This window comes from Tumebacillus lipolyticus (assembly GCF_042682745.1).
Taxonomy (GTDB): Bacteria; Bacillota; Bacilli; order Tumebacillales; family Tumebacillaceae; genus Tumebacillus_A; species Tumebacillus_A lipolyticus.
This window is the reverse complement of sequence record NZ_JBHUIO010000019.1, coordinates 57672-114601: the sequence shown is the minus strand read 5'-3', so window position 1 is coordinate 114601 and position 56930 is coordinate 57672. Positions and strand designations below refer to the sequence as shown.

Here is a 56930-nt window from a genome sequence, read left to right as displayed (position 1 = left end):
ATCTTCTTCACAAATCGTTCATTCTTGGTGTGAGAAAGATCATGCCAGCAGACTGCCAAAAGGTGTATGATGAAATTGTAAAAAGGAGGCGTAAGCGAAATGAAAAAAAATCGTTTTGCATTGATCGCTGCGACGGCTGTCGCTTTTGGGATGATTATGACTGGTTGCGGCTCTGATGACAAAAAAGCTGACGACACCAACAACACCAACACTGGACAAACCAACTCTGGTACGACCGATTCCAATACGAACACTGGCAACGAGCAAGTAGTCAACGTTACCGCGAGCAATTGGAAGTGGGAACTGGACAAGACCGAAGTGAAAAAAGGTCAACCGGTCAAGCTGGTTGTTTCCGGCAAAGAAGGTCTGCACGGCCTGAACATCATGGGTTCAGATGCGAAGATCAAAAACATCGCTCCGGGCAAGACCGAGACGGTCACCTTTACACCGAACGAAGCGGGCGAGCTGAAACTGATCTGCTCCGTCGCTTGCGGCACAGGCCACAGCACGATGACCACCACGCTCAAAGTGGTCGACTAATTCTACCATCTCGATTGTATCGAACAACTTAGATCGAACATGCGAAACCATGCGTTTACAAGACAAACGCATGGTTTTTTTCTGTTTTGAAACGTTGACATGCACTCCCACGTCTTTCCATATAGTGATGGAGATGGAGGGGAGCCATGTTGAACGAGATGAAAAAGAGACGGCGGAAAAGGCAAAAAAGGGGGTGGGTGGTGTCTACACTCGCGATCGGTCTCTGTGGCGTGCTGGTGGCGGGCGGCGTGATGTGGAAAGCGGGGAGCTTCGCCAAGTCGGTCGTACAGCCAGCGGAGGCGGCGGCGAACACACCGACCGTGCTTCCGCCCAAGCGGCCGCTCCCGATCGCCGCAGAATATGAGCGGTTCGTGCCGGAGGGCACTGCAGTGGCGAACAGAGATGACAACCTGCCACAGCGCGACCTGAACGCGCAGTACCGATCCTATCTGGACAGTCTGCCAGCACAGCGCGGAGAGGTCATCGCCACCTATAAGACATCGCTTGCCGGCAACGATGCGGAAGGCAGGGTGAAAAACATCCAGCTCGCCAACAGCAAGCTGAACGGCATGCTCCTGCTGCCAGGTGAAGAGCTGTCATTCAACGGTGCGCTGGGCGACTCGAACGATCCGAGTGCAGGCTGGCAGCTGGCCACGGTGATCGTCGGCAAAAAATTTGAACAGGGCTACGGAGGCGGCATCTGCCAAGTGTCGTCCACGCTCTACAATGCGGTCAAACAGGCGGGGCTTGCGATCACCGAGCGGCACACGCACAGCTTGCCCGTCGGCTATGTGCTCCCGGGGAACGATGCGACCGTCTCCTTTCCAGAGCTCGATTTAAAATTTGTGAACTCCCTCGGCGCCCCCGTTCGAGTCGAAGCGAAGATCGCAGGTGGGCAAGTGATCACCAGCCTGCATCGCCTGCCGGAGTTCAACTATGAGCAGAAGTGATCCGCACCGATCGGCCGTCCAGAGCGCTCCGATCGAACTTGAGCATTTTTCCAGCCCACCTTGAAGCGGGCTTCGATGCACCTTTCGAACCAAAAATCGGTAGGGAAGCCCGATTGATATGGCAAGATAACGAAGAAACCCTCATCGCGAACGATGAGGGTTTCTCTTCAGCCGAAACATCGGCAGGCTGCTGACAATTTTTCAATTCAGCCCTGTTTGATAAACACCAGATCAGAAAAGGCGATCTGCATGCCACAGCGGAGCATGTTGCGCTGGCTGGTGCTGGCATATGCCGCTTGGGCGACGACCAGATCGCAGCCGAGGCGGGCAGCATCCCGCATCCGCGCAGAGAGCAACGCCTGCTGCAAACCGCGTCCGCGGTGCTCCTGACAGGTGGCGGCTGCACAGAAAGAGCCCATCCGGTCATGGAGAAACATCATCGCAACGCCAGCATCCTCTCCATCGACCGAGGCGAAATAATAATGATAGTCGGCGTGCGATGCGATCAGGCGTTGGTTATGGGCCACCGATTGGGCACGCTCGGCTGGAAGGTTCATCGCGCGAACATACAGTTCGCCAAACAGGTCAAATTCGTCGCCCTCCATCTTGCGCACGCCGATCCCCTGCGACAGGGGGGGAATCGCTTCGGTCGCCACCCCGTACAGCGTTGTGGTTGAGAAATCCTCGGCGACAAAACCGTGCTGGCGGAGCGCTGCGAGCAACTCCGGCGTGGCGTAGGCGGGATTGGTTTTCACGCGGCAGGGCACACCATACGCCGCATAATGATCTACGATCTCCGGCAAGAGGTGGACATCCGCTTCGGTCAATCCGATCACTTTGTTCATAAACGGCCAGGATGTTTCCAAATTGATCAACGCGGTGCCATCCCCAAAGCGTTTGAGCACCGCTTGGTCATGCCGTTTTTCATCTTGCATCATCGCTTCGAGGCGTTGAACCAAGCCAAGATGTTCTGCCCCTTCGAGCCGTTTGGCCAGCTCGACCGTCACAATCGGCAGTGTGCTGCTCATCGCGTTCGACCCCTTTTCTGAACTACCTGCATTTTCTTTAACGTTACGGTTTGCGAACCGAACTTGTCAATCAAGTCGGAACAAACTATTTTCTCAATCTGCATTGACAATGAGAATCATTATCAGTAAAATGATAGCAGGTTCTAACCCCTTTTCATGGCATAACACCTCTGGGATTCTCTCACGACGGAATCCAAACACCTTCTTTTCCCTTCCAAGATGTTGGAAGGGTTTTTTTATTGCAAGCTTATACATTGGTGTGTATAATAATGCATATTGTGAAATAAAGATTCAAACTGAGGTGAGCATGAGATGAACGTTGCCGTCATTGGGGCGACCGGATATACAGGATTAGAATTGGTGCGCATGTTGTTGCAGCACCCGACGCTGAAGCTGACATACGTCTCGTCCGACTCGCAAGCGGGCGCGATGTTGACCAAAGTCTACCCTCATCTAAAAGGGTTGGTCAGACATACTCTGCAGCGAGCAGAGGCGAAAGAGATCGCGGAAGTGGCCGATCTGGTCTTCACGGCACTGCCGTCCGGGCTGTCGACCGAGATCGTGCCGGAGTTGCTCGATACTGGGTTGAAGGTGATCGATCTGGCCGGCGATCACCGGCTGACGCAAGCAGACTATCGGCAGTGGTACCAGAAAAACCCGCCTGCGCAAGCGACGTTAGCAACAGCAGTCTACGGCCTGCCCGAACTGCAGGCGGACAAAATCGCCCAGGCAGACCTGATCGCCAACCCGGGCTGCTATCCGACAGCGACGCTTCTGTCGCTGCTTCCGTTGGTACAGCAGGGATTGATCGAGACAGACACGCTGATCGTCGATGCGAAGTCGGGCGTTTCGGGCGCTGGCAAAGCGCTGTCAGCAGCCACGCATTATGTCGAAGTGAACGAAAACTTTAAAGCGTACAAAGTTGGCACACACCAGCACATTCCAGAGATCGAGGGCGTGCTCGCACAGGCGGCAGGACACGAGGTGATCCTCTCCTTCACGACACACCTTGTGCCGATGACCCGCGGCATCTTGATCACCGCGTATGCCAAGCTGACCGAGAACAGATCGACAGCAGATCTGCTCGCGCTCTATGAGCAGGCCTATGCGGATCATCCGTTCGTCCGCATCTGCGAAGCGGGGCGCATGCCGGAGACGAAAGAGGTCGCAGGCAGCAATTTCTGCGACATCGGACTGCGCGTCGATCCGCGCACGCAGCGCGTGACGGTAATTGGCGTGATCGACAATCTGGTCAAAGGCGCGGCAGGGCAGGCGATCCAAAATGCGAACCTGATCGCAGGGCTCGACCAGACGACCGGCCTGATCGCGGCGCCGTTCTACTTTTAGCAACCACAAGGGGGAGCAAACTGTGAACATGATGGTGAAATCGACAACTTATACGGTGCTGCCAGACGGGACGATCACCCTCCCGCGCGGCTTTAAAGCGGCAGGTTTGCACGCCGGTATCAAAAAGAAGCGCAAGGATGTCGGACTGCTGGTGAGCGAAGTTCCTGCGGCGGCGGCAGGCGTGTTCACGCTGAACACGGTGCGAGCCGCCTGTGTGACACAGAATGAGCGACAATTGAAGTCCAACCCGCACCTGCAGGCGATCGTCGTCAATTCGGGCAACGCGAACGCATGCACCGGCAGACAGGGGGATGCGGATGCGCTGGAGATGCGAGCTTGCACGGCTGAACTGCTCAACCTGCCTGTGGAGAGCGTCGCGATCGCCTCGACGGGCGTGATCGGCATGCCGATGCCGATGGCTGCGCTCAAACAGGGCATCACATCGGCGAGCGAGTCGCTGAGCGAACAGGGCGGTCTCGACTTTGCTGAAGCGATCCTGACAACAGACACCTGCACCAAGACGGTCGCCGTTCAAGTGGAGATCGACAGCAAGCTGGTGACGCTGTTCGGCGTGGCAAAAGGGTCGGGCATGATCCACCCGAACATGGCGACGATGCTCGCGTTTGTCGCCACCGATGCGAACATCGACCCGAGCGCTCTGCAAAAGCTGTTGGGCAAGACGACAGACCGGACTTACAACTGCATCACCGTCGATGGGGATACCTCGACGAACGACATGGTGCTCGTCATGGCGAACGGCATGGCGGACAACAAGACGCTGACCGAAGATCATCCAGAGTGGGATTCGTTTGCAGAAGCGTTCCACTTTGCATCGGAGCAGCTGGCGAAAGAGATCGCCCGCGATGGTGAAGGGGCGACCAAGCTGGTCGAAGTGTTGGTCAAAGGTGCGGTCAGCGAGCTGAGCGCGACGGGGATCGCCAAGTCGATCGTCGGCTCCTCGCTGGTCAAGACGGCTGTGTTTGGCGCCGATGCGAACTGGGGGCGCATCCTCGCTGCGGTCGGCTACTCGGGCGTACCGTTCGATCCGGAGCGGGTGGACATCTGGCTCGGCTCTGTGCAGGTGGCGGCAGACGGAATGGGCCTCGCGTTTGACGAAGAGGCGGCCAAGTCGCAACTGTTGACCGACACGGTGACGATCACCGTCGATCTGAAGCTGGGCGATGCGGGCGCAACCGCCTACGGGTGCGATCTGACCTATGATTATGTGCGGATCAACGCCAGCTATCGGACGTGAGGAGGGTGTGAGATGATGACCGAAACGCTCTCCCCAGCGGAGAAAGCGCACGTTTTGCTGGAGGCGCTTCCCTATATTCAACGGTTTGCCGGCAAGATCGTCGTGATCAAATATGGCGGTTCGGCGATCGAGCCGGACAGCGGAGCGATCGATCCGGTGATCCTCGACATCATCTGGCTGAAGCAGGTCGGCCTGCTCCCCGTCGTCGTGCACGGCGGAGGCAAAGCGATCACGCGCTTGCTGGATCGCCTCGGCCATCCCGCCCAGTTTGTCGACGGCCTGCGAGTGACCGACCAGACGACGCTCGAAGCGGTCGAGATGGTGTTGGGCGGGCAGGTCAACCAGCAGCTGGTCGCCGCGTTTAACGCCAACGGCTGCAAGGCTGCAGGGTTGACCGGTGTCGATGGCGGACTGCTGGCCGCCCGCAAAAAAGAGCATCCAAGCGGAGATCTGGGCCAGGTGGGCGAAGTGCAGGCGGTCAACACCGACCTGGTGCACGCCTTGCTGCAGAACGATTTTCTGCCGGTGATCGCACCGCTCGGCTGCGACGAGAGCGGCGCGCGCTACAACATCAACGCAGACAGCGCGGCGGGCGCTCTCGCTGCCGCACTCGGGGCGGAAAAGCTGATCCTGTTGACCGATGTGCCGGGCATCATGAAAGACGGGCAAGTGCTCAACGAGGTGACGTCGAGCGAAGTGCAGGAGCTGATCGCGGACGGCACGATCGCAGGCGGGATGGTGCCGAAGGTCGGAGCTTGCCTCGAAGCGCTGCGCGGCGGTGCACAGCTGGTGCACATCCTGAACGGAAAAGAGCAAAATGCGCTTTTGCTGGAGATCTTTACCCAGCGGGGCATTGGAACTTTGGTGCGAGGAGTGTGAAAAAAGCGATGAGCTCTCTGATGAACAACTATGGGCGGTTTCCGGTGGCGTTTGTGCGCGGGCAGGGAAGCAAGCTGTGGGATGAAGCGGGGCGTGAGTATCTCGACTTCACCAGCGGGATTGCGGTGACCAACCTCGGACATGCGCATCCGAAGGTGACAGCGGCGATCCAAGCGCAAGCAGAAACGCTTCTGCACACGTCCAACCTGTACCGCATCCCCTTGCAGGAACAGGTGGCGACAAAGCTCGCCGAGCTGTCCGGGCTGTCCAAAGCGTTCTTTTGCAACTCGGGGGCGGAGGCGAACGAGGCAGCGATCAAGCTGGCTCGGAAGCACAGCCAAGCGAAGCACGGGGCGCACAAACATGAGATCTTAACCCTGCACGACAGCTTTCATGGGCGGACGCTGGCGACGGTGACCGCAACGTGCAAGCCGAAGTTTCAAGAGGGATTCGCACCGCTGATGCCAGGCTTTCGCTATGTGGAAAAGGAGCTGGCGGCGATCGAGCAGGCGATCGGGGACGCGACCTGCGCCGTGCTGGTCGAGCCGATTCAGGGCGAAGGGGGCGTGCATCCGCTCGGCGCCGAATTTTTGCAAGGGCTGCGGAAGCTGTGTGACCAGAACGGCCTGTTGCTGATCTTCGACGAGGTGCAGACCGGAATCGGGCGGACGGGCCACATGTTTGCGTTCGAAGCGGCAGGCGTGTTGCCAGACATCGTGACGCTGGCCAAAGGGCTCGGCAACGGGGTGCCAGTCGGCGCGATGCTCGCGAAGGAAGAGGTGGCGTCCGCTTTCGGGCCAGGAACGCACGGCTCGACGTTTGGCGGCAATCCGCTGGCGATGGCTGCTGCGCTCGCCGTGCTGACCGCGATCGAGGAAGAGGGTCTGGTACAGCGAGCGCGAGCGATCGGTGAGGAGTTTGAGCAGAAGCTCGCCCAACTGGTGGACAAATTCTCCTGTCTCACAGGCGTCCGCGGGCAGGGACTGCTGCGCGGGTTGGCGCTCAATCGCCCAGCTGCCCCGCTCGTCACCAAGTGTCTTGAACGCGGACTGCTGGTGCTGACAGCAGGTGAGAACACGCTGCGACTGCTGCCGCCGCTCAACCTGTCCGCCGAAGAGCTCGACCTCGGGATGGGCTTGCTGGAGCAGGCACTGTCCGATTTGGCAGACTGATCAGATCAAAAAACGAGCGCCTATGCGCTCGTTTTTTGATGTAAAATCGGTGCGCCCAGAAGCGCAAACAGTTAGCCTTGCTTGATGATGCCCGCCCACGGATCGATCGGATAGAGCTCAGCCACGACAGGTGTCGACGAGCTTTGTCCATTGGTGAGCGCGTCACCAGCAACGGTTGAGTCAGAAGTTGCAAATGATGCGGAGCCTGTTTGCAGTGCGAGAGCAGCGATTGCGCCAAGGGCAATAGAGAGCCAGTACTTTTTCATAGGAACGCCTCCAATAGTCTGATAGTTAAGAATAGACAGTGCATAAACATTTATACCAGTACAAAAACAATTTTTCAATAGATATATATTCAATTCAATTAAAAATAGGACAATTGTTATATTTTTTGTCATAGTTGGCAGCTCCATTCATATACATCACAAGAGCGCAAGAGCGGAGATACCTAGGAAAGGAGTCCGAACATGCGTCGAAAAGGGAGCCTCTTTTACCTGTTTTTTGTCTTGATCCTGTTCAATCTCATCTTCAGCCAACTTGGAATGAACTGGGGGATGCGGCTGCTGTTCAGCACGCTGCTCTTGGCGTTGCTCAGCTCAGTCGTCTCGCTCAGAGTGCGAAAAAGGCGAGCCAAAGCGCAAGACAGTTTGAGCTGACCGCATCGGGCCCAAGCGTTTTGTAATCGAATCTACATATTTGCCAACGAAAAACTCTTGTAACGATCCCTCTTGTACATTATGTTAAGGAGAGAGTTTCTGTTTCGTAGAAAGAGGGATTCGAGAAGATGAGCAAGAGCAAGCGTTGGTTAATCGGATTGGCCTATGTCGCGACGATCGTCATGTTTCTGGTGATGATCGCAGGTTCCTTGGTCACCAAGACCGAGTCGGGCATGGGATGCGGCAATTCATGGCCGCTGTGCAATGGCAAGTGGGTACCTGAGTATACGATCTCCTCGATGATCGAATATATGCACCGCATGATCACAGGTGTTGCTGGCATCGTCGTGGCGGCGTTCTCGCTGCTGGCATGGTGGAGCAACAGAGGGAATCGAGAAGTCAAGGCGATCGCCTTGTTCGGCATGTTTTTTATCGTGGTGGAATCGGCGCTCGGAGCGGCCGCGGTGATCAAGCCGCAGTCATCGCCTGTGTTGGCGTTGCACTTCGGGTTTTCGCTGTTGGCGTTTACCGGGGTACTGCTTTTGACGATCTACATCTTGCAACAGAAGAAGGCGAACTCATTCGTTCGAGCGGCAGTTGCAATAGGGTATCGCTACTACGCGTGGTTTGTGGCGTTTGCCGCATATGGCGTGGTTTACCTGGGCGCATATGTGCGCCACACTGGAGCGAGCGTCGCTTGCCCAGACTGGCCGCTTTGCCAAAACGGTGTGCTGATCCCTGAGCTTGAGGGATTGGTGGCGGTTCATTTCATCCACCGACTAGGCGCCCTGATTCTGTTCGTGCTGGTGACCGCGCTGATGGTGCTGACGGTCAAGCGTTACAAAAACACGCGTCGCGATCTGTATGTGGCGAGCATCCTCGCCTTCGTGCTGATCACCGCACAGGTGATCTCAGGCGGTTTTGTCGTGTTGCAGCAGTTGCATCTGTATGCGACGCTGACGCACTCGGCGATCATCACCTGCCTGTTCGGAACGCTTTGTTACATCTGCGTGCAGACATTGAAAGCTCCACGCGTCAAACAAAAGTAAGACGCAAGAACGCGTAAGGGAGGCTGTCTTGTGACGGCTTCTTTTTTTATGAAGGATGTTGCGCTCTGCTGTTGAAATTGACTTACAGGAAAAAGGAGGGGGCAACATTGCTAGAAGACCTGCAAGCGAACGGGCTGATTTTGAGCGATCAGAATGGAACGAGGCGACGCCCGAGCCGAGATGAGATGGTCAACATGCTCGTCGACACGATCAGCGAGACGGCGATGAAGTCAGAACGGGTCATCGCGAAACACAGCCAACTGGAAAATGTGGCGATCTACGTCGACTATGACAACGTGTATTGGACGCTAAAAAATAGCTATCTGCACGATCCTGACGATACGAATCTGGAGCGCAACCTGTTCGCTCAGCTGTGGAACACGTATGACCGAGACAATGTGCGCGTGTTCAAGGCGTTCGGCGATTTTGAGCAGATCGCTTGCGACATGACCTCTCTGCAGAAAAAGCGGATTCAGCTTCGCCACGTCTACGCCAATGGCAAAAAGGATGAGCATCGCAAGAACGCGTCAGACATCGAGCTCTGCCTCGATGCGATCGAGACGACCTATACCGATCCGAACATCTCCTGCTATGTGTTTGTCACAGCAGATAGTGACATGATTCCGATCATGAGCCGCCTGATGTACAAAGGGAAGCATGTCGAGCTGTACTATGTGCCGAGCGCAGCCTCCAAGCAGTTTGACATCACCTCATACGCGCACCGCGCGGTCGATCTGCTCGAATTTTTGAACATTCAGGTCAAAGAGTACAAGATTGAGAACTATGTCATCGGCGCGCTTGAGTTTATCGAAAACTGGGAGCGCAAGTTCCAAGAGAATCCGGAAGTATTCCTCGGTCGATCCTGGCTGTTCATGAAGCTGCGCGAAGTGTTGGCGATCCCGGAGAGTGCGGGGAGTCAGCTGTTGGAGTTCTTGGAGACGAACGAATATATCTTCCTCGACAACAAAAAGTATTACGACAAGGGCAGAGATGAACACACGATGAAAAAAAGTTATCGATTGGCGGCAAAAGGCATTCGCTGCTTGAAAGAGTATGCGAAAGAAGCGGCAGCGTCGAAAGAGTCGTAAGCGAAAGTTTTGAGATATTTTGTCGAAACACGTTTGACAATACTCTCTCTCAACAGTAATATATAGACATAGAGATCAACCTATTCGCTTACTATATCAATTCGCTACGCATTGTCGATACGCTATAATGATTCGCTATTTATGCAAAGACAGGAGCCAGATGGCTCCTGTCTTTTTTGTGCGCATATTGTCATAATCTTTTGATCGGAGATTCAATTTTGATATGGTAAAATATATAAAAATAGGAGATAGGATGGAGGAGGGTTGCCGATGAAACGTTGGGGAATTAGTCTGCTCGCCGCAGTGTCGATGCTCGTAAGCGGCGGAATCGCAGATCGCGCCAACGCGCTCGAAGTCGCGATGGCCGATGTGCAAGCGCCTTCCGTCTTGCTGGACGGCTATCCGTTGGCGACCAGCCCGAAGCCGATCAACGTGGACGGGACTGTGATGGTGCCGTTTCGCCCAATCGGCGAAGCGCTGGGCATCGAGATGGAGTGGGTACAGGCGACTTCGACGGTGATCGCGAACGATGGCAAGCAGGAGTTGCGGATGCAGATCGGCAACCGGACCGCATGGGTCGGGGGCAAGCCGGTGCAGTTGAGGGAGGCTCCGATGCTTAAAGAAGGTCGCACGCTGATTCCGCTGCGCTTTTTCAGCGAATCGGTCGGGGCGGAAGTGGACTGGATTCAAGCGACTCAGACGGCGACCATCGAGTCGCAGGAGAGCGACCTGCACGCGATGGTGTTCTATGGGCTCGGTTCCTATGGGCAGAAAGGTTATTTGCCCTACTTCGATGAAGCGTCGTTCACGTGGAGCCGCCTCGATCCGAACGGTGTGCTGACCACCGATCAGAGCGAATACGCTTGGCCGGTGCAAGGTGCGGAAGAGCTGCTGACAGAGGTGAAGGGTGCGGGCGTTGACACGTCCTTGATGGTCTTCTCGGTCGATGAGCACGGCGAGCTGACCAAGCTGTTGCGCGACGTGTCCCTGCAGGAGAAGTTTGCCTACGACCTTGTCGAGCTGTTGGAGAGACGGGGGATCGGCGGCGCCTATCTCGATTTTGAGACGCTCGCTCCGACCGGTGCGGGGAATATCCAAGAGGTGCGGGCACAGTATGCGGCGCTCGTCAAGCGCGTGGCAGACGTGCTGCACAGCAGAGGCAAGAAGCTGACGGTGGTGATGGCGCCGCTGCAGAACGGATGGTATCGCGGATATGATTATCAGGAGATCGCCAAACATGCGGATCACCTGTTTCTGATGGCCTACTCCTATGTGGATGACAGGCTGCCGCAGCCGATGAGCCGAATCGATGAGGACATTCGAGCGGCACTTCAAGTGGTCGAGCCGAAGAAGCTGATCCTCGGCATCAACGCATACAGCGAGACGCCAGCAGGCGTGCAAGAGAAGATCGGCTTGGCGAAGCGGTACAACTTGCACGGGGTGGGTTTTTGGATCTTGCGCGTGTTTGACGACCGGCTGATGGAGGGCATCGACAAACAGCTGTTGCTCCGACCGGAGCGCAACTTGAAATAGCGCAACTTGAGATAGCGCAACTTGAGATAGCGCAACTTGAGATAGCGCAACTTGAGATAGCGCAACTTGCGCGAAGAAAAGGGGCAGACCTGCACATGCAGGTCTGCCCCTTTTCAGGTTACTCGATTTCATAGCCAAGCGCTTCGATGATTGAAATGGTCGCGCGATGTGCGAAGTAGAACAGCGTTTTTGAGACGATGCCGACGACGACAAATTGTTTTTCTTCGTGGTCGATCATCTGCCAATCAGCAAAACTGCGCTGGTTATAGGAGTAGCGGCAGTAAATCGTGTAGTCCATTTCGTTGGAGGTAAGAAGGCGTGCCTGCAGGCGGATCGTATCGAGTTCAAACTCGATCGACTCCAGGCGAAAGCGATGATCAACTTGGTTGACGGGCAAGATTTTCGATTCAACTGTATTAAGTGTGTCTCGGAGTGATTTCATGTCAACTTCACTGCTCTCTTTCATTTCATTAACACTAGGTATAGTCTATTGTAGCAAACTTTCAGCAAATAGGGTATGGCAATTTGAGTTGTATTGGCGAAAAGTATTAATTTTTTCAGCAGGTCGCAAAAAAACACCCTTTCTCATCGAGCGAGAAAGGGTGTTGATCTGTCTGCTACGCACCTTTAACCGTTTGAACCTCAGTCGGGGTGCCCTGTTTAGAATTGAACAGCTTGCCCGAGGCGAGCACGCCGATCGCGGCGGCGATCATCAGACCGCTGATGATGTAGAGCGACCCGGTGGCGCCTGTGTAGGCGATCGTCTGGGTGAACAGGGCGAGCAGCGAGACGCGAAGCGCCATCCCAAACGCGTTGAAGAAGGAGCTGACCCGCCCGATCAGATGGTTGGGCACGATCTCCATCGTGACCGTATTGCGCGCCACGCGAATGCCCGCGTTGCCCCAGCCGAGGAAAAACTCCATCGCCAAGAAGACGAGCGCTGCTGGAAACAGGGCGGTGATCGTGATCGCGATCGCATAGACGATACCTGTCATGACCGACGTTTTGTACGGGTTGAATCGGTTCATCAAAAAGGGGATGGTCAGCCCGGCGGTGATCGCGCCGATCGCGTAAATCGTATTGCTCAAGCCGAGCACCGTCGCGCTTTCCTGCAAGGTGTCGGTCACATAGATCGGAAACAGATAGTTGCCCATCATCACCCCGATAAACGGCATCAGGGCGGAGATCAGATAGAGGTTTAAGAGCGGTTTCGATTTCAGATAGAGAAAGCCTTCTTTGATGTTCGCAAACAGCGAGACGGCAGGCCCGTTCTTCTCGCCTTTCTTTGCCTGATAGGGCACGAGGATGATCAGCACCATCCCGATCAGATAGGTGAGCGCATCGAGCACCAGCATGTGCGAGAGGAATACTTTTTCGATGAACAGCGAGGCGAGACCGCCTGAGATCATCGTGGCAAACTGGTTCTGCACTTCGATCATCGAGTTGAGCGAGCGGTAATGCTCCGGATCGAACAGCTCCTGGATGAAGGCAAACTTCGTAGGAAAGTAGATGGAGTAGTAGAGCGAACCGCCAAAGTGAATGCCGATCAACTGCCAAGTTTCAAACTGTCCGGTCAGATAGCCCCACAGCGCGAAGATGAGAACGGTGGAAAACCCGAGGATCTCCGCGAAGATCAGCGTTTTCTTCCGCGAGATGCGGTCGATCAGCACGCCGATATAAGGGGAGGCGAAAAATAGGATCAATGTCGAAAACAGCGTGGCATATCCGAAGATCTGATCGCCTCCCTCGCGGTTGACCAGCAACCACGGTACAGCGATCATCGTGATGCCCGATCCGATCGAAGAGAAAATGTTGGCCGTCAATAAATATAAAATTCTTCTGTCTTTTAAGATGCGAAACATATCCGTCCACCCCTTTGCTGGGAATCTATGCCCATTGTACACCCAGAAACCAACTTTGTATATAATTATGTATAAAAAATAGATTGGTGAATTTTCTGTAAATAAATATGAATGGGTGCTGCCCAACTCTGATTGTCGACTGGTGGGCAAGAGATGAGCGGGCAAGAGGTGAGAAGTGAGAGGTGAGAGGTGAGAGGTGAGAAGTGAGAAGTGAGAGGTGAGAGGTGAGAGGTGAGAGGTGAGAGGTGAGAGGTGAGAGGTGAGAGGTGAGAGGTGAGAGGTGAGAGGTGAGAGGTGAGAGGTGAGAGGTGAGAGGTGAGAGGTGAGAGGTGAGAGGTGAGAGATGAGAGATGAGAGATGAGAGATGAGTGCAGAGTACAGAGTACAGAGTACAGAGTACAGAGTACAGAGTGCAGAGTGCAGATAAGCAAAGAGGCACCCCGCTCCGCGAACAGGAAGGACACGCTACAAAGAATCTAAACGCGTACCGTTCATCCAAGATTAAAACCCCCAGACGCCATAAGATCCATAGCGTCTGGGGGTGATGAAGCGGCAAAAACTGAAGCTAAGCGTAACTAATTGCTTTCAGCGCATACGACCGAACCTTTTCGTGCAGCCAAACTACAGTGAAACGCTACCTCGGTTCGCTTTCAAGCGCAGGTTGCCGAGGGCGAGCAGCAAGGCGAGGATGATCGAGCCGTGGAAGATGGTCACCATGATCGGCAGAGTGAACGCCTCCAGCACATGTGGAGCGACCAGAAAGCCGATGGCGAATCCGGAGCGGTTGAGAAAGCCGGACACGCCGAAGATCCGTCCGCGGATCTCGTTGTCGCTCTGCTGCATCAGCGTATGATAGGTGGTGACAGACACCGCATCGAACACGCCGGTCACAAAGGCGAAGAACAGAATCCACGGCACCGAAGTGGAGGAAAGGAACAGAATGAAGCCGAGCGACATCCCGATCGTCGCCAAAAAGTAAGTGTAGACGAGACTTTTGCGCAGGATGGGGAGTCGCGGGATCAGGATCGATGAGATCACATTGCCAGCGCCCCACAGCGACCAGAACAGCCCGTAAAACAGCGCCTGACGCTCCGCACCGACCCCTTCTGCCAACAGCGGAATCCCGAGGTTGTGCGAGGCGGAGCCGAACGTGTCCACCACATAGACGAAAAAGACGGTGAACAGCACCGGATGCAGTTTGAGATACCCGACCACATCGCGCACATCTTGGCGCAGCGAGAGACGCGCTGTCTGCGATCGGCTCGCCCTGGATCGCGTCGGCCACTTGACGCGCAACAGGAAGAAGAACGAAAGCAAAAAGGAGAGCGCATCAAATGTGAAAACAGCCTTGTAGCCGAGCAGTTCGTAGAGGAATCCGCCGCCGAGAAACCCGATCACCATCGCGATCGAGCTCAGGCGAGACACGAACGCGTTGATGTTGAGCATGTTCTCTTTGCCATAGATCTCGGGCAGTTCGGCCCGAAAGGAAACTTCGAAAAACGAGGAGCACATCCCGATTGAAAAGCGCACGAGCAGGATCAGCCACGGCTCGGGAAAGAAGATCAGCACCGCGATCAGCCCTGCGCGCAACAGGTCGCTGATGATCATGATCTTGCGCCGCTCATAGCGGTCGGCGACAATTCCGGAGACGAGGCTGGACAGCAGTCCGCCCAGCACGCCGGCGAGCAGCAGCCCCGATAGCCACAGCGCGCTCCCGCCGGTGGCGAGCAAGATCAATGCCCCCATCGCGATCAGATCCATCCGCATGCCAAGCTCAGATAAGGCGTTCACATAGAGGTACGATTTGCTAATCGATCTGTTCATCCTTACACCTACCTCGAAAATTAAAAAGTGAATTCGTTTTAAAGATAATGGTGTAATCATACAGAAAAAATGGCGAGCAGTCTATACATATGAAAAAACAGGCGAACTTCGGCATGCTCCGAAGTTCGCCTGTCTCCTGTTGATCGATCTTGTTACTCACCTGCCGCTTCCAGATCGGCCCATTCCTCCATCAACGATTCCAACTCCGATCTCGCCGCTTCCAACTGCTCGTTTTTTGCGGCGGCGAGAAGGTGATCGTTGAACACTTCGGGGAGGCAGAGATCCGCTTCGAGCGTCTGGATCAGCTCCTCCAACTCCTCGATCCGGCTCTCCACCTTTGCCAGTCGCTCCACGCGCTTTTTCTCAAGGCGCTTCTGCTCTTTCTCCTGCTGACGGCGCAGCTGATAGTCGTCTGCCGGAACGTCCTGCTTTTTCGCCGTGGATGCGAGCGCTTCTTCTCGCTCCTTGCGCTCCGCTTCCAGCTCAGCTTTTTTCTCCACGTAGTCGTCATAATTGCCCAGATAGGAGGTGATCCCATCTGCGGAGAGCTCGACCACCCGCGTCGCCAAGCGGTTGACAAAATAGCGGTCATGGGAGATGAACAGCAGGGTGCCCGGATAGTCGTCCAGCGCGTTTTCCAGCACCTCTTTGCTCAGCAGGTCGAGATGGTTGGTCGGCTCGTCAAGAATCAGGAAGTTGGCGTTTAACAGCATCAGCTTGGCCAGCGCCACGCGGCTTTTCTCGCCGCCAGAGAGCGCGCCGATCGGCTTGGTCACCTCATCGCCGGAGAAGAGGAAATTCCCGAGCACCGTGCGCACGCGGGTCTGCTCCAAGTTGCGATACGCATCCCACACTTCGTTCAGCACGCTTTTGCTCGGCGTCAGATCTTCCTGCTCTTGCGCATAGTAGCCGAGCGAGACGTTCGTGCCGAGCTTGACTCGACCCTGCAGCGGCTGCAAGCGGTTGTTGATCGCCTTGAGCAGCGTCGTCTTGCCGATGCCGTTCGGGCCGATCAGCGCGATGCGCTCCCCGCGGTAGACGCTCAGGTTGAGGTTGGCAGACAGCACTTTGTCCGCATAGCCGAGGGCGACACCTTCGACGACGAGCACCTCGTTGCCGCTCTGCTTGTCGATGTTGAAGGAAAAGGACGCCTGCTCCTGCGTCAGCGCCGGGCGGTCGAGGCGATCGATCCGCTCCAGCATCTTGCGCCTGCTCTGCGCGCGCTTGGTCGTCGTGGCGCGGGCGATGTTGCGGCGCACAAAGTCTTCCAGCTTGGCGATCTCCGACTGCTGTTGGTCATAGCGCTTCTGCTGCTGTTCGAGATCGGCCGCCTTCTGCTCCAGATAGTCCGAATAGTTGCCTTTCCAGCGTCTGGTGCGTCCGCGCTCCATCTCGTAGATCACGTTGATCAGCGAGTCGAGAAAATAGCGGTCATGGGAGACCATCAGCAGTGCGCCAGGGTAGGATTTTAGATAGTCTTCCAGCCAGGTCAGCGTCTTGATGTCCAAATAGTTGGTCGGCTCGTCCAAGATCAGCAGATCAGGCTGAGTGATCAGCAGCTTGCCGAGCTGCAGGCGGGTCTTCTGACCGCCAGACAGCGAGTTGACGAGGCGGCTGTGCATCGCTTCTGGAAAATCGAGCCCATGCAGGATCGAGCGCACCTTCGCCTCGACCGCATAGCCGTTCTGGTCGGTAAACTCCTGTTGCAGTCGCGCATACTCGTCGGTCAGCTGGTTGTACTTCGCCTCCTGCTCATAGACGGCAGGATCTGCCATCATCCGCTCCAGATCGCGCATTTTCGCTTCGATGCGGTAGACGTCAGCGAAGACGGTGATCATCTCGTTCCAGATCGTCTGCTCCGAATCGATTCGCGAGGTCTGCGCCAGATAGCCGACCGTCGTCTCCTTGGAGATGTGAATCGTCCCCGAGTCGGCCGAGTTTTCGCCGGCGATGATCTTCAAAAAGGTCGATTTGCCCGCCCCGTTCGGCCCGATCAGCCCGACTCGCTCGCGATCTTGCACGACGATCGAGACGCCGTCGAGAATCACGTCCGTTCCGTAAGACTTGCGTATGTCATTCGCTTGCACGAGAATCATCTTTATCACCTAAAATCTGTAGGAATATCCTCTAAGTGTACCCCAGCCCTGCCGATCTGAAAAGGATTTCTGAACTCGTCCCAGCAGACATATACATCTTTCATCAAGGTCGGCCGGGAGGAGGTACAAGATGCAAAAGGATATTTTGCTCTGGATGCAGAGCTTTGCAAAGCCGTGGTTGGACAGCGTGATGATCTTCTTCTCCTTCATCGGGGACGAGGAGTTCTACGTGGCGACAGTGCCGCTGATCTACTGTTTGATCTCCAAGCGGGTGGCGATCAGGCTGGCGATCGTGCTGTCCCTCTCCACCTTCTTCAACTACGCGCTGAAAATATTTTTCAACTCGCCGCGCCCGATCGGGGTGGAGGGAATTCGCAGCCTCTACATCGAGTCTGCGCCGAGCATGTCGTTTCCCAGCGGTCACAGCCAGGGGTCGGCCACCTATTGGGGGTACTTGGCCTCACAGGTCAGAAAGGGCTGGTTTTACGGGTTTGCGATCCTGCTGGTGCTGACGATCATGTGCTCGCGACTCTATCTCGGCGTGCATTGGCCGATCGATGTCGTGGGCGGGCTGATCCTCGGACTGCTGTTCGTATCGGGGATCGTCTTTGTGGACAGCTGGCTGGCAGATCGACCGCTGTCATTTGGCATCAAGCTGTCGTTCGCCATCCTTCTGCCCCTGTTGCTCCTGCTGCTCTATCATCAGGCGGACGGAAGAAAGATGGTCGGCTTTTTGCTCGGATGCAGCACCGGCTATGTGCTGGAAGCGCAGATGATCAGGATGGCGCTGCCCCGATCGATCTGGAGGCGACTCCTGCCGACCGCAGTCGGGATCGCGCTCGTCTTCGGCCTGCGCGCGCTGTCCAAAGAGATGATGCCGCTCGGCGCGCCGTGGGATCTCGGCCGCTATCTGCTGCTCGGGCTGTTTGGGACATTTGCCGTCCCTTGGCTGTTGGTCAAGCTCGGCTGGTATCCGCGAGAAAGCACGTGATGCTTGGTCAAAAGCGCTGATCTGTACAACCGAATCGGGGGGATGGAAAGCGGTAGCGGATGAGGGAACTGATGGGGGAGCTGATCGTCATGCTCGAAATGAGGGCGTTTGAAAATGTCGACATCCGGTCAGCGCATGCGAACCGCGTGCCTGTAACGGAGGGAGATGGGAAAATGATGAACTCCGGTCGAACTGATCGGAGTTTTTTTGTGCAATGATTTTGTGCTACGATCAGGTACGATCAAAAGCTCGGGCAGCGCTTTGACGCGCGAAAAGGCAAAACTGCAGTTGAAATGAAAGGACATGAGCAAAGCGGCGCGAAAAAGAGCGTAATGAATCTTAAAGGTTTCGAAAAAAATAGGGTAGGCAATCATCGAATCGTCCGAAGGGCAGGAGGCCATCGATCATGAACAAAAAAGAGTTGCGCAAACAGCTGCTCGCCGAGCGGCAACAGCTGACGCGGGAGCAGCGAGCCCCATGGGATGCGGCGATCTTTAAGCGCTTGTCGGAGATGGAAGAGGTGCAGCAGGCATCGACGATCATGCTCTATCTCGACTTTCGCGGCGAAGTGGAGTCGGAGGAGATGATCCGCTACGGCCTTGCCGCCGGCAAGCGGGTGTGCGCTCCGGTGACCTTCAAGGAAGAGCGGCGGATGGTTCCGGTGCTGATCAGCTCGCTCGACCAGCTGCGCGAAGGCGCATACGGCATTCGCGAGCCACTGCACCTGCCGGAGCGAGAGGTGAGGGTGGAGGAGATCGACCTCGTCGTGCTGCCAGGTGTCGGGTTTGACCGCCAAGGCGGGCGGCTCGGCTACGGAGGGGGCTACTATGATCGCTTCCTGCCCAAGCTGCGCTCCGATGCGCGCAAGATCGCGGTCGCCTATGAGCTGCAGGTGGTGGCAGAGGTGCCGATGGAGGAGCATGACACACCGCTCGATGCGCTGGTGACCGAAGCGGGCGTCTGGCGCCGCACCTGATCGGGCTCGTGAGGGCAGAGAGGCAGAGAGGCAGAGAGGCAGAGAGGCAGAGAGGCAGAGAGGCAGAGAGGCAGAGAGGCAGAGAGGCAGAGAGGCAGAGAGGCAGAGAGGCAGAGAGGCAGAGAGGCAGAGAGGCAGAGAGGCAGAGAGGCATCGAACGGCGATGCCAGCGGAGTTACCGGAACGTGTCATCGCCAGCTGTCTGCTCGATCTGTCGAGCAGGCAGGGTTTTTTCAAGGGAGCGACTCGACATAATATTCACTCCTCTCGATTTAGCATGATATCTGTCGAGCAAAAAGGGCTTTTCAAGTGGGCGAGGCTGGCAACACTGGGGATGAGACCCTCGCACACCGAGAATTTTGTATGGACAATCGAGAAGTGAGCATAGAAAAAAGAGGGGCGTACCCCTCTTCTTTCTTTCGGCGATTTCACCCGGCCGTATGATTTTCTTCGAGCGTCAGGTTGTAGCGACAGGTCCGATTCTTCCCGGACGTCTTGGCGACATACATCGCTTTGTCCGCACAGTCGATCAGATGCTGGTGGTTGTGGCTCGTCTCCGGGAAGGAGGAGACGCCAACCGATGTTGTGATGCGCAGAAATTCACCGTTCGCCAGCGGGATCTTCACCTTGCTGATCTCGATGCGCAAAAACTCGGCCATCGCGTACGCATCTTCCAAGCTGGCGTCTGGCATGATCACCGCCAACTCCTCACCGCCTGAGCGACAAGGCGTATAGTAGGTGCCCTGCAGCAGGTCCTTCATGCGCTTGGCGATGATGCGCAACGCTTCATCGCCGACCAGATGACCAAACGTATCGTTGACTCGCTTGAAGTTGTCGATGTCGAACATCACCAAGGACAGCGGCTCTTCGTTCTGCTTCGCCTTCTCGATCTCGATGACCAGCTGGGAGTGCAGATAGGAGTGATTGTGCAGGTGTGTCAACTGATCGAGCACCGCTTTGTTGTGCAGGTCGAACGTGTACTCGGCCACCTGCCGCGAGATCGATTCCATCTCCATCACCAACTGCTCATTCTCATGCACCAGCTTCATCGATTCGGAGCTCGATTCCAAATGGCGGGTCTCCATCAGCGAGAGCATGAGGAAGACGAGCGACAGGAGCGAGAAGAAGACCATGCGCACCGCCACATCGCCGATCGACACAGCGCTTGGTGCGAGGAGCAGCACCGTCAGATAGCTCGCGTTGACCGCCAGCGTGTACCAGATGGCGGCACGGCACTTGTACAAAAAGGAAACCATCGCGAGCAACGCGAAGTAGGCGTAGTAGAGATCGCTCTGCAGACCGCCTTGATCGTAGACCATCACCGAGACGACTGCGAGGTCTGCCAGAGGCAGCAACTGCCACAGTTTCCAGCGATGCTTTCCTTTTCCATAGATGAAAAACATCGCGCCTGTCGTGAACAGATAATAGCCGAATGCGGACAGCATGATGGGATCGAACGAATCCGTATATGGTTGCCATGCGAACGGCAAGAGGATGAACGTGATGATGGTTCGCAAGGTGATCAACAGCGCTTTATGGTTCATAAGGAATCGAAAAAAGATTGCCATGTGACACGACTCCTTTCCAAGAGCTTGCATGAGCGGTGTCGCTAACATGAAAAATCATACATATTCCCCGTATGACCGTAGTGTAACATATGATTGAACTGTGCAACAGTAGTTGAGCTTATATTTATTCATTAGGAACATAAATAAAAATTTCATTAAGGGTGTAAACGCCATGAGAGGAATCCTGTTGTGCGGTGGGCAGTCCAGACGGATGGGGCAGAAGAAGCAATGGTTGCCGTTCGGTGATCGCCCCTTGCTGTTGCACACGCTCGACCAGCTGTACAAAACATGCGGCGATGTTGTGGTCGTCGCAAGCGATGAGGAGGAGCGCGAGCGGCTGGCTCGCTTACATGTGAATGCGATCCTCGACCAGTATCCGGGACAAGGCCCGCTCGCTGGCCTGCATGCGGGGCTGAGCGGACTACAAGGCGAGGAATGGGCGTGCCTCGTCGCCTGTGACCTCCCTTTTTTCCGCGGGGAGATCTTGCAGGATCTCGCCATGCTCGCGGAGGAAGATCGAGCGGCGCAAGCGGTGGTGCCTTGCGACGGGGAGCAACTCTTTCCCGTATGTGCGCTGTATCGTGGACAAGCGCGGCAAATTGCGGCATCCTGTTTAGAGGATGGGCAACGCGCCCTGCGCCAGTTTTTGCAACGCCTGCAAGTGCGCTATGTGCCGGCGGAGCGCTACGCGTCCTATCGACCGTTCCCTTTTCACAATATGAACACTATCGAGGAGTATGAGTTCGCTCGTGCTCTATGGAAGAAAGAAGGTTGGTCATGATGGAAGATCGTTACTTTCTTGCGCTCGGCTATGGCGGTGATCGAGGTGCCAGCGCGTGGTTCGAATGGAATTTCCGCTGTCTGATCGGTCAGGAGAACAAGGCTGACTTCAAAGCGCGGGACAAGTTCATTCAAGATTTTATCAATGCGACGGAGAACGGGCAAGAGTATGTGATCGGCGCTCCCGATCCGAGCGCACCCTATGTGCGCACGTTTGCTGAGTTTGCCAAGCGAGCGCTGGCGGAGCGGGACGATCTGTTCGTATTTTACATTCTCGAAGATGCGGCAGCTGAGCAGAACCGATTTCGGATCTATTTGAAAAAGGATGATCTGGAGGCGGAGCTGGCCGATCATCAGGTATACTGCGACGGCTTCGATCTGCCGCGCGATGCGCTGCTCTGGATGCAGGAGCAGGTCGGGTGCAGATTTTACATCACGGAGGATCGCTCCGAGATGATGATCGAGTTTCCGTATCAAGGGCCGGAGGAGCTGCCGGTCATCCAGTAGGAGGCGATGTTCGATGAAAAAGGAAGTCAGAGTCGAAGATGCGATCGGGATGCGCCTCGCGCACGACTTGACCCGCATCGTTCCGGGGGAGTTTAAAGGGCGTGCCTTTCGCAAAGGGCATGTGATCCGCGAGGAAGACATTCCAGCGCTCCTGAACATCGGCAAAGAGCACATCTACATCTTGGAGCTTTCGGCAGGAGAGCTGCACGAAGATGAGGCGGCCATGCGCATGGGCCGCGCGCTGTGCAGCGATCAGATGCGCTTTGAGGAACCGCACGAGGGCAAAGTGGTGCTGCAAGCGGAGCGGCCAGGGCTGTTGAAGGTGGATGAAGAGCGGCTGTTTGCGATCAACATGATCGACGAGATCGCCGTCGTCTCCCGCAAGACGGACACGCCGCTGCAAGCGGGCGACAAGATCGCCGGTCTGCGGGCGATCCCGCTGACGATCGCCGAAGCGAAGGTGGCAGAGGTGGAGCGGATCGCTTCTGAGGGCGATCTGTTTGCGATCAAGCCGTTTCGGCGCTTGCAGGTCGGGGTGGTCACCACCGGATCGGAAGTGCTGACCGGGCGCATCGAGGACAAGTTCGGCCCGCGGGTGCGAGAAAAGCTGGAGCGCTTCGGCTCGCAGGTGATCGGACAGCAGATCGTCGGCGACCGGGTGGAGGACATCGAGAATGCGATCATCTCGTTTCAGGAGAGCGGCGCGGACATGGTGCTCTGCACGGGCGGCATGTCGGTCGACCCGGACGATCGGACGCCGGGGGCGATCAGAAGAGCGGCGACCGAGGTGGTATCGTACGGCATGCCCGTCCTGCCCGGATCGATGATGATGCTCGCCTATCGCGGAGAGATGCCGATCTTCGGTCTGCCCGGCTGCGTGATCTTCGATGAGTTCACCTCGTTTGACATCCTGCTGCCGCGCGTGCTGGCAGGGGAGCGGGTGACGCGCAGCGAGGTGGCGCGGCTCGGACACGGGGGCCTCTTGTAATGGAGATGTTGTTGCGTCTGGAACAGGCGTGGCAACTGTCGCTCGATCGGGTGAGCGCCTGCGGGGTTGAGCGGGTGCCGCTCGGAGCATCGCAGGGGCGGGTGCTGGCGGAGCATGTGGTGGCGAAGTCGCCGCTGCCGCCGTTCGATCGGTCGGCGCTCGACGGCTATGCGGTGCGGGCTGCCGATCTGGTCGGGACGACAGCAGAGCGGCCGATCGAACTGCAAGTGGTGGAGGAAGTTCCCGCCGGAACGGTCGCAACGCATGCGGTCGCAAGCGGACAGGCGGTGCGCATCATGACGGGCGCCCCGATCCCGAGCGGCGCGGACGCGATCGTCCGCAAAGAGGCGGCCGAAGAGGTGGATGGAACGGTGCGCATCCTGTTGGAAGTGCCGCGCGGAGAGGCGATCTCTCGGCAGGGGGAAGACGCGCCGGCGGGGGCGGAGCTGCTCCGCGCGGGTCGGCAGATCGGCGCGGCGGAGATCGCCCTGCTCGCCACCGAGGGTGCGGAGACGGTGCTCGTCTACCGCAGACCACGGGTCGGCATCCTCGTCTCCGGCCGGGAGGTGCGCCCGCTCGCCGACCGGCTGTTGCCTGGCCAGATCAGAGATAGCAACGGCCCGATGATCGCAGCGATGGTGCGCGACATGGGCGCAGAGCCGATGCTGTACGGGCAGGTGGGCGATGAGCTGGCGGAGATCGTCCCGCTGCTGAACAAGGCGGTGGCAGAATGCGATCTCGTCCTGACCACCGGTGGCGTTTCGGTCGGCGATCACGACCTGATGCGCGAGGCGTTCGTGCAGGCGGGCGGGCGGCTGCTCTTTTGGAAAGTGCTGATGCGACCGGGCACGCCGGTCGCGTTTGCGGAGATCGAACAGACGCCTGTGTACGGTCTGTCGGGCAATCCGGCGGCCGCCTTTATCAACTATGCGCTGCTCGTCCAGCCGCTGCTGCGCAAGCTGGCCGGATGGGAGCATGTTCTGCACCGACCGGTGAAAGCCTATCTGGAGTGCGAGACAACTTCCGGCGTGATCGGGATGGATCGCTTCTTGCGGGCGCAGTTGGTCTCGCAGGAAGGCCGGCTGGTCGCGCGCGTCGGCAAGGGGCAAAAGGCGGCGATCCTCACCTCGCTCGCAGGCATTCAGGGGCTGGTGCGCATTCCGGCGCGCTCTGAGATGCGAAGCGGCGAGCTGGTCGAGGTGTACCTGCTGCGAGAAGGAGCGATCGGCAGATGAAGGCGGTGGCGGTGGTCGGCTACAAAAACACCGGCAAGACGACGCTCGTCTCCCGCCTTGTCGCCGCCTTCCGAGCGGAAGGCTACAAGGTCGGCACTTGCAAGCACGATGGCGGACACGATCTGGAGCTGGACACGCCGCAGACCGACACGTGGAAGCATCGCCAGGCGGGGGCGAGCGCGACGCTGATCGCATCGAGGTCCCAGGCGGCGCTGTACATGTACGAGCAGGAACCGCCGCTCGCCGACCTTTTGCACAGGTTGTCCAGCGCAGTTCCCGATCTCGATCTGGTGATCGTCGAAGGGTGGAAAGGGTCAGATCTGCCGAAGATCGTCATGGTGGGCGAAGATAAAATTGAACGATTGGCGAACGTTATCGGATATGCGGCGAATTGTAAAGAGTCGTCAATTGCAGTGGGTCAGGAGCAGGTGTATGATAGAGAGGATATTGATGCACTCGTCCGCTTGATCAAACATCGTGTTTTACACGAATAATGCACACAAGAACGATTCTAAACCTGGAGGGTTCTGCTATGTTTCAAAACATTGGTGTTCCGGGACTGATCCTGATTCTGGTCATCGCCCTGATCGTATTTGGCCCGAGCAAACTGCCGGAGATCGGCCGCGCATTTGGCCGCACGCTCAAAGAGTTCAAATCGGCGACAAAAGGCATCAGCAGCGACGATGACGATAAGAAAGATGACAAGCAGCCGGTTCTGGCGAGCAAAGAAGGCGAAAAAGGTCTGCAGACCAAGTAATGCTGTTCGAGGCGACAGGGAAGGTGTGAGCTTGTGAGCATTGAGCCAGAAACTCTGGTCGATCATATCGCCGAACTTCGCAAGCGGCTGATCTGGGTCTTGGTCATCTTTTTGATCAACTTGGTGATCTCATTCGTGTTTGTCGATCCGATCTACTACACCTTGGTCAACGATGCCAGCCGCTTGTTTCCTGGGATGGGCGAGATCGAGTTGACCGTCCTCGGACCGGGTGAGATTCTCAAAGTCTATTTTACCGTGGCGGGGTTGGCAGCGCTTGGGCTGACGATTCCGTTTTTGCTCTACCACATCTGGAAGTTCATCAAGCCCGCTCTGGAAGAACGCGAGGCGAAGCTCGCCTACAAGTTCATTCCGCTCGTCGGAGGGATGTTCTTCTTCGGTGTCCTATTCGGTTACTATTTCGTCTTTCCGCTACTGTACAAGTTCCTCTACCAGCTGGGGATGGAACGGTTTAACATCATGTATACGGCAGCCAACTATTTTGGCTTCATGACGAACATCGTCCTTCCGTTCGGCTTTATCTTCGAGATGCCGGTGGCCGTCCTGTTCCTCTCGCGGATCGGCATCTTGGCGCCGCACACGCTGATCAAGGTGCGCAAATATGCCTACCTGGTCCTGGTGATCGTCGCCTCGATGATCTCGCCGCCAGAGCTGATCTCCCACATCTCCGTCGCGGCGCCGATGATCCTGCTCTACGAGCTGTCGATCCTGATCGCCAAGTGGTCGTGGAAGAAGCGCGAACAGGCGATGCTGGAGGCGGAAGCGCGGTTGGCACAAGAAGAAGCATAGCGAGTTGAGCAACCATGCGCAGCCTTTTTCCCGATGGGGGAAGAGGCTGTTCGTTTCAAGTCATATTTCTGAAGATTGTCAACTATTCATAGAGAGAGGAGGCTGCTTGTGAGCGATCAAAAGAAGCCGTCTATCGAAGAGTTGGAAGAAGTGGTGAGACAGTTGAAACAGGCACAGGATCAATCGTCGGCCACCATCACGGCAGACAGCCTGCCACTGCTGCCTGATCGCGGAATCAAAAAGGCGAGATTTGTCAGCTTGCGAAGATGGTTTGGCAGAAAGCGTCTGCTGTTGCTCCTGGTGTTGGCAGCGCTGATGGCCGGCTTTGCAGGCGCGTGGTCGATCTTGAGCGTGAAGGAGAAGCCGAGCACGGCGGTGTTCGTCTCCGGCGTGCGCGAGCTGTCGGCGCTGGCAACAGCAGAAGCGTACGTGATGACGACGATCGAAGGGGCGGACAACCGGATCTTCGGTTTCGACATCGATGTCGATGTGCCCGGCACGAAGCGCAGCTATCTGTTCGTCGTGCCCGCCAAGATGCTGGCAGGCGTCGACCTGAAAAGCTTGCGGGCGGACGATGTGCGCATCGATCATGGCGCCAAGACGATCGAGATCGCGCTGCCGCACGCGACGTTTCTCGAAGAGGCGGTCCAGATGGATCAGATCAAAGTGTTCACCAACGAAGGGCTGTTCCGCGGCTCGACCGACATCAAGGAAGGGCTGAAGCTGATGTCCGAACAGCAGGTGTTGGGCAAGCTGCGCGACGAGGCGAGCGCGACCGGCATTTTGCAGTTGGCGGAGCGCAATGCAGAAAAGGCGCTGCAAGAGTTGTACGGGAAGACGGGGTACCGGCTGTCGGTGAGCTTTAAATAGGGAAAAGCCGGGTCACCCCCGGCTTTTCCGCTTCCATTCGAGCCGATTCGCGAAAACTTCCTATGGTGTTTCCCGCGGGCGATTCTGTATAATGTTGCCTGCAGACGGGCATGCTAGGCAGTTGTGTAGGTGCTTGAAAAAAATGCAAAGAAATTTACGCATCCCTCTTGCAAACAGAGTAGCAAATGACTATCATAAGAATTGGAATTAGCACTCGGTGATGGTGAGTGCTAACAAGAAGGATCAACTCATCAAAATCTGAGGAGGGTTTTGCATGATTAAACCGATTGGCGACCGCGTCGTCATCAAAGTTGTGGAACGTGAAGAGAAAACTGCAAGCGGGCTGTTCCTGCCGGACACCGCGAAAGAAAAGCCGCAAGAGGGCGAAGTGGTGGCAGTTGGCACCGGTAAAGTGGTTGGCAACGCGATCGTCGCACTCGACGTGAACGCGGGCGACCGCATCATCTTCTCCAAGTATGCAGGTACCGAAGTGAAATACGACGGTGTTGAATACCTGATCCTGCGCGAGTCTGATATCCTCGCGATCGTGGAGAAGTAGGAACGAACCGTTCCAACACATAGATCAAACGAACAGGTTTCAACACATACGTAAAACCGACAATACAGGAGGTTGTACGAACCATGGCTAAAGAGATTCGCTTTCAAGAAGACGCTCGCCGCTCGATGCTGCGCGGTGTGGACATCCTGGCTGACGCTGTCAAGGTGACCCTTGGCCCGCGCGGTCGCAACGTAGTGCTGGAGAAGAAGTTCGGCTCCCCGCTGATCACCAACGACGGTGTGACGATCGCGAAGGAGATCGAGCTGGAAGATGCATTTGAAAACATGGGTGCGCAGCTGGTCAAAGAAGTTGCGACCAAGACGAACGACATCGCAGGTGACGGCACGACCACCGCGACCGTTCTGGCGCAAGCGCTGATCCGCGAAGGTCTGAAAAACGTGACTGCTGGTGCGAACCCGATCGGTCTGCGCCGCGGTATCGAAAAAGCGACCCGCGTTGTTGTCGAAGAGATCGGACGCATCTCGACTCCGGTTCAAGGCAAAGAGGGCATCGCAAACGTCGCTTCGATCTCCGCAGGCGATGAGGAGGTCGGCGCTCAAATCGCAGAAGCGATGGAAAAAGTGGGCGAAGACGGCGTGATCACCGTCGAGGAGTCCAAAGGTTTCACCACCGAGGTGGAAGTGGTTGAAGGGATGCAATTTGACCGCGGCTACATCTCCCCGTACATGGTGACCGACTCCGACAAGATGGAAGCGGTTCTCGACGAGCCGTACATCCTGATCACCGACAAGAAGATCAGCAACATCCAAGAGATCCTGCCGGTGCTGGAGCGCGTGGTTCAATCGAGCCGTCCGCTGCTGATCATCGCAGAAGATCTCGAAGGCGAAGCGCAAGCGACGCTGATCGTCAACAAGCTGCGCGGCACGTTCACCGCAGTTGCGGTCAAAGCGCCAGGCTTTGGCGATCGCCGCAAAGCGATGCTGCAAGACATCGCCGCTCTGACCGGCGGTCAAGTGATCTCTGAAGAAGTCGGCCTTGAGCTGAAAAACACGCTGATCACCCAATTGGGTCGCGCACGCCAAGTTCGCGTTTCCAAGGAAAACACGATCATCGTCGACGGTTCTGGCGACAAGTCGGAAATCCAAGCGCGCGTCAACCAAATCAGAGTACAGCTGGAAGAGACCACTTCCGAGTTCGATAAAGAGAAGCTCCAAGAGCGTCTCGCGAAGCTCGCAGGCGGCGTTGCGGTGATCAAAGTCGGCGCAGCGACCGAAACGGAGCTGAAAGAGAAGAAACTCCGCATCGAAGATGCGCTGAACGCAACCCGTGCAGCGGTTGAAGAAGGCATCGTTCCTGGCGGCGGCACGGCGCTTGTCAACGTGATCCGCGCGCTGGATGCTGTCTCCCTCGAAGGGGACGAAGCGACCGGCCTGCAGATCGTGCGCGCAGCGCTCGAAGCACCGGTTCGTCAGATCGCGGCTAACGGCGGTCTGGAAGGCGCAGTCATCGTCGAGCGCCTGAAGAAAGAGGAAGTCGGCATCGGCTTCAACGCTGCGAACGGCGAATGGGTCAACATGCTCGAAGCTGGTATCGTCGACCCGGCGAAAGTTACCCGTTCCGCACTGCAAAACGCAGCATCTGTTGCGGCTCTGTTCCTGACCACCGAAGCGGTGATCGCTGACAAGCCGGAACCGAAAGGCGCAGCTCCGGCTATGCCAGACATGGGCGGCATGGGCATGATGTAAGCAAATCGTCTGTTCAAAGCTTCCCGCGAAGTTGCGAACAGGCACCGCATCCACCGAGGATGCATTCGAGAGACCACTCTCCCTTGTGAGGGTGGTCTCTTTTTCTGTTGACAACAATTTCCGAAACTTGGCGAATAAATGACAGAATGGTTACAACTTGCGCAAACTCCTTGTCCAGTCGTACCAAGAAACGGTACGATAAAGACTCGAAAAGGAGTGAAAGCGGGGATGAGTCAGAAGGGGAAACAGTTCACGGCATGCTTATTGGCCGGTTTGCTCTTGATTGCCACGCTGCCAGATGGCGCGTTGGCTGCCGAGCAAAAGGGCGAGCAAGCAGAAACGATCGAGCAAGAGATGAAGCAAGTAGACCGGGAACTCCACGATACATTAGACAGGATGAAAGCGTTAGAAGCTGAGCTCACAGAAGGCATGAAGGAAAACGAACGGCTCAAAGGCGAGATCGCAACACTGGAAAAGCGGATCGCCGAGCAAAAGGCCAAGCTGAACGAGCGGATGAAAGTGATCTATGAGAAAGGTGAGGTATCGTTTTGGGAAGTGCTGTTCCAAGCGACCGACTTTTCCGATTTTTTGGACCGAGTGTCACTGCTCTCGATGATCGTCAAGCAGGATCAGGAGCTGATCGACAGCTTGCGATCCGACCAAGAGCAACTGAAGGTGACAAAAGAGAACCTCGAACAGCAACAGCAGGCGCGCAAACAGAAGCAGGAAGAGATGCGCCAAGCGGAACAGGAGCTGCAAGCGCGTGCCAAATCGCTCAAGAGCGACTTGGCGGAAGCGATCGCAGCCAAGGCGGCCGAGCAGGCGGCGATCGAGGAGGCGCAACAGAAATATCAAGGCCCGCAGTTTATTGAGAGCGCGGGCGGCGGGGCGCTTGGCTGGCCTGTGCCCTCCTCGTTCCTGATCACTTCGGGCTACGGGTTTCGCGGTTCCGAATTTCACAAAGGCATCGACATCGGTGCTGCGATCGGCACCCCGTTTGTCGCCGCAGCTGACGGCGTGGTGATTCAGGCGGGGGCGGCGAGCGGCTTTGGCCACTGGATCGTCGTCGACCACGGCAACGGAGTGACCTCGATCTATGGCCACATGTATGCGAACGGCGTTTTCGTCCACGCAGGGCAGGCGGTCAAACAGGGTCAGGTGATCGGGTCGGTCGGCAACGACGGCGTTTCGACAGGGCCGCACTTGCATTTTGGGGTCCAACAGGGTGGAAGCTACGTCAACCCGATGTCTTATCTGCAATAAAAATCTCCGGGAGCAGATCCCGGAGATTTTTTTGTAGATACAAATGTGAATTTTCATATATATTAGGAGGTAGTGCTAGACGCATCCATGATTTCGGCAGGGCAATGGAAGTTCCGATCTGTTATGCTGGAAAGGGGTCTTCTTACTGGTTACTAACAATTGGAAGGACTTTTTACCAGGCTGCGAGAAGTATAGAGGGCTGGCAATCTTTTGAAACGGGGGAGCAGAAAATGCAATATACAGATGAGAAGCAGATTGTAAACCGCGAGTTTGATAACCCGCACGATGTGCTAAGCGATGTGGTGAACAATATTGAGCAGGTGATCATCGGCAAATCGAGGGCGGTCCAGCTCTGTCTGGTCGCGATCCTCTGCGATGGGCACGTGCTGCTCGAAGACGTTCCGGGCGTGGGGAAGACGATGCTCGTCCGCTCGCTGGCCAAATCGCTCGGCTGTTCGTTTAAACGCATTCAGTTCACACCTGACTTGTTGCCTTCTGATGTGACAGGTGTTTCGATCTATAACCAGAAGACCAATGAATTCGAATTCCGCCCAGGTCCGATCATGGGCAACATCATCCTCGCCGATGAGATCAACCGGACCTCGCCGAAGACGCAGTCGGCACTGCTTGAGGCGATGGAAGAGCAGAGCGTCACCGTCGATGGGGTCACCCACAAGCTGGCCTCCCCGTTTTTGGTGATGGCGACGCAAAACCCGATCGAATATGAGGGCACGTTCCCGCTGCCCGAAGCGCAGCTCGACCGCTTTCTGATGAAGTTGAGCCTCGGCTATCCAGAGCCAGAGCATGAGGTCGATCTGCTCGGCCGCCAGCAGCTCGTGCATCCGATCGAACAGTTGGAGCAGGTCACCGACCAGTCGATCTTGCAGGCGATGCAAGAGAAGGTGCGCCAAGTCTATGTGGAGCAGTCGATCCGCGAGTACATTGTCAACATCGCGACGGAGACCCGCAAGCATCAGGCGGTCTACCTCGGCGCATCCCCCCGCGGCTCGCTCTCGCTGTTTAAGGCGGCACAGGCGATGGCCTATGTGCTCGGTCGCGACTATGTGGTTCCAGACGATGTGAAGCAGTTGGCGACTGTGACGCTCGCCCACCGTCTGATTCTGAAGCCGGAAGCGCGCCTTGGCGGCACCACCGTTGAGAAAGTGCTGCATGACATCATGCGAGCAGTCCCGGTGCCTGTCGTCCAAGCGGTCACCCCTGAGAACACCCGCGAAAGGGTGAAGTGATGTGAAGCGATTCGGACGCATCTTGCTGTGGCTGATCCTGTTGGTCGGCACATTTGCATACGGAAAGTTTCAAGGCGGATTTGTCTCCTGGTTTACGTTTTATGCGTCAGTTCTCTTGGCCGCGTATGAACTGTTGACCGCTCGTCACGCGCTGCGAAATGCGACGTCGGAGCGCGTTTTGTCCTCGCTGAAGATCAATGCCGGACAGACGTTAGAGGTGGACATCTTGGTCGAGGTCGAGGGCAAGTGGCCGCTGCCGTGGCTGGTGCTGGAGGACACGCTGCCGACCCGGCTGTTGCTGCAGAGCGGTTCGAACCGCGAGCTGCATTTTCCCGGCAGCAACCGCAAGCTGCGCCTCAGCTACTCGCTGCCGAACATGCCGCGGGGCAAATATGTCCTCGGCGATACGCGCTTGGTGACAGGCGACATCTTCGGGCTGACCAAAAAGGTGATCGTCCACAAGCGACAAGACGAAGTGACCGTCTATCCGAAGATCATTCCGATTCCTTATTGGCATACGATCAATAAATTTAATATCGGTCATACGAACGCGCAGAACCGAATGGCGGAAGACTCCTCAAACGTCATCGGCGTGCGCGATTATGCACAGGGCGATCGGCTGTCGCGCATCCACTGGCGCGCGTCTGCCCGCACAGGTTCGCTGAAGACGAAAGAGTTTGAACTGCATGTGACAAACGACATGATGTTCTTCCTCAACCGTTCGGAAGAGGCGTATCGGAGCGGTTCCAACCAGCTGTTCGAGCTGGCGGTGACCACCTGCGCCTCGCTGTTGAAACATGCGGTGAGCAAAAAATATTCGGTCGGTTTGACCTCTTACGGAAAGGACCGCCTGACGATCGCCCAGAGCCGTAGCTTTGAGCAGTACATTCGCATCATCGAGCACTTAGCGATCGTGCAGGCGGATGGCGGCGATGAGTACAACGATGCGATCTTGCGCGAGGTGAACTATCTGCAGCGCGGCTCGACGATCGTGCTGGTCACGCCGGTGCTCGACCAACCGCTGGTGCAGCTGATCGGCTTTTTAGAATATCGCAAGGTCAAGACGGAGCTTTTCTTTATCGTCGGCGGCCGCCAGTTGACCGATGTGGAGGTGGTGCACATGGGGAAACTGGAAACGCTCGGCGTCCACACCTATGTGGTGCGCGACGAGAACGAACTGGAAGAAGTGGTGAGGGGGCCGATTTCCTATGCTTCAAACAGCTAGATGGATCACGGGCAGTCCCCTGCGGGACATCGTGTTGTACGCGCTGGTCTGGATATGGCTCTCCCAGCTGCTCGTCCCGATCAGCAAGGCGACCAACTTCCAGTCGATCGGATTTATACTGATCTTTCTGCTGCTGTTGTTCACGATCGATCTGCTGCTCGGCAAGTGGATCTTGCGCTTTTTGCTGAAGCTTGCGATGTTTGTGGGCTTCATGTACTTCTATCATTACAGCGAGCTCTACTCGGTTTATAACGTGATCGATTGGGTACCCCATTGGTTCCGCGATCTGGACGCATCGTTAGGCGCGTTGCAGGCGGGCAAGTACGGTGCGGTGCTGATGGCGGGCAAGACGACGGCGACGCTCCTCGGGCTGTGGCTGCTGCAAGCGTTGATCCGCTTGAGCATGCGCGTGAGGGCATGGATGTTCGTCTTCCTGCTGCTCGGCATGATAGGGCTCGGCGTGATCGACACGTTTTATGTGCGGGAGATCGAAGGGCACCTGGTGCTGTTCCTGCTGCTCGGGCTGGTCATCCTCGCCTTTCGTCAGCTGCCAGCTGTCGAGCGCTTGGCGCGCATGCCGCGCCATCTGAAAGGGTGGCCGGGCCACTGGCTGGTCTGGACGCTGATCCTCTCGCTGATCGTCACCGGCGTCGGCCTCGTCGTTCCGAAGGCGGAAGAGCCGGCATGGCCCGATCCGGTCGCCTTCCTGAAGGGGATCAAAGACGGGGGTAAGCTAGTTCAGAAGATCGGCTACGGCAACAACGACGATCAGCTCGGCGGGCCGTTCGAGATGGACGATACGGTCGTCTTCACCGTCACGTCGACAGTCGAAGGCTACTACCGCGGGGAGACGAAAGCGACCTACACGGGGAAAGGCTGGCTGTCGGTCGCATCAGCTTCGCAGCTGACCAACCCGGCAGACATTCGTCAGCAGCAGTTCCTAGAGGACACTACGCTGGAGACGAAGCAGGTGGAGCAGACGGTCACCATCCAAGACAACATCGTTCCGCTCCTGTTCGGCCATTCGCGCGTCACCGGGGTGGCAGGCGCGAACATCAACCGAACGACTGTCAAATACTCGCCGTTCGATACCCGCTTGGAGATCGATCAGCTGGAGCCGGGGGACACTTACACCGTCTATTCGCAAGTGCCGTATCATGATGAGGTGGCGCTGCGGAACGCGCAGATTTCAACAGCTGTCAGCTCGAAAGCGGATTTCCTCAAGCCGTACTTGTCGCTTCCGTCCAATCTGCCAGCGCGGGTCAAGAATTTAGCGTGGCAGATCGCCTCTGCCTCTCCTGCGCCCTACGAGCAGGCGAAGGCGCTGGAAGACTATCTGCGGCGAACCTACCGCTATGAGACGAAGAACGTCCCGATCCCCGATGAGGATCAAGACTTTGTCGATCAGTTCCTGTTCGAATCGAAGCGCGGCTATTGTGACCACTTCTCGACCGCCTTTGTCGTGATGGCTCGCTCGATCGGGCTGCCTGCGCGCTGGGTCAAAGGGTTCACGCGCGGCGATGTCGATCTGACCTATAAGGGCGAGACGGATGAAGAGTACCTCTACGTGGTCAAAAACAAAAACGCTCACTCGTGGGCGGAAGTCTATTTTGATGGGATCGGCTGGGTAGCATTTGAGCCGACCAGCTCGTTCCAGATGCGCCCGATCTTCAAGCCGAGCGAGCAGCAACCGGTGATCACGCCGCCTGTCGACAACAAGAAGGGGGAGGAAAAAGAGCAAGAGGAAGAGACGACCAAGTCGGCCTTCTCCTTCGACCTGAACATCGACTGGAAACAGGTCGGCATCTATGCAGGGATCGCGTTCTTCCTCCTGCTGGTCATCGCCTTCTTCAACCGCCGCCGACTGCTGATCGCCTACTATTTGCGCCGTGCCTACAAGGGGGATGGCGATGTGATCACCAACGCGGTGCTGCGCCTGATGCTGATCATGGGGCGCTTCGGCTGGAAGCGGCAGACCGATATGAGCTTGCGCGAGTACGCGCTGTACCTCTCCGACAATCCAGATCTGCGCGGTCGCGAGATGATTCCGCTCGCCCGGATCTTCGAGCGAGTCCGCTATGGGAAGCGGGACGTATCGGAAGGGGAAAAATCGCAGATCCACGATCTGTGGTCGCGGATCGTGCGCAAGGTCGGCCGTTTGAAAAAACGCCGTTAACGCGAACGATAGTCGATTTCTAGTTGACGAATGTTCGTCTTTTAAGTAAAATGATGTCGAATAGAAGATTTGTCTCGTATAATGCTGGGGATATGGCCTGGCAGTCTCTACCAGTTCCCGGAAAGAACTGTCTACGAGGATTCGACATCGTGTAGTATATTGGCTGATCTGAGTCAGTGATGCACTCTGTTCTCCTCGTATGCCTTTGGGATGGATTTTCCATACTAAAGGTGATTGTGGAAAACAGGGTGCTTTTTTTCATGATGACCTATGCGTGTATCTTTACAACCTAGAGGGACGGGAGCGTAATCGATGGAGAACAAAGAGATCGTCGTCGTACTTGATTTTGGGGGTCAATACAATCAGTTGATCACCCGTCGCATCCGCGAACTGAGCGTCTATTCGGAGCTGATGCCGTTTCAGACGACAGCAGAAGAGCTGAAAAAATTGAACCTAAAAGGGATCGTCTTCTCCGGGGGGCCGAACTCTGTGTATGCGGAGGGAGCACCGAAGGTCGATCCGGCTATCTTCGACCTCGGCGTGCCGATCCTCGGCATCTGCTACGGCATGCAGCTGATGGCACACCATTTTGACGCGAAGGTGGAGCGCGCAGATGTGCGCGAGTATGGCAAATCGATGATCGAGGTGCAGAGCGACAACGTGATGTTCACCGATCAGCCGAAGTCGCAGCAAGTGTGGATGAGCCACTCGGACAAAGTGATGGGCGTGCCGGCCGGCTTCCGCGTCGACGCGACGACCACGACCTGCCCGGTGGCGGCGATGAGCGATGTGTCGCGCAACCTGTATGCGGTGCAATATCACCTTGAGGTCAACCACAGCGAGCACGGCCAGGATCAGTTGAAGCACTTCCTCTATGAGGTCTGCAAAGCGAGCGGCACTTGGACGTCCGCTTCCTTCGTCGAAGAGGCGATCGAGAAGATCAAGGGCGAAGTCGGCGATAAAAAAGTGCTCTGCGCACTGTCTGGCGGTGTGGACTCTTCGGTGGCTGCTGTGCTCGTCCACCGCGCGATCGGCGACAACCTGACCTGCATGTTTGTCGATCACGGGCTGCTTCGCAAAAACGAAGCGGAACAGGTGATGGAGATGTTCGCTGGCGAGTTCAAGATGAACGTGATCAAGATCGATGCTCGCGAGCGCTTCCTCAGCCGCCTGGCCGGTGTGAGCGATCCGGAGACCAAGCGCAAGATCATCGGTGAAGAATTTATCCGCGTCTTTGAAGAGGAATCGGCCAAGCTCGGCCACTTCGACTATTTGGCGCAGGGCACCCTCTACACCGACATCATCGAATCGGGCACGGCGACCGCTGCGACGATCAAGTCGCACCACAACGTGGGCGGCTTGCCAGAAGATATGCAGTTTGCGCTGATCGAGCCGCTGAACGCGCTGTTCAAAGACGAAGTGCGCGCTGCCGGCACAGAGCTCGGGATCAAAGAAGAGATCGTCTGGCGCCAACCGTTCCCAGGTCCTGGCCTTGCGATCCGCATCATCGGCGATGTGACGGAAGACAAGCTCAACATTTTGAAAGATGCAGATTATGTAGTTCGCGATGAGATTCGCAGATCCGGTCTCGACCGGGAGATCTGGCAGTACTTCGCGGTACTACCTGATATTCGTTCGGTCGGCGTCATGGGCGATGAGCGCACCTACGCGTATACGATCGCCATCCGCGCTGTCACTTCTAGCGACGGCATGACGGCCGACTGGGCGCGCATTCCGCACGACGCGCTGGAGCGCCTGTCGGTGCGCTTGGTCAACGAGGTGAAAGATGTGAACCGCGTGGTGTATGACATCACCTCCAAGCCGCCAGCTACGATCGAGTGGGAATAAACAGAGAGAGATAGGAAAGAGTGGAGCGAGAAGGGGAAAAGGGGGAATATCAAGATGTTGGAGCGTTTGTTTAAACTTGGCGAATTTGGCACCAACCCGCGCACTGAGATCATCGCCGGGATCACCACGTTCGTCACCATGGCGTACATCCTGTTCTTGAATCCGGTGATCTTAAAAGGGACCGGCATGTCCGAAGGGGCGGTCTTCTTCGCGACCGCCGTGGGTGCTGGTCTGGTCACCTTGATGATGGGTCTGTTTGTCAACTTCCCGGTCGGCCTTGCGCCAGGCATGGGTCTCAACGCGTATTTTGCGGTCGTCGCTGCGGCGAACGGCGGCACGATGACGTGGCAAGTGGCGCTCGGCGCCGTGTTCGTATCCGGTCTGATCTTTATTCTGCTGACGGTGACAGGCTTCCGTCAGATGTTGGTCAAAGCGTTGCCCGATTCGCTCAAGTATGCGATCACAGTCGGGATCGGTCTGTTCATCACGCTGATCGGTTTGAAGCTCGGCCAGGTGAGCTCCGTGTCCTGGGTCGGCGGCCCGTCTGCCGAGGCGATCAAAAATGGTGCTGCTAGCGTCAACCTGCTGTTCTTCGAATGGAACATCGGCCTGACCGACTTCATGGCGAACAAAGGGGCGATGCTGACCCTGATCGGTCTGCTCATCGCAGGTGTTCTGACCACGCTTCGCATTCGCGGAGCGCTGCTGATCACGATCATCCTCACCACCTTGATCGGGATTCCGCTCGGCGTCACCAATACGGAAGCGCTCAGCAACCCGACCTTCTTGCCCGATTTCTCCAATCTTTCTGTGTTCCAACTCGATTTCTCGATGCTCGGAAGCGCGATCTTCTGGGAAGTTGTCATCATCTTCGTCTTCGTAGAACTGTTTGACTCGTTTGGCACTCTGGTCGGCACGGCGAACCGCGCCGGTCTGCTCAATCGCCCTGATGGCGAAAAGCGTCTGGGCCGCGCGATGTTCGTCGATGGCTCCGGCGTTTCGATCGGCGCTCTGCTCGGCGTCACCCCGATGACCGCCTATGTTGAATCGGCGGCGGGCATCGAGTCTGGCGGCCGCACCGGTTTGACCGCTGTGACCACCGGCATCCTGTTCCTGCTCTCCGTCTTCGCGCTGGCGCCGTTCGTAGCGGTGATCCCCGACTCGGCGACCGCACCTGCGCTGATCGTGGTCGGCGTGCTGATGATGAGCTCCGTCCGCCACATCGAGTGGGACGACTTCGGCATTGCGATGCCTGCGTTCTTGACCATCGCGCTGATGCCGTTCACCTACTCGATCGCAAACGGCATCTCGATCGGGATCATCTTCTTCGTCTTCCTCAACGTGGTGCGCAACCTGTTCACCAAAGAGCAGGACAAGAAGGTCAACATCCATTGGCTGATCTGGGTGATCGCGATCCTCGCCTTGGCGCGCTACATCTTCCTCGCCGGCGAGTAGAGATCTCACAGTCGCATCGGACGCACGATCGCAGCGAGGAGTCAGGTTGCACGTACGCTCCCGTTCGACAGCTGCGGCGATGCACCGCTCCTCTGAGGTTTTGAAAAAAAGTAGCAGCCACCTGGGCGAAGTTGCTCAGGTGGCTGCTTTTTTGTTCGTCATCAAGACGCTCTTGAATTGCGATGCGGTGGTTCGGGGGAAGCTGCAAGGCATGCCGTCCCTTTTTTCGGAGCGGCGCTCGCCGCTTCACACCGGATCTCGCTGCTACACCGGAGCGATGCCATCTTCATCGCCCTGCCGCTTGGCACTGAGCAGGTCGCCGATGCTCGGCAAGCGCTCCAACAGCTTGTAGCGGACATCGTCCGGCAGCTGATAGCGGTTGTGGTCGCGATACAAGATCACCAGCCCGAGAGCTGACATCTCCTCAAGAAAAGCGTCGATCTGACAGCGCTCCTGCAAGGCCAGCCGGATCATCGCGCGGCGCTCCGTCGGCGACAGCGCGGCGATCAGCTCCTCCCAATGCGCGGGGTTGTCCCAAAACGATTCGATCTGCTGACAGAGCTCCGCCTCCGTCAAGAGCGGCATTTGTTCCGGATGGTAGAGCGTCCGATAGAGTTCGCGCAGCTGATCGAGCGACATCTGCCGCAGAGCATCGCGAAGGATCATGACACTTCCCTCCTCTGTTCCGCCTGTTGATCGGGCCGCTTGTCGGTCAAGGGAATCGCGTGGCGGCGGGCGAACTGTTCCAGGGCGGTCACCGCCTCGCGGTAATCGGAGGCGAGCAAGCGAATCATTCGGTTTTGTTCGCCGATGCGAAACTGCATGCCTTGATGTTTGACCAGACAGATCTCCGCGATGTCCGCAGGGGAGAGAACCTGTTGCCATCTCCCGCTGTCGATGCGAATCTCCGCCTCTAAAATCTCCAGATCGCGCAGGCGAAACAACATCCAAAACGTATAGCCCACATACAGCGCGACGCCCGCGAGGACAAGCGGTGCCCACTTCGGGAGCAACCATTCGATCAGCAGTGGGACGAGAGGAAACAGCAGCAAAAGAAAGATGAAGCGCTGCGTGTCGCGAAACCGGTAGATGCGCATCATGTCCAATCACTCCATACAATCGCATTCCTACTAAAGTCTATGGCTTCCTGAGAAAATCATGCCTGAAAGCGAAAACCTCACTAAAATTCGAACGATCAAAAAAAGTTCACGTCGAATGTTCGGTTTTTGATTGACGCGCCACAACCAGTTTTGGTATGCTTGCAGTAGACAAGATGGTTACTGATACTAGCTCGTATATCCTCGGGAATTGGCCCGAGAGTCTCTACCCGGCGACCGGAATCGCCGGACTACGAACGAAAGTGAATCTAGGGTTCCGCTCCGCATGAGTTGGTCCGAGCGATTCACATGTCCACTGTAGGTGGACATGACACCGAAGGGATAAAAGCCCAGGCGGGTAGGTTTCGGTCGGCAGCACGCGGTGCGACGACGAATTCTACCCACCTGGGTTTTTTGATGAAATTGTGCAAGCGCTGTGTTTGATAATGGGCAGAATAGCAAAAACTAACGCTGGTTTGGACAAATGGAGGGAATCGATCATGGCGAAAAAAGTGCTGATTTTGATGGGAAGCGACTCCGATCTGAAAGTGATGAACGAGGCGGCAAAGGCGTTGCATGCGTTGGAAGTGGAGACGGAGATTCGAGTCTCCTCGGCGCATCGCGTGCCTGACAAGACGATGAAGCTCGCGCGCGAAGCTCGCGCGAACGGCTTTGGCGCGATCATCGCAGGTGCGGGCTTGGCCGCTCACCTGCCGGGCGTGGTCGCAGCATGCACCACCCTGCCTGTGATCGGTGTTCCGATCCAAGGCGGCGCGATCCAAGGTCTTGATGCGCTGTACGCGATCGTGCAGATGCCAAAGGGCATTCCGGTCGCAACGGTCGCTGTGAACGGCGCATATAACGCCGGCCTGCTCGCCGCACAGATGCTGGCAGGCGCTGACGAGGCGCTGGCGAAGCGACTGGACGACTACCGTGGACAACTGGCTGCCGAAGTGGAAGCGAAAGATGACAAGCTGCAATCTATCGGCGTGGAAGCATATCTCAACAAGTAAATTTAGGACGAGCACCCTTGAGGGAATGAGGAGGAACCTACTGTGATCGATCGCTATACATTACCGGAGATGGGCAAGATCTGGGAACTGCACAACCGCTTTGCCAACTGGCTCGAAGTGGAAATTCTCGCTTGTGAAGCGTGGGCGGAGCTCGGCGTCATCCCGAAAGAGGACGTCAAACTGATCCGCGAGAAAGCGACCTTCACGGTCGATCGCATCTTGGAGATCGAAGAATCGACTCGTCATGACGTCGTCGCGTTCACCCGCTGCGTTTCCGAATCGCTCGGCGAAGAGTCGAAGTGGGTGCATTACGGCCTGACCTCGACAGACGTCGTCGACACGGCGCTGTCCAGCCAGATCCGTCAGGCGAACCAGATCATCCGCCGCGACATCGTCGAGTTTATCGAAGTGCTCGGCGCCAAGGCGAAAGAGCACAAGCACACGGTGATGATGGGCCGCACGCACGGCGTCCACGCGGAGCCGACCACCTTCGGTCTGAAGGTGGGCCTCTGGTTTGAAGAGATGAAGCGCAACTTGGAGCGCTTCGACAGCGCGACCGAGACGATCGAATATGGCAAGATGTCGGGCGCTGTCGGCACCTATGCGAACATCGACCCGTTCGTCGAGAAGTTCGTCTGCGAGAAGCTCGGCCTGAAAGCGTCGCCGATCTCCACCCAAACGCTGCAGCGCGACCGCCATGCGCACTACATGAGCACGCTGGCGATCATCGGCTGCACGCTCGACAAGATCGCAACTGAGATCCGCGCCCTGCAAAAGACGGAGTTCCGCGAGGCGGAAGAGCCGTTTTACAAAGGGCAAAAGGGCTCCTCGGCGATGCCGCACAAGCGCAACCCGGTCTCCTGCGAGCAGGTGTCCGGCCTCGCGCGCATCCTGCGCGGCAACTCGCTGGCCGCCTATGAAAACGTGCCGCTCTGGCATGAGCGCGACATTTCGCACTCCTCTGTCGAGCGCGTGATCATCCCGGACAGCACGATCTTGGTCAACTACATGCTGCGCAAGATGATTCGCATCATCAAAGACCTGACCGTGTTCCCGGAGAACATGCAGCGCAACATGCAGCGCACGTTCGGCCTGATCTACTCGCAGCGCGTGCTGCTCGCCCTGATCGACAAAGGCCTCACCCGCGAGAAAGCGTACGATGCGGTGCAAGCGCGCGCGATGCAATCGTGGGAAGAGCAGCGCTCCTTCCGCGAGATCGTCGAGAGCGACGAGCTGATCACGTCCAACCTGTCGAAGGAAGAGCTGGATGACTGCTTCGATTACAACTGGCATCTCAAGCACGTCGATACGATCTTCGAACGTCTCGGTCTCTAATACAACCAAAACACATCCGGGGCTTTACTGCCGGACCGCTTCTCTCCCTTGACCGCGAGGAGGCGGGGAGTGGGTCCCGGTGTTTTTTAAAAGGGAGGATCTCTCATGATTACCAAAGGCGAAATGCTCTACGAAGGCAAAGCGAAGAAAGTTTATCTTACGGACAATTCCGATCTGTACATCGTTGAATACAAAGATGATGCCACCGCGTTTAACGGGGAGAAAAAAGGCACCATCACCGGCAAAGGCCAACTGAACAATGCGATCTCCACCATCTTCATGGAGATGCTCAACGCGCAAGGCATCCCGACTCACTTCGTCGAGAAGATGAACGACAACGAGCAACTGGTGAAAAAAGTCGAAATTGTACTGCTGGAAGTGGTTGTGCGCAACATCGCGGCTGGCTCCCTCGCCAAGCGTCTGGGCCTGGCGGAAGGAACTGTCCTGCCGAAAGCTGTCGTCGAGTTCTATTATAAAGACGACGACCTGGGCGACCCGCTGATCAACGATTCGCACATCGAAGTGCTGGAACTCGCAACTCCGGAGATCGTTGCCAAGATGGCCGAGTACGGCCGCAAGATCAACGAGATCCTCGTCGACTATCTGAAAGCGCGCAAAGTGACGCTCGTCGACTTCAAGCTCGAATTTGGCATCACTCCGCAAGGCGAGCTGATTCTGGCAGATGAGATCTCGCCAGACACCTGCCGCTTCTGGGATGCGGATACGAACGAAAAGCTGGACAAAGACCGCTTCCGCCGCGATATGGGCAATGTGGAAGAAGCATATCAAGAGATGCTGCGCCGTTTGGGAGGAGTAGAAGCATGATCATCGCTCGCATTCATGTCACCTTAAAACAGTCCGTTCTTGACCCGCAAGGCACCGCCGTCACCAAATCGCTGCACGCGCTCGGCTACCAAGAGGTGAGCGATGTGCGGATCGGCAAGTTTTTGGAAGTGAAAGTGGACACGACCGACAAGGCGCAAGCGAACGAGCGCATCACCGAGATGTGCGAAAAGCTGTTGGCGAACACGGTCATCGAAACGTACGAATTTGAACTGGTGGAGGCGTAAACGATGAAGTTTGCCGTCCTGGTATTCCCGGGTTCCAACTGTGACATCGACGCGGTGAAAGCGGTGGAAGACGTGCTGGGCGAAACGGTTGAGCCAGTCTGGCATACGACCACCGACCTTTCCGAATATGACGCCATCATCGTGCCGGGTGGCTTTTCCTATGGCGACTACCTGCGCTGCGGTGCGATCGCCAACTTCTCGCCGGTGATGGAAGCGGTGAAGAAAGAGGCAGCAGCGGGCAAATTTGTCATCGGCATCTGCAACGGCTTCCAGATCCTCACCGAATCGGGTCTGCTGCCGGGCGCGCTGCGCCACAACGATCACCTGCAGTTCCGCTGTGCGATCTCGCCGCTCGTCGTGGAAAACAGCAGCACGCCGTTTACTTCCGACTATGCGCAAGGGCAAGTGATTCAGATCCCGATCGCGCACGGCGAAGGCAACTACTATGTGGATGAGGACACGCTGTCCAAGATGAAGGCGAACAACCAGATCGTCTTCCGCTATCATGAGCACAACCCGAACGGTTCGCTGGAGCGCATCGCCGGGGTCTGCAACGAAGCGGGCAACGTGCTCGGCATGATGCCGCATCCGGAGCGCGCCGTGCACGATCTGCTCGGCTCCTCCGATGGCAAAGCGTTGTTCACATCGATTCTGAAAGCATGGAGGGAGAAGCACGGTGCGTAACGAACCTACTCCGCAGCAAATTGCCGAAGAGAAAATCTATGAGACGTTCGGGTTGACCGAGGAGGAGTACGGTCGCATCGTCTCCTTGATGGGCCGTCAGCCGAACTACACCGAGACGGGCATCTACTCGGTTATGTGGTCTGAACACTGCTCCTATAAATCGTCCCGTCCTGTCTTGAAAAAGTTCCCGACTTCCGGCCCGCACGTTCTGCAAGGCCCGGGTGAAAATGCGGGGATCATCGATATCGGCGACAACCTCGCCGTCTCCTTCAAGATCGAATCGCACAACCATCCGTCCGCCATCGAGCCCTACCAAGGGGCGGCGACCGGGGTTGGCGGCATCATCCGCGACGTCTTCACGATGGGCGCGCGTCCGATCGCGCTGCTCAACTCCTTGCGCTTTGGCGAATTGCACGGGGAAGAAAATGTGCGCAACCGCTACCTCTTCTCCAACGTCGTCGCAGGCATCGCCGGCTACGGCAACTGCATCGGCATCCCGACGGTCGGCGGCGAAGTGGTGTTTGATGAGCGCTACCGCCACAACCCGCTGGTCAACGCGATGTGCGTCGGCATCATGACGCACGATGAGATCGCCAAAGGCACCGCCAAAGGCGTCGGCAACCCGGTTCTCGCCGTCGGCGCACGCACCGGACGCGATGGCATCCACGGCGCGACGTTCGCTTCGACCGAAGATCCGCACAGCAAAGAGCGCTCCGCCGTGCAGGTGGGCGACCCGTTCATGGAAAAACTGCTGCTCGAAGCCTGCTTGGAGCTGATCGCGACCGGAGCGGTCATCGGCATTCAGGACATGGGTGCGGCAGGTCTTACCTCCTCCTCGTCGGAGATGGCAGCTCGCGCAGGGTCGGGCATCGAGCTCGACATGACGAAAGTGCCGTGCCGCGAAGAGGGCATGACTCCCTACGAGATGATGCTCTCCGAGTCGCAAGAGCGGATGCTCGTCGTCATGGAAAATGGCCAAGAGCACATCGCCGAAGAGATCTTCAACAAATGGGGTCTGGAGGCGGTTGTCATCGGTCGCGTGACGGACGACAGCATGCTGCGCCTGAAGTGGGGCGAAGAGACGGTCGCCGAGATCAAAGTCAGCACGCTGGTCGACGATGCGCCAGTCTATCACCGTCCGTCTGCGCGCCCGGCCTACCTCGACACCACCTTGTCCTTCGATGTGACGAGCGTGGACGTTCCGGAACAGCTGACCGACACGCTGCACGAACTGCTGCGCACGCCGACCATCGCGTCGAAAGAGTATGTCTATCAGCAGTACGATTCGATGGTGCGCACCTCCACCGCTGTGCGCCCCGGCTCCGATGCGGCTGTCGTCACCATTCGCGGCACCAAAAAGGCGCTGGCGATGTGCACAGACGGCAACGGTCGCTACGTGTACCTCAACCCGTATACGGGCGGCGCGCACACGGTGGCAGAATCGGCGCGCAACCTCGTCTGCTCCGGTGCAAAACCGATGGCGGTCACCGACTGCCTCAACTATTCGTCGCCCGAAAAGCCGGAGATCTTCTATCAGTTTGAAGAGAGCTGTGCGGGCATCTCCGATGCGTGCCGCGAACTCGACACCCCGGTGATCTCCGGCAACGTATCGCTGTACAACCAGACCAACGATGTGGACATCTACCCGACGCCGATCATCGGCATGGTCGGTCTGATCGAAGACACGGCGCACATCACGACTCAGTCGTTCAAAGCGGCTGGCAACAAAGTCTATCTGGTCGGCCCGGCAGAAGCTGGTCAGATCGGCGGTTCCGAGTACCTGCGCGTCGTGCACGGCACGGTGGCAGGCGATGCGCCTCCGCTCGACCTGCAGGTGGAAAAAGCGGTGCAGGGCGGAACGCTGGCAGCGATTCGCGCAGGGCTGGTCGAAGCGGCGCACGATCTGGCGGAAGGCGGTCTGGCGGTCGCGCTGGCCGAGTCGGCGATCGGTGGCAACATCGGGGCGACGATCGAGATCAGCTCCGACAAACGGCTGGACGAAGTGCTGTTCGGCGAGGCGGGCTCCCGCATCCTGATCGAAGTGAAGCAAGCGGATGAAGCGGCGTTCGAAGCGCTGATGGGCGAGCATGATGTAGCCGTTCTTGCGCTGGGCATTCTCGGCGGCGACACCCTGACGATTCGCATCAACGACAGCGCGGTCGTCGAGGACAAGGTGGCGCATCTCGAAGCAACTTGGAGAGGAGCAATCCCATGTCTCATGAACTGAGTGCAGACCTGCTGGACGACGAGATGTTTGACAAATGGCATGAAGAGTGCGGCGTCTTTGCAATCTTTGGGCATGAGAACGCGGCGGAGCTGACCTGTTTTGCGCTGGTCGCTCTCCAGCATCGCGGTCAGGAGTCTGCCGGGATCGCTACGGTTGACGGAGTCAAGCTGTATCATCAAAAAGGCATGGGTCTCGTTGCGGATGCAATTCCGAACGAGGCCATGCCTCGTCTTTCCAAAGGCCATTCGGCAGTCGGCCATGTGCGCTATTCCACGACGGGCGTCTCGCAGCTGATCAACGCGCAGCCGCTCGTGTTCAACTTCCAGCGCGGCAACATGGCGCTGGCGCACAACGGCAACCTGGTCAACGCGCACCAGCTGCACTCGTTTCTCGAACATCGTGGCGCGATCTTCCAATCGACCTCCGACACCGAGGTGGTCGCCCATCTGATCGCCCGCGCCGGCAACAGCGACGTGGCGGACAACATCCGCGAAGCGCTGTCGATCGTCAAAGGCGCCTATGCGTTTTGCATCCTGACAGACGACAAGCTGTATGCGATGCGCGATGCGAACGGACTGCGCCCGATGGTGCTCGGCAAGATCGGCGACGCGTACTGCGTCGCATCCGAATCCTGCGCGTTCGACACGATCGGCGCGGAGATCGTCCGCGACATCGAGCCTGGCGAGATGCTGATCATCTCCAAAGACGGCGTGGAATCGACTCGCTTTGCTGGCAAGGCGAAGCGCGCGCTCTGCACGTTTGAGTACATCTATTTTGCCCGTCCCGACTCGGACATCGACGGCTTCAACGTGCACGCGGTGCGCAAAGATTTTGGCCGCATTCTCTACCAAGAGCATCCGGTCGAGGCGGACGTCGTCATCGGCGTGCCCGACTCGTCGATCTCGTCGGCGATCGGCTATGCGGAAGAGTCGGGCATCCCCTATGAGATCGGCCTGATCAAAAACCGCTACATCGGCCGCACGTTCATCCAGCCGAGCCAAGAGCTGCGCGCGCGCGGCGTCAAGCTCAAGCTGAACGCGGTGCGCAAGATCGTCGAGGGCAAGCGCGTCGTGATGATCGACGACTCGATCGTGCGCGGCACGACCTCCGGGCGCATCGTCAACATGCTCCGCGAGGCGGGTGCGACAGAAGTACACGTTCGCATCGCGTCACCGCCCGTCACGCACTCCTGCTTCTACGGCATCGACACCTCTGCAAGAGATGAGCTGATCGCCGCGAGAAAATCGGTCGAGGAGATCCGCGAGTACATCGGCGCAGATACGCTCGCCTTCCTGTCGGAGCCTGCGATGATGCGAGCGTTTGGCATCACCGATGGCAGCGATCACGGCCATTGCAACGCCTGCTTCACCGGGAAGTACCCGACCGAAATCTACGAAGACCTGACCAAATCGATCATGGATCGCTAGGAGGATACAAGATGAGCGAACTGTACAAAGCGGCGGGCGTCGACATCGACGCGGGCAATGAGGCGGTCAACCGCATGAAATCCCACGTGGCGCGCACGATGCGCCCTGAGGTGGCGACGATGCTCGGCGGATTTGGCGGCGGGTTCAAGCTCGACGTATCCAAATACAAAAACCCGATGCTCGTCTCCGGCACAGACGGTGTCGGCACCAAGCTGAAGCTCGCGTTCGCCCTCGACAAGCATGACACGATCGGCATCGACGCGGTGGCGATGTGCGTCAACGACATCGTGGTCATGGGGGCGGAACCGCTCTTCTTCCTCGACTATCTGGCGACCGGCAAAGTGGTTCCGGAGACGATCGAGAGCATCGTCAAAGGGATCGCAGACGGTTGCGAACAGTCTGGATGCGCCCTGATCGGCGGCGAGACGGCGGAGATGCCGGGCATGTACCAAGATGGCGAGTATGACATCGCCGGCTTTACGGTCGGCGTCGTCGACCAGGACAAGCTGATCGACATCAGCCGCGTGCAAGCGGGCGATCTGATCGTCGGCCTCTCGTCGAGCGGCATTCACTCCAACGGCTACTCCTTGGTGCGCAAGCTGTTTTTCGGGGACAACGAGTATTCGCTCGACCATGTGTTCCCAGAGATCGGTCAACCGCTCGGGGAAGTGTTGCTCACCCCGACCAAAATTTACGTCAAGTCGGTGCTCGAACTGCTGGAGCGCTTTGACATCCATGCGCTGGCGCACATCACCGGGGGCGGTTTCTTGGAAAACATCCCGCGCGCGCTGCCAGAAGGGCTGTCGGCGGAGATCGAAGTCGGCTCCTGGCCGATTCAGCCGATCTTCGACACGATGCGCCGCCTCGGCAGCATCTCAAGCTTCGACCTGTTCCGCACGTTCAACATGGGCATCGGCATGATTCTGATCGTGCCGGCAGAGCAGGCGAAAGAGGTGGCGGCAGCAGCAGAAGCGTTGGGCGAGCAGGCGAACATCATCGGCAAGATCATCGAAGGCCCGCACGACGTACAACTGAAGGGGATTTAAGCACATGGCGACATTTGCAATCATGGCATCAGGATCTGGGTCGAACGCCCAGATCCTGATCAATTGGGTACAGGCGGGCAAGATTCAAGGCGATCTGGCCTGTGTGGTCTGTGACAAGCCGGGCGCGAAGGTGATCGAACGAGCAGAGGAAGCAGGGGTGCCTGTGCTCGTTTATTCACCAAAAGAGTTTGCGGACAAAGCGGCCTATGAAGCGCAGCTCGTCTCCGATCTGCACGCTCGCGGGGTCGAGTATGTGGTCTTGGCGGGCTATATGCGCATCTGCGGGCCGACCTTTTTGGCCGCCTATGCGGGCAAGGCGATCAACTTGCATCCGTCGCTTTTGCCGATGTTTCCGGGCAAAGATGCGATCGGCGATGCGCATGCGGCGGGCGTGAAGTACACGGGGGTCACCGTCCACTTTATCGATGAGGGCGTCGACACCGGGCCGATCATCCGTCAGGAGACGGTCTGGATCGCGCCAGAGGACACGCGGGAGACGCTGGCGGAGAAGATTCATGCGGTCGAGCACCGACTGCTTCCCGAAGTGACGGCAGCGCTTTTGAACGGAACGATCAAACACGAGAAAAACTAGAGCAAGAGAACGGAGGAACCAAGAAATGAAACGCGCACTCATCTCAGTATCGGACAAGACGGGCATCGTCGAGCTGGCGCAGGCGCTCGTGCGCCACGACATCGAGGTCGTCTCCACCGGCGGCACGCACAAGCTGTTGCAAGAGGCGGGCGTTCCGGTGACCAACATCTCCGACATCACCGGCTTTCCGGAGATCATGGACGGTCGCGTCAAGACCTTGCATCCGAACATCCACGGCGGTCTGCTGGCGATTCGCGCCAACGAGTCGCACATGTCGGCGATCGAAGGCTTAGGCATCAAGCCGATCGACTATGTGATCGTCAACCTCTATCCGTTCCAAGCGACGATCGAAAAAGAGAACGTGACGTTCGAAGATGCGATCGAAAACATCGATATCGGCGGCCCGTCGATGCTTCGCGCAGCGGCGAAAAACTATCAGGACGTCGCCGTGGTGGTCGACAGCTCCGACTATGCGCGCATCATCGATGCGCTGGACAACAACAACCCGCTGACTCGCGAAGAGAAGCTCACCTTGGCGACCAAAGTGTTCCGCCACACGGCTGCGTATGACGCGCTGATCTCGCAATACCTGTCCAAAGTCACCGGCGACGAGTTCCCGGAACGGCTGACTTTGACCTATGAGAAAGTCCAAGATCTGCGCTACGGGGAGAACCCGCACCAGCAGGCAGCTTTCTACGCAGAGCCGGGCGCTGCGCTCCACACGATCGCAGGTGCGGTGCAACTGCACGGCAAAGAGCTGTCCTACAACAACATCAACGACGCCAACGCGGCGCTCTCCATCGTGCAGGAGTTCACCGAGCCTGCGGTGGTGGCGATCAAGCACACCAACCCCTGTGGCGTCGGCATCTCCGAGACGATCTATCAGGCGTACATGAAGGCGTATGAGGCAGACCCGGTCTCGATCTTCGGCGGCATCGTCGCGCTCAACCGCGAAGTGGATGCGGACACCGCGCAGAAGATGAGCGAGCTGTTCCTGGAGATCATCCTCGCACCTTCCTACAGCGCAGAGGCGCTGGAGATTTTGCAGCAGAAGAAAAACCTGCGCGTGATGACGGTGGCGATGACTCCGCAAGGTGGGATCGCAGCGCTCGGCACCCCGCGCACCACGCTGAAAGTGCAAGGCGGTCTGCTGATCCAAGATCTCGATGCGAAAACGGTCACCGAGGAAGAGGTCAAAGTGGTCACCAAGCGCCAGCCGACGCCAGAAGAGATGAAGCAACTGCTGTTCGCTTGGAAAGTGGTCAAACATGTCAAGTCGAACGCGATCGTCCTCGCGCGCGAAGACCGCACGGTCGGCGTGGGAGCGGGACAGATGAACCGCGTCGGCGCGGCGAAGATCGCCATCGAGCAAGCGGGTGAGCTCGCACAAGGATCGGTGCTCGCATCGGATGCGTTCTTCCCGATGGCAGACACGGTGCAAGCGGCGGTGGCTGCCGGCGTGACGGCGATCGTCCAGCCGGGCGGCTCGATCAAAGATGCAGATTCGATCGCAGCAGCCGATGAGGCGGGCATCGCGATGATCTTCACCTCTGTTCGCCACTTCAAACATTAAGAGGGAGGGGAAACCATGAAAGTTCTCGTCGTGGGCGGCGGTGGTCGCGAGCATGCGATCATCTGGAAGCTCGCCCAATCCCCGCAACAACCACAGCTGTATTGCGCGCCGGGCAACCCGGGCATCGCCGAGCTTGCCACCTGCATCGACATCGGGGTGGAAGAGGTGCAGGCGCTGGCCGATTTTGCTGAGCGCGAAGGGATCGATCTGACGGTGGTCGGCCCGGAAGCGGCGCTGCTGGTCGGGATCGTCGATCATTTCGAACAGCGGGGCTTGCGCATCTTCGGACCGAAAAAGGCGGCCGCGCTGATCGAAGGTTCGAAAGCGTTCGCCAAAGAAGTGATGGTGGCACAGGGCGTTCCGACCGCAGCATCCGCCTATTTTGGCAGCCTGGAAGCGGCAAAAGAGTATGTCCGCGCACAGGGCGCGCCGATCGTCATCAAAGCGGACGGGCTGGCGGCAGGCAAAGGCGTGGTCGTCGCGATGACGCTGGAAGAGGCGGAAGCGGCGCTCGACATGATGATGAAAGACAAAGCGTTCGGTGAGTCGGGCGCACAGGTGGTGGTCGAAGAGTTTTTGACCGGGCAAGAAGCGACGATCATGGCGTTCGTCTCTGGCGATCAGGTACACCTGATGGTTCCTTCGCAAGACCACAAGCCGGCCTACGATGGCGATCAGGGCCCGAACACCGGAGGCATGGGCACTTACTCGCCCGTTCCGGTGGTCGATCAGGCGCTGCTGAAGCAAGTGGAGGAGACGATCATCCGCCCGGTGATCCATTTCCTCGCTGGAAATGGCAGCCCGTTCAAGGGCATTCTGTACACCGGGTTGATGCTGACCGCAGACGGCCCGAAGGTGATCGAGTTTAACGCGCGCTTTGGCGATCCGGAGACGCAGGTCGTCCTGCCGCGCTTGGAGACAGACGTGCTCGACATCTTCAACGCTGTGGTCGACGGGACGCTTGACCAGCTGAACATCGCGTGGTCAGACCGCGCGGCCGTCTGCGTGATCTTGGCGGCAGAAGGCTATCCGGCTTCCTACCGCAAAGGCGACCTGATCGCCGGATTGGATCAGGTGGGCGATCAGGCGGTGATCTTCCATGCGGGCACCAAGCGCACCGGCGAGGGCATCGTCACGAACGGCGGGCGCGTGCTCGGCGTCACCGGATTTGGCGCCGACCTGAAAGCGGCGCAGGCGGAGGCGTACCGCTTGGTGGAGCGCGTGACGTTCGAAGGCGTGCACTATCGCAAAGACATCGCAGAAAAAGCGTTTCGCAGCTAGTCAGTTCCAACTGTTCGATCATCCTCGCCGGCATATGCCGTGCGAGGATTTTTTGTGTGCGAGGCAACCACTTTCACATGCGGGCTTGGGCTTGGTATAATTTGTGCAACAGAACGAGCAGGATCGCTTCGCGATCAGGACAGGAGGAAGACAGGATGAGGAAACGGGTCGCCATCGGCACGATCAACCACGAGTCGAACAGCTTTTCCCCCGTACTGACGCCGCTCTCCCAGTGGGAGCGGTGGGGGCTGAGCAGAGGGGAGGAGATCCTCGCCGAGTGGCGGGGGAGCCACACCGCGGTCGGAGCCTTTTTGGAGTATGCGGAGCGCGCTGATTGGGAGGTGATCCCGACGCTCGCCGCGCAGACGCTGCCGTCCCAACCGATCACGGCCGACCTCTATCGATGGTTGAAAGAGCAGCTGCTCGCGCCGATCGAACGAGAACGGCCAGACGGCGTCCTGCTGTTCATGCACGGCGCGATGATGGCGGAAGGCGTGGGCGATGTGGAAGGCGATGTCTGTCGGGCGGTGAAGGCGATCATCGGCGACCGCCCACTCGTCTTGGCGATGGATCTGCACGGCAACATCACGCCGGAGATGTGCGCGCACTGCGACGGGGTGTTCGCGTTCGACACCAACCCGCACATCGACCTGATCGAACGAGCGCTGGAGGCGGCAGCCTGTCTGGAGCGGGCGCTCAACGGTGAGATTCGCCCGCTGGTCAGCATGGCACACCCTCCGCACAGAATGATGCCGCCGACGATCAACATGCGGACGGCAGAAGGGCCGATGGCGGAGCTGTTTTCGCTGGCACGGCGCTGGGAGGAACAGCTGGGGATTTTGAACGTCTCCATCTTCGGCGGATTCCCTTACTGCGACTTTGCGGGCGTCGGGCTTTCGGTCGTCACCACCGCCGACGGAGACCGAGCGCTCGCTGACGCCTGTTCGTCCGCCATCGCAGCGCGGGCGTGGGAGATTCGCGAACAGTTTTTAAAAGACGTCCCGACCTGCGAAGAAGCGATCGACCGAACGCTCGAACTGCTCAGCTCGGGTCGTGAGCTCGCCGGCCCGATCGTGCTCGCCGATGTGGCGGACAACCCGACTGGGGGAGGCTCGGGCGACACCACGGTGCTGCTGCAGGAGCTGCTGCGCCGCGGGGTGGAAAAGGTGGCGGTCGCCTGCATTCACGACCCGGAGAGCGTTCAGCAGGCGAAGCGCATCGGCGTCGGCAACAGCGGCTCCTTTGTGATCGGTGGAAAAGGGCCGATCGAATATGGCGCACCGCTGCAAGTCGAGGGCACCGTCTGCGCGCTGACAGACGGGCGCTTCGTCTCCCAAAGCCAGGTCAGTCGAGGGAGCCAGAGCATGGGCGAGACGGCCGTCATCGAAACGGGCGGCCTCAAGCTGGTGATCACGACCGATCGGCACGCCTGCATCGACCCGGAGGTCTTTCAAAGCGTCGGGATCGATCCGCTGGAGCAAGCGGTGATCGTCGTCAAATCGAGAGGGCATTTCCGCGCCGCCTTCGAGCCGATCGCAAGCACAATCCTCGAAGTGGGCGCACCGGGCGCGACGAGCACCAACTTGCACCACTTCCCCTATCGCAACATTCCGCGCCCGATCTGGCCGCTGGATGATCCAGATGGTGAGCGGAAGGGAGCGCAGTGAAGGTGAGGCGAGCGATCACGCACAAAAAGCCGACGAAGCTGCTCAACCCGGCCAGCGGTTTCCTCGGCGGCTACAGCCATACGCTCAACCCGTATGTGGGCTGTTCCTACGCCTGTTCCTACTGCTATGTGCGCCAGATGCCGGTGGCGCTGTTTCGCGGGCAGGAGTGGGGGACGTGGATCGATGTGAAGATCGAGGCGGGGGAGAAGCTGCAGCGCGAGTTGCGCACCGCCAAGAAAAAAGGTCCGGTCACCCTCTTCATGTCCTCCAGCACCGATCCGTACCAGCCGATCGAAAAGCAGGAGCGGGTCACCCGATCGCTGCTGGAGGCGATGGTGGAGGAAAAGCCCGACTTTCTCTTCGTGCAGACGAGAAGCCCGCTGGTCACCCGCGACCTCGATCTGTTTGAACAGTTGCAAGACCGCATTCGCATCTCGATCACCGTGGAGACGGACCGCGATGACATCCGCAAGCTCTTCACCCCGCAGGCGCCGCCGATCGAAGCGCGCTTGCAGGCGATCGAGGCGGTGCGCGCAGCCGGGCTTCCCGTTCAGGCGACGATCGCACCCGCCCTGCCGAGCAGCGAGCAATTTGCCAAGCGGCTGGCGGGCCTCGTCGATCGCGTCTGCCTCGACGATTACTTCATGGGCGATGGCAGCGGTGGCAAGCGCACCGAGCGCTTGCAGATCGCCGAGCTGTATCGGAGCGCGGGGCTGGAAGACTGGTATGACCGCGATGCCTATCTGCGCGTGCTTCGCAACTTGCAGGAACAGTTTCCGCCCGAACAGGTGCTGATCAGCCAGCAAGGGTTTTTGCCGGGCTGAGGAAAACCTCGAAAAACACCCTGCAGAACTAGGTGATACCGCTCTACAGGGTGTTCTCGTAACAAGTCACTTTACAGATGTGAGACTTCCGATTTCTATGGGGCGACCTACGAGTCGGTGCGATGCAACAAGTGATGATCATGGATCGTCCTCTCGTTTCCGACACTTCGGGTAAGGGAGCCTAGCAAATCGATGTTCAGCGATTCGTTCCATGCTTGAAGATCGCAGCTGGGAGGAAGCATAAGCGTCTGGACAACTCGATCGAGCACAGGTTTACCCGCATCTAAAATCGACTTGGAAAGGTTCCATGCGGCCACGCTGCCGCAAATGTATCTCTGCCCGACTTCCGCTTCCTGCCAGACCAAGCGACTCCCGCACCAGGAAAGGTTCGTTCCTCGTTCGAACTCTAGATGGCGACCAAAGATCATCTCGATCAGATCGTCCCAGATGCACTGTATTTCTTCGAGAGTTTGGACTCGCTTCTCATGAATCTGATATTTGAATTCGACCTTTAGAAATTGGAAGAGCGTAAATGAAAGAATCCTTTGCAAATAGCTGATGCGACCTTCCCATTTATGAAGGGCGACCAATTCGATCGTCATCGGGAAGATCTCAACCACCGACACATCTGGCAAGAGATAGTTCTTCTCTTGATCGCGGTATGCCCAAAAATGGAGTCCATGTGACAATTCGTGCAAAAGACCTAGCGCGCCTTCCTTGCCTCGAACGCTGTGCAGATAGCAGAGAGGCTCGTGATGAAAAGCGACAGGCATCGCAAAGCCGCTCTGCAATTTGTGGGGAGCTTCGCTTGTCTCCAGGCATCCGTTAACGAGCAAGTGGGAGAGCGTTTCCCCAAAGAATGAATGAAGATCGCCCATCAACGATCGGGTCTGTTCGAGCGAATAGGTAGAGTCCCAATCATTCATTTCACTCTCGAACAGAAACGAGAGGTCTGTCCAGTGAATTTTGGTCTTCCCGCTCGCCTGCACCAGTTCGCCGAGGTATGTTTGCAGCAAGGGCAATGCATCGAGCATCTGCTGGCGTGCCTTTAGGTAATGTGGGTCGGTTGGGAATTTATCGTGGCAGATTTGAATCAGAAGCTCGGCGAAGCGCTCCTTTTTGGCTGCATACTGCTGGGTGAGATACTCTCTCGCCTCTCGTCGGATCTCAGAGTGGGGAGAAGTTGATGCCTGAAAGACTGTCAACCCAGAAAATCGGATCTTATAAATTTCTTGAATCATCTCAGCTTGACGCTGAATCGCATCCTCTACCTTTTGGTCAGACTCTTCCTCAGCTTGAACGGTGATTTTTTCCTCGATCTCCTCGACCTCGTTCAATCGATGCTTCCAAAGCTTATCTTTCGTGTTCAGACAATATCGCGCATATGCATAAGTCCACAGAAAGGACAGGAGCTCTTCAGCCTGCTCAAACTCTCCCTGCACAACGAAGCTGATTGCGCGCTCTTTGTCTTGTCGCCATTCTCGATCGGCTACTGCCTGCGGATAGAAGCGATCTAGGTTCCATCTCATCAATTTTGCCTCCGTCTGCAAGATGATTTGATCACCGCGTTGAGCATGAAAATCCACAGACAAAGAAACAAAGCGCCGACGAGGTAGCAGGCGGTCGCATACTGTGTGAGTACCCCTTGCGTTTGTTGAATCGCAAGCCCCGCGGGGAACGCGGTCATAAAGTATGCGGGATAGAAGGTCATCAGGAAGGTCAAGCTGACACTGCCGCTGACAAACAGGTGCATCGGCTTGGTGTAAAACCGAGTCGAAGGGCTGCCCAAAGCGATGGGCATCGTCGGATCGAAATAGGCTTGGATGATATGAAAAGCGCTGGTGAGCACCACGTGGGTAAACGTGCCGAAGAGCAGTGCGAGCGCGATCAAGATCGGGTTGGTCGCATAGAACATCCAACTGAGCAGAATCGCGCCGAGCCCGCAGATTGCCCCGAGCCCCAACATGGGCAGATCCCAGCGCAGAAAGATCACTTTGAAGAGCGGCATGCCTGGGGAGAGCAGGTAATACATGGTCTGCCCCCGCCGAAGCGAAGCGCAATATTCGCCGATCCCTTTGAAGATCAGCGCATCCCCCAACGAATCTACAGCGTACATCACCAGCAAAAAGATCACCAAGTCGCGCATGGGAATGGTCTGATCTCGAATCACGCTGAACATGAGCAGCACGATGATCGACATGGCGAGATAATAGAGCAGCTGAGGAATCAACTCTAAGAGGCCAAAGCGCAGGCGATTCGCGACGCCCGCCTTGCTCATTTTCCAAACGGCAGATATTAGGATGAAACTGCCGATTACCGATCGATTAATAGCACTTTTCACGTCGGCTCCTTTCCGCATACATCGCGATCGCCCCAAACAGGAACATCCAGAGAATGCAACCAGCAAACGTGTACAATTGCAGGTCGAGCTTGCTCAATGCGCCGGGGAATCGCTCTTCCTGCAGGAGGTTCAGAGGTGTTGACACAGCTGCTGAAAAAGGATTTAACAGGTAAAACCAAGGGGAAGTGCTGAGCATGCCAAGAGGAAATACTGCACCGGACAAGATCCAAGTGGTGTTGTGAAAAATTGAACCGACCAGCCCCGAGTACCCTTTTGGCGAATAGAAGCGGAAAATGATGCCTCCCAAGACCAGATTGATCGATCCGATCACGATGTTTCCGACCGCCAACCCGATCTCTAACGGCCCGTTCTGATGATAGATCGCCAAGCTTAAAAATGCGATTGCCCACACGTACAGCGCTTTGGTCTTCAGCACTTTTCCGACATGATGACCGAGGAAGATCGCGGTTGGACCGCCAGGCAGCAGATCGACCGCATGCCACTTGGCCTGCTCCA

Annotated in this window: 53 protein-coding genes and 2 riboswitches (1 of these 55 only partly in view); of the genes, 41 read left to right on the top strand and 12 right to left on the bottom strand. The window is 57.3% G+C overall.

What is annotated here, in order from left to right:
• Positions 1–99: 99 nt before the first annotated feature.
• Together ACFSOY_RS20235 and ACFSOY_RS20230 are read left to right on the top strand one after the other, a co-directional pair.
• Positions 100–540: a cupredoxin domain-containing protein gene (locus tag ACFSOY_RS20235; RefSeq protein ID WP_386049666.1), complete on the top strand. Its 441-nt coding sequence runs from the start codon at positions 100–102 to the stop codon at positions 538–540.
• A 200-nt stretch (positions 541–740) separates the two neighbouring features.
• A complete protein-coding gene (locus tag ACFSOY_RS20230; protein WP_386049665.1) occupies positions 741–1490 on the top strand; it encodes a VanW family protein in 750 nt (249 codons plus the stop codon).
• 206 nt (positions 1491–1696) lie between these two features.
• Here the strand turns inward: ACFSOY_RS20230 and ACFSOY_RS20225 are convergent, their stop codons facing one another.
• Positions 1697–2518 carry a GNAT family N-acetyltransferase gene (locus ACFSOY_RS20225; RefSeq protein WP_386049664.1) on the bottom strand — a complete coding sequence of 274 codons (822 nt, stop codon included), beginning with the start codon at positions 2516–2518 and terminating at the stop codon, positions 1697–1699.
• A gap of 312 nt (positions 2519–2830) precedes the next feature.
• Between ACFSOY_RS20225 and argC the strand changes: the two genes are divergently transcribed.
• Genes argC through ACFSOY_RS20205 form a run of 4 tightly spaced genes read left to right on the top strand, consistent with a single transcriptional unit; the run spans position 2831 to position 7171 of the window.
• Positions 2831–3865, top strand: a complete 1035-nt coding sequence (gene argC / locus ACFSOY_RS20220) for an N-acetyl-gamma-glutamyl-phosphate reductase (RefSeq protein ID WP_386049663.1) — start codon at positions 2831–2833, stop codon at positions 3863–3865.
• 28 nt (positions 3866–3893) lie between these two features.
• Positions 3894–5120: a bifunctional glutamate N-acetyltransferase/amino-acid acetyltransferase ArgJ gene (gene argJ / locus ACFSOY_RS20215; protein WP_386049675.1), complete on the top strand. Its 1227-nt coding sequence runs from the start codon at positions 3894–3896 to the stop codon at positions 5118–5120.
• A 12-nt stretch (positions 5121–5132) separates the two neighbouring features.
• Positions 5133–5999, top strand: coding sequence for an acetylglutamate kinase (gene argB, locus ACFSOY_RS20210; RefSeq protein ID WP_386049662.1), 867 nt, complete (start codon positions 5133–5135; stop codon positions 5997–5999).
• 8 nt (positions 6000–6007) lie between these two features.
• Positions 6008–7171 (top strand): aspartate aminotransferase family protein, encoded by a 1164-nt coding sequence (locus ACFSOY_RS20205; RefSeq protein WP_386049661.1) that lies wholly within the window; start codon positions 6008–6010, stop codon positions 7169–7171.
• Between the two features lie 71 nt (positions 7172–7242).
• On the opposite strand, the gene ACFSOY_RS20200 is transcribed toward ACFSOY_RS20205, so the two are convergent.
• Entirely contained in the window at positions 7243–7437 is a 195-nt protein-coding gene (locus ACFSOY_RS20200; RefSeq protein WP_386049660.1) for a hypothetical protein, read from the bottom strand.
• A gap of 201 nt (positions 7438–7638) precedes the next feature.
• On the opposite strand from ACFSOY_RS20200, the gene ACFSOY_RS20195 reads away from it, so the two are divergent.
• The 4 genes from ACFSOY_RS20195 to ACFSOY_RS20180 all read left to right on the top strand — a co-directional run bounded on the left by ACFSOY_RS20195 (position 7639) and on the right by ACFSOY_RS20180 (position 11497).
• Complete coding sequence (locus tag ACFSOY_RS20195) at positions 7639–7827, top strand: hypothetical protein (RefSeq protein WP_386049659.1); 189 nt, start codon at positions 7639–7641, stop codon at positions 7825–7827.
• Between the two features lie 128 nt (positions 7828–7955).
• Positions 7956–8876 (top strand): COX15/CtaA family protein, encoded by a 921-nt coding sequence (locus tag ACFSOY_RS20190; RefSeq protein ID WP_386049658.1) that lies wholly within the window; start codon positions 7956–7958, stop codon positions 8874–8876.
• A 107-nt stretch (positions 8877–8983) separates the two neighbouring features.
• A complete protein-coding gene (locus tag ACFSOY_RS20185; protein ID WP_386049657.1) occupies positions 8984–9964 on the top strand; it encodes an NYN domain-containing protein in 981 nt (326 codons plus the stop codon).
• Positions 9965–10234: 270 nt separating this feature from the next.
• Positions 10235–11497: a stalk domain-containing protein gene (locus tag ACFSOY_RS20180; RefSeq protein ID WP_386049656.1), complete on the top strand. Its 1263-nt coding sequence runs from the start codon at positions 10235–10237 to the stop codon at positions 11495–11497.
• A 118-nt stretch (positions 11498–11615) separates the two neighbouring features.
• Here ACFSOY_RS20180 and ACFSOY_RS20175 read toward each other — a convergent pair whose 3' ends face one another.
• The 4 genes from ACFSOY_RS20175 to ACFSOY_RS20160 all read right to left on the bottom strand — a co-directional run bounded on the left by ACFSOY_RS20175 (position 11616) and on the right by ACFSOY_RS20160 (position 17279).
• The gene (locus ACFSOY_RS20175) at positions 11616–11963 is read right to left on the bottom strand and encodes a hypothetical protein (protein ID WP_386049655.1); all 348 of its coding nucleotides are present in this window, start codon (positions 11961–11963) and stop codon (positions 11616–11618) included.
• Between the two features lie 151 nt (positions 11964–12114).
• A complete protein-coding gene (locus tag ACFSOY_RS20170; RefSeq protein ID WP_386049654.1) occupies positions 12115–13359 on the bottom strand; it encodes an MFS transporter in 1245 nt (414 codons plus the stop codon).
• A 621-nt stretch (positions 13360–13980) separates the two neighbouring features.
• A complete protein-coding gene (locus tag ACFSOY_RS20165; RefSeq protein WP_386049653.1) occupies positions 13981–15183 on the bottom strand; it encodes an MFS transporter in 1203 nt (400 codons plus the stop codon).
• 152 nt (positions 15184–15335) lie between these two features.
• Positions 15336–17279 carry an ABC-F family ATP-binding cassette domain-containing protein gene (locus tag ACFSOY_RS20160; protein ID WP_386049652.1) on the bottom strand — a complete coding sequence of 648 codons (1944 nt, stop codon included), beginning with the start codon at positions 17277–17279 and terminating at the stop codon, positions 15336–15338.
• A gap of 130 nt (positions 17280–17409) precedes the next feature.
• Here ACFSOY_RS20160 and ACFSOY_RS20155 point away from each other — a divergent pair, with 130 nt between their 5' ends.
• Together ACFSOY_RS20155 and ACFSOY_RS20150 are read left to right on the top strand one after the other, a co-directional pair.
• On the top strand, positions 17410–18270 hold the full coding sequence (locus ACFSOY_RS20155) for a phosphatase PAP2 family protein (RefSeq protein WP_386049651.1): 861 nt from the start codon (positions 17410–17412) through the stop codon (positions 18268–18270).
• A 406-nt stretch (positions 18271–18676) separates the two neighbouring features.
• Positions 18677–19246, top strand: coding sequence for a 5-formyltetrahydrofolate cyclo-ligase (locus ACFSOY_RS20150; protein WP_386049650.1), 570 nt, complete (start codon positions 18677–18679; stop codon positions 19244–19246).
• Between the two features lie 428 nt (positions 19247–19674).
• On the opposite strand, the gene ACFSOY_RS20145 is transcribed toward ACFSOY_RS20150, so the two are convergent.
• On the bottom strand, positions 19675–20814 hold the full coding sequence (locus ACFSOY_RS20145; RefSeq protein WP_386049649.1) for a GGDEF domain-containing protein: 1140 nt from the start codon (positions 20812–20814) through the stop codon (positions 19675–19677).
• A gap of 172 nt (positions 20815–20986) precedes the next feature.
• Here ACFSOY_RS20145 and mobA point away from each other — a divergent pair, with 172 nt between their 5' ends.
• The 16 genes from mobA (at position 20987) to ACFSOY_RS20065 (ending at position 38237) form a co-directional block, all read left to right on the top strand.
• A complete protein-coding gene (gene mobA, locus ACFSOY_RS20140; RefSeq protein WP_386049648.1) occupies positions 20987–21595 on the top strand; it encodes a molybdenum cofactor guanylyltransferase in 609 nt (202 codons plus the stop codon).
• The gene (locus ACFSOY_RS20135; protein WP_386049647.1) at positions 21595–22101 is read left to right on the top strand and encodes a hypothetical protein; all 507 of its coding nucleotides are present in this window, start codon (positions 21595–21597) and stop codon (positions 22099–22101) included. The genes mobA and ACFSOY_RS20135 overlap by 1 nt, the downstream gene beginning before the upstream one ends.
• Before the next feature lie 13 nt (positions 22102–22114).
• Positions 22115–23089: a molybdopterin-binding protein gene (locus ACFSOY_RS20130; RefSeq protein ID WP_386049646.1), complete on the top strand. Its 975-nt coding sequence runs from the start codon at positions 22115–22117 to the stop codon at positions 23087–23089.
• A complete protein-coding gene (locus ACFSOY_RS20125; RefSeq protein WP_386049645.1) occupies positions 23089–24324 on the top strand; it encodes a molybdopterin molybdotransferase MoeA in 1236 nt (411 codons plus the stop codon). The genes ACFSOY_RS20130 and ACFSOY_RS20125 overlap by 1 nt, the downstream gene beginning before the upstream one ends.
• A complete protein-coding gene (mobB, locus tag ACFSOY_RS20120) occupies positions 24321–24818 on the top strand; it encodes a molybdopterin-guanine dinucleotide biosynthesis protein B (RefSeq protein WP_386049644.1) in 498 nt (165 codons plus the stop codon). The genes ACFSOY_RS20125 and mobB overlap by 4 nt, the downstream gene beginning before the upstream one ends.
• A gap of 38 nt (positions 24819–24856) precedes the next feature.
• Positions 24857–25081 (top strand): twin-arginine translocase TatA/TatE family subunit, encoded by a 225-nt coding sequence (tatA, locus tag ACFSOY_RS20115; protein ID WP_386049643.1) that lies wholly within the window; start codon positions 24857–24859, stop codon positions 25079–25081.
• 33 nt (positions 25082–25114) lie between these two features.
• Entirely contained in the window at positions 25115–25888 is a 774-nt protein-coding gene (gene tatC / locus ACFSOY_RS20110) for a twin-arginine translocase subunit TatC (protein WP_386049642.1), read from the top strand.
• A 108-nt stretch (positions 25889–25996) separates the two neighbouring features.
• Positions 25997–26758 (top strand): DUF4230 domain-containing protein, encoded by a 762-nt coding sequence (locus tag ACFSOY_RS20105; RefSeq protein ID WP_386049641.1) that lies wholly within the window; start codon positions 25997–25999, stop codon positions 26756–26758.
• A 274-nt stretch (positions 26759–27032) separates the two neighbouring features.
• Positions 27033–27317 (top strand): co-chaperone GroES, encoded by a 285-nt coding sequence (groES, locus tag ACFSOY_RS20100; protein ID WP_386049640.1) that lies wholly within the window; start codon positions 27033–27035, stop codon positions 27315–27317.
• A gap of 83 nt (positions 27318–27400) precedes the next feature.
• Positions 27401–29023 carry a chaperonin GroEL gene (gene groL / locus ACFSOY_RS20095; protein WP_386049639.1) on the top strand — a complete coding sequence of 541 codons (1623 nt, stop codon included), beginning with the start codon at positions 27401–27403 and terminating at the stop codon, positions 29021–29023.
• Between the two features lie 228 nt (positions 29024–29251).
• Positions 29252–30286, top strand: coding sequence for a murein hydrolase activator EnvC family protein (locus ACFSOY_RS20090; protein WP_386049638.1), 1035 nt, complete (start codon positions 29252–29254; stop codon positions 30284–30286).
• A gap of 230 nt (positions 30287–30516) precedes the next feature.
• Positions 30517–31533, top strand: coding sequence for an AAA family ATPase (locus ACFSOY_RS20085; RefSeq protein WP_386049637.1), 1017 nt, complete (start codon positions 30517–30519; stop codon positions 31531–31533).
• A gap of 1 nt (position 31534) precedes the next feature.
• Positions 31535–32758: a DUF58 domain-containing protein gene (locus ACFSOY_RS20080; protein ID WP_386049636.1), complete on the top strand. Its 1224-nt coding sequence runs from the start codon at positions 31535–31537 to the stop codon at positions 32756–32758.
• Entirely contained in the window at positions 32742–34934 is a 2193-nt protein-coding gene (locus ACFSOY_RS20075) for a DUF4129 domain-containing transglutaminase family protein (protein ID WP_386049635.1), read from the top strand. The genes ACFSOY_RS20080 and ACFSOY_RS20075 overlap by 17 nt, the downstream gene beginning before the upstream one ends.
• A 54-nt stretch (positions 34935–34988) precedes the next feature.
• Positions 34989–35088: riboswitch (purine riboswitch) on the top strand.
• Between the two features lie 158 nt (positions 35089–35246).
• Positions 35247–36782, top strand: coding sequence for a glutamine-hydrolyzing GMP synthase (guaA, locus tag ACFSOY_RS20070; RefSeq protein ID WP_386049634.1), 1536 nt, complete (start codon positions 35247–35249; stop codon positions 36780–36782).
• A gap of 57 nt (positions 36783–36839) precedes the next feature.
• Positions 36840–38237: an NCS2 family permease gene (locus tag ACFSOY_RS20065; protein WP_386049674.1), complete on the top strand. Its 1398-nt coding sequence runs from the start codon at positions 36840–36842 to the stop codon at positions 38235–38237.
• Positions 38238–38501: 264 nt separating this feature from the next.
• Here ACFSOY_RS20065 and ACFSOY_RS20060 read toward each other — a convergent pair whose 3' ends face one another.
• Together ACFSOY_RS20060 and ACFSOY_RS20055 are read right to left on the bottom strand one after the other, a co-directional pair.
• Positions 38502–38903, bottom strand: a complete 402-nt coding sequence (locus ACFSOY_RS20060) for a hypothetical protein (RefSeq protein WP_386049633.1) — start codon at positions 38901–38903, stop codon at positions 38502–38504.
• On the bottom strand, positions 38900–39337 hold the full coding sequence (locus ACFSOY_RS20055; RefSeq protein WP_386049632.1) for a hypothetical protein: 438 nt from the start codon (positions 39335–39337) through the stop codon (positions 38900–38902). Before ACFSOY_RS20055 ends, ACFSOY_RS20060 begins: the two co-directional genes overlap by 4 nt.
• Before the next feature lie 171 nt (positions 39338–39508).
• Positions 39509–39608, top strand: a riboswitch (purine riboswitch).
• A 226-nt stretch (positions 39609–39834) separates the two neighbouring features.
• On the opposite strand from ACFSOY_RS20055, the gene purE reads away from it, so the two are divergent.
• The 13 genes from purE (at position 39835) to ACFSOY_RS19990 (ending at position 54073) form a co-directional block, all read left to right on the top strand.
• Positions 39835–40347: a 5-(carboxyamino)imidazole ribonucleotide mutase gene (purE, locus tag ACFSOY_RS20050; protein WP_386049631.1), complete on the top strand. Its 513-nt coding sequence runs from the start codon at positions 39835–39837 to the stop codon at positions 40345–40347.
• A gap of 42 nt (positions 40348–40389) precedes the next feature.
• Complete coding sequence (purB, locus tag ACFSOY_RS20045; protein WP_386049630.1) at positions 40390–41682, top strand: adenylosuccinate lyase; 1293 nt, start codon at positions 40390–40392, stop codon at positions 41680–41682.
• A gap of 108 nt (positions 41683–41790) precedes the next feature.
• Positions 41791–42507, top strand: coding sequence for a phosphoribosylaminoimidazolesuccinocarboxamide synthase (gene purC, locus ACFSOY_RS20040; RefSeq protein WP_386049673.1), 717 nt, complete (start codon positions 41791–41793; stop codon positions 42505–42507).
• Positions 42504–42752, top strand: a complete 249-nt coding sequence (gene purS, locus ACFSOY_RS20035) for a phosphoribosylformylglycinamidine synthase subunit PurS (protein ID WP_386049629.1) — start codon at positions 42504–42506, stop codon at positions 42750–42752. Before purC ends, purS begins: the two co-directional genes overlap by 4 nt.
• A 3-nt stretch (positions 42753–42755) precedes the next feature.
• Entirely contained in the window at positions 42756–43436 is a 681-nt protein-coding gene (purQ, locus tag ACFSOY_RS20030; protein WP_386049628.1) for a phosphoribosylformylglycinamidine synthase subunit PurQ, read from the top strand.
• The gene (gene purL / locus ACFSOY_RS20025; RefSeq protein ID WP_386049627.1) at positions 43429–45663 is read left to right on the top strand and encodes a phosphoribosylformylglycinamidine synthase subunit PurL; all 2235 of its coding nucleotides are present in this window, start codon (positions 43429–43431) and stop codon (positions 45661–45663) included. The genes purQ and purL overlap by 8 nt, the downstream gene beginning before the upstream one ends.
• A complete protein-coding gene (gene purF, locus ACFSOY_RS20020) occupies positions 45648–47090 on the top strand; it encodes an amidophosphoribosyltransferase (protein ID WP_386049626.1) in 1443 nt (480 codons plus the stop codon). Before purL ends, purF begins: the two co-directional genes overlap by 16 nt.
• Before the next feature lie 11 nt (positions 47091–47101).
• Positions 47102–48136: a phosphoribosylformylglycinamidine cyclo-ligase gene (gene purM, locus ACFSOY_RS20015; RefSeq protein WP_386049625.1), complete on the top strand. Its 1035-nt coding sequence runs from the start codon at positions 47102–47104 to the stop codon at positions 48134–48136.
• 4 nt (positions 48137–48140) lie between these two features.
• A complete protein-coding gene (purN, locus tag ACFSOY_RS20010; RefSeq protein WP_386049624.1) occupies positions 48141–48728 on the top strand; it encodes a phosphoribosylglycinamide formyltransferase in 588 nt (195 codons plus the stop codon).
• Between the two features lie 25 nt (positions 48729–48753).
• Complete coding sequence (gene purH, locus ACFSOY_RS20005) at positions 48754–50301, top strand: bifunctional phosphoribosylaminoimidazolecarboxamide formyltransferase/IMP cyclohydrolase (RefSeq protein WP_386049623.1); 1548 nt, start codon at positions 48754–48756, stop codon at positions 50299–50301.
• 15 nt (positions 50302–50316) lie between these two features.
• The gene (purD, locus tag ACFSOY_RS20000; protein ID WP_386049622.1) at positions 50317–51582 is read left to right on the top strand and encodes a phosphoribosylamine--glycine ligase; all 1266 of its coding nucleotides are present in this window, start codon (positions 50317–50319) and stop codon (positions 51580–51582) included.
• Between the two features lie 155 nt (positions 51583–51737).
• On the top strand, positions 51738–53249 hold the full coding sequence (locus ACFSOY_RS19995) for a M81 family metallopeptidase (RefSeq protein WP_386049621.1): 1512 nt from the start codon (positions 51738–51740) through the stop codon (positions 53247–53249).
• A 2-nt stretch (positions 53250–53251) separates the two neighbouring features.
• Positions 53252–54073 carry an SPL family radical SAM protein gene (locus tag ACFSOY_RS19990; RefSeq protein ID WP_386049620.1) on the top strand — a complete coding sequence of 274 codons (822 nt, stop codon included), beginning with the start codon at positions 53252–53254 and terminating at the stop codon, positions 54071–54073.
• A 107-nt stretch (positions 54074–54180) separates the two neighbouring features.
• Here ACFSOY_RS19990 and ACFSOY_RS19985 read toward each other — a convergent pair whose 3' ends face one another.
• The 3 genes in view from ACFSOY_RS19985 to ACFSOY_RS19975 are tightly spaced (each overlapping or abutting the next) and all read right to left on the bottom strand, a layout consistent with a single transcriptional unit that may run on beyond the window.
• Complete coding sequence (locus ACFSOY_RS19985) at positions 54181–55602, bottom strand: hypothetical protein (RefSeq protein WP_386049619.1); 1422 nt, start codon at positions 55600–55602, stop codon at positions 54181–54183.
• A complete protein-coding gene (locus ACFSOY_RS19980) occupies positions 55602–56414 on the bottom strand; it encodes a hypothetical protein (RefSeq protein ID WP_386049618.1) in 813 nt (270 codons plus the stop codon). Before ACFSOY_RS19980 ends, ACFSOY_RS19985 begins: the two co-directional genes overlap by 1 nt.
• A protein-coding gene (locus ACFSOY_RS19975) for a hypothetical protein (protein WP_386049617.1) crosses the window boundary here: on the bottom strand, positions 56398–56930 show its 3' portion. It continues 274 nt past the right edge of the window; 533 of the gene's 807 nt are visible here — the last part of the coding sequence; its start codon lies beyond the right edge, outside the window; its stop codon occupies positions 56398–56400. Before ACFSOY_RS19975 ends, ACFSOY_RS19980 begins: the two co-directional genes overlap by 17 nt.

What these genes read in the sequence shown, in the direction of transcription:
- groES (WP_386049640.1), top strand. Translation starts at nt 27,033, where the DNA reads ATGATTAAACCGATTGGCGACCGCGTCGTCATCAAAGTTGTGGAACGT.
- ACFSOY_RS20200 (WP_386049660.1), bottom strand. Translation starts at nt 7,437, where the DNA reads ATGAAAAAGTACTGGCTCTCTATTGCCCTTGGCGCAATCGCTGCTCTC.
- ACFSOY_RS20205 (WP_386049661.1), top strand. Translation starts at nt 6,008, where the DNA reads ATGAGCTCTCTGATGAACAACTATGGGCGGTTTCCGGTGGCGTTTGTG.
- ACFSOY_RS20235 (WP_386049666.1), top strand. Translation starts at nt 100, where the DNA reads ATGAAAAAAAATCGTTTTGCATTGATCGCTGCGACGGCTGTCGCTTTT.
- purF (WP_386049626.1), top strand. Translation starts at nt 45,648, where the DNA reads ATGTCTCATGAACTGAGTGCAGACCTGCTGGACGACGAGATGTTTGAC.
- ACFSOY_RS20155 (WP_386049651.1), top strand. Translation starts at nt 17,410, where the DNA reads ATGCAAAAGGATATTTTGCTCTGGATGCAGAGCTTTGCAAAGCCGTGG.
- ACFSOY_RS20090 (WP_386049638.1), top strand. Translation starts at nt 29,252, where the DNA reads ATGAGTCAGAAGGGGAAACAGTTCACGGCATGCTTATTGGCCGGTTTG.
- ACFSOY_RS19985 (WP_386049619.1), bottom strand. Translation starts at nt 55,602, where the DNA reads ATGAGATGGAACCTAGATCGCTTCTATCCGCAGGCAGTAGCCGATCGA.
- ACFSOY_RS20150 (WP_386049650.1), top strand. Translation starts at nt 18,677, where the DNA reads ATGAACAAAAAAGAGTTGCGCAAACAGCTGCTCGCCGAGCGGCAACAG.
- guaA (WP_386049634.1), top strand. Translation starts at nt 35,247, where the DNA reads ATGGAGAACAAAGAGATCGTCGTCGTACTTGATTTTGGGGGTCAATAC.
- ACFSOY_RS20195 (WP_386049659.1), top strand. Translation starts at nt 7,639, where the DNA reads ATGCGTCGAAAAGGGAGCCTCTTTTACCTGTTTTTTGTCTTGATCCTG.
- argC (WP_386049663.1), top strand. Translation starts at nt 2,831, where the DNA reads ATGAACGTTGCCGTCATTGGGGCGACCGGATATACAGGATTAGAATTG.
- ACFSOY_RS20175 (WP_386049655.1), bottom strand. Translation starts at nt 11,963, where the DNA reads ATGAAAGAGAGCAGTGAAGTTGACATGAAATCACTCCGAGACACACTT.
- mobA (WP_386049648.1), top strand. Translation starts at nt 20,987, where the DNA reads ATGAGAGGAATCCTGTTGTGCGGTGGGCAGTCCAGACGGATGGGGCAG.
- purD (WP_386049622.1), top strand. Translation starts at nt 50,317, where the DNA reads ATGAAAGTTCTCGTCGTGGGCGGCGGTGGTCGCGAGCATGCGATCATC.
- purQ (WP_386049628.1), top strand. Translation starts at nt 42,756, where the DNA reads ATGAAGTTTGCCGTCCTGGTATTCCCGGGTTCCAACTGTGACATCGAC.
- purH (WP_386049623.1), top strand. Translation starts at nt 48,754, where the DNA reads ATGAAACGCGCACTCATCTCAGTATCGGACAAGACGGGCATCGTCGAG.
- ACFSOY_RS20225 (WP_386049664.1), bottom strand. Translation starts at nt 2,518, where the DNA reads ATGAGCAGCACACTGCCGATTGTGACGGTCGAGCTGGCCAAACGGCTC.
- ACFSOY_RS20180 (WP_386049656.1), top strand. Translation starts at nt 10,235, where the DNA reads ATGAAACGTTGGGGAATTAGTCTGCTCGCCGCAGTGTCGATGCTCGTA.
- ACFSOY_RS20190 (WP_386049658.1), top strand. Translation starts at nt 7,956, where the DNA reads ATGAGCAAGAGCAAGCGTTGGTTAATCGGATTGGCCTATGTCGCGACG.
- purN (WP_386049624.1), top strand. Translation starts at nt 48,141, where the DNA reads ATGGCGACATTTGCAATCATGGCATCAGGATCTGGGTCGAACGCCCAG.
- ACFSOY_RS20145 (WP_386049649.1), bottom strand. Translation starts at nt 20,814, where the DNA reads ATGGCAATCTTTTTTCGATTCCTTATGAACCATAAAGCGCTGTTGATC.
- ACFSOY_RS20060 (WP_386049633.1), bottom strand. Translation starts at nt 38,903, where the DNA reads ATGATCCTTCGCGATGCTCTGCGGCAGATGTCGCTCGATCAGCTGCGC.
- ACFSOY_RS20125 (WP_386049645.1), top strand. Translation starts at nt 23,089, where the DNA reads ATGGAGATGTTGTTGCGTCTGGAACAGGCGTGGCAACTGTCGCTCGAT.
- ACFSOY_RS20055 (WP_386049632.1), bottom strand. Translation starts at nt 39,337, where the DNA reads ATGATGCGCATCTACCGGTTTCGCGACACGCAGCGCTTCATCTTTCTT.
- ACFSOY_RS20135 (WP_386049647.1), top strand. Translation starts at nt 21,595, where the DNA reads ATGGAAGATCGTTACTTTCTTGCGCTCGGCTATGGCGGTGATCGAGGT.
- argJ (WP_386049675.1), top strand. Translation starts at nt 3,894, where the DNA reads ATGATGGTGAAATCGACAACTTATACGGTGCTGCCAGACGGGACGATC.
- ACFSOY_RS20170 (WP_386049654.1), bottom strand. Translation starts at nt 13,359, where the DNA reads ATGTTTCGCATCTTAAAAGACAGAAGAATTTTATATTTATTGACGGCC.
- mobB (WP_386049644.1), top strand. Translation starts at nt 24,321, where the DNA reads ATGAAGGCGGTGGCGGTGGTCGGCTACAAAAACACCGGCAAGACGACG.
- purM (WP_386049625.1), top strand. Translation starts at nt 47,102, where the DNA reads ATGAGCGAACTGTACAAAGCGGCGGGCGTCGACATCGACGCGGGCAAT.
- purE (WP_386049631.1), top strand. Translation starts at nt 39,835, where the DNA reads ATGGCGAAAAAAGTGCTGATTTTGATGGGAAGCGACTCCGATCTGAAA.
- ACFSOY_RS20085 (WP_386049637.1), top strand. Translation starts at nt 30,517, where the DNA reads ATGCAATATACAGATGAGAAGCAGATTGTAAACCGCGAGTTTGATAAC.
- ACFSOY_RS20165 (WP_386049653.1), bottom strand. Translation starts at nt 15,183, where the DNA reads ATGAACAGATCGATTAGCAAATCGTACCTCTATGTGAACGCCTTATCT.
- argB (WP_386049662.1), top strand. Translation starts at nt 5,133, where the DNA reads ATGATGACCGAAACGCTCTCCCCAGCGGAGAAAGCGCACGTTTTGCTG.
- ACFSOY_RS20160 (WP_386049652.1), bottom strand. Translation starts at nt 17,279, where the DNA reads ATGATTCTCGTGCAAGCGAATGACATACGCAAGTCTTACGGAACGGAC.
- ACFSOY_RS20130 (WP_386049646.1), top strand. Translation starts at nt 22,115, where the DNA reads ATGAAAAAGGAAGTCAGAGTCGAAGATGCGATCGGGATGCGCCTCGCG.
- purS (WP_386049629.1), top strand. Translation starts at nt 42,504, where the DNA reads ATGATCATCGCTCGCATTCATGTCACCTTAAAACAGTCCGTTCTTGAC.
- tatA (WP_386049643.1), top strand. Translation starts at nt 24,857, where the DNA reads ATGTTTCAAAACATTGGTGTTCCGGGACTGATCCTGATTCTGGTCATC.
- ACFSOY_RS20075 (WP_386049635.1), top strand. Translation starts at nt 32,742, where the DNA reads ATGCTTCAAACAGCTAGATGGATCACGGGCAGTCCCCTGCGGGACATC.
- ACFSOY_RS19995 (WP_386049621.1), top strand. Translation starts at nt 51,738, where the DNA reads ATGAGGAAACGGGTCGCCATCGGCACGATCAACCACGAGTCGAACAGC.
- groL (WP_386049639.1), top strand. Translation starts at nt 27,401, where the DNA reads ATGGCTAAAGAGATTCGCTTTCAAGAAGACGCTCGCCGCTCGATGCTG.